This window comes from Flagellimonas amoyensis (assembly GCF_003058265.1).
GTDB classification, from domain to species: Bacteria; Bacteroidota; Bacteroidia; order Flavobacteriales; family Flavobacteriaceae; genus Flagellimonas; species Flagellimonas amoyensis.
The window spans coordinates 285,292-342,962 of record NZ_QBUK01000004.1; the positions used below are offsets into that span (position 1 = coordinate 285,292).

Annotated in this window: 46 protein-coding genes and 2 tRNA genes (2 of these 48 only partly in view); 18 read left to right on the forward strand and 30 right to left on the reverse strand. The window is 46.1% G+C overall.

Going from position 1 to position 57,671, the window contains the following annotated elements; genetic code table 11:
* From DB398_RS07690 to DB398_RS07705, 4 genes are all read right to left on the reverse strand, one after another.
* A protein-coding gene (locus DB398_RS07690) for a hypothetical protein (protein ID WP_159076347.1) crosses the window boundary here: on the reverse strand, positions 1-107 show its 5' portion. It extends 103 nt beyond the left edge of the window; only the first 107 of its 210 coding nucleotides appear in the window; it begins with the start codon at positions 105-107; the stop codon falls past the left edge of the window.
* A gap of 222 nt (positions 108-329) precedes the next feature.
* The gene (locus DB398_RS07695) at positions 330-851 is read right to left on the reverse strand and encodes a DUF4136 domain-containing protein (protein ID WP_108423795.1); all 522 of its coding nucleotides are present in this window, start codon (positions 849-851) and stop codon (positions 330-332) included.
* 65 nt (positions 852-916) lie between these two features.
* Entirely contained in the window at positions 917-1,918 is a 1,002-nt protein-coding gene (obgE, locus tag DB398_RS07700) for a GTPase ObgE (protein ID WP_108423796.1), read from the reverse strand.
* Positions 1,919-1,974: 56 nt separating this feature from the next.
* Entirely contained in the window at positions 1,975-3,081 is a 1,107-nt protein-coding gene (locus tag DB398_RS07705) for an adenylate kinase (protein ID WP_108423859.1), read from the reverse strand.
* Between the two features lie 118 nt (positions 3,082-3,199).
* Here DB398_RS07705 and DB398_RS07710 point away from each other — a divergent pair, with 118 nt between their 5' ends.
* The 5 genes from DB398_RS07710 (at position 3,200) to DB398_RS07730 (ending at position 7,893) form a co-directional block, all read left to right on the forward strand.
* On the forward strand, positions 3,200-4,357 hold the full coding sequence (locus DB398_RS07710; RefSeq protein WP_108423797.1) for a 5-(carboxyamino)imidazole ribonucleotide synthase: 1,158 nt from the start codon (positions 3,200-3,202) through the stop codon (positions 4,355-4,357).
* Positions 4,358-4,407: 50 nt separating this feature from the next.
* Complete coding sequence (gene purE / locus DB398_RS07715) at positions 4,408-4,899, forward strand: 5-(carboxyamino)imidazole ribonucleotide mutase (protein ID WP_108423798.1); 492 nt, start codon at positions 4,408-4,410, stop codon at positions 4,897-4,899.
* A gap of 66 nt (positions 4,900-4,965) precedes the next feature.
* Positions 4,966-6,996: a M3 family metallopeptidase gene (locus DB398_RS07720; RefSeq protein WP_108423799.1), complete on the forward strand. Its 2,031-nt coding sequence runs from the start codon at positions 4,966-4,968 to the stop codon at positions 6,994-6,996.
* 109 nt (positions 6,997-7,105) lie between these two features.
* The gene (locus tag DB398_RS07725) at positions 7,106-7,660 is read left to right on the forward strand and encodes a sigma-70 family RNA polymerase sigma factor (protein WP_108423800.1); all 555 of its coding nucleotides are present in this window, start codon (positions 7,106-7,108) and stop codon (positions 7,658-7,660) included.
* Positions 7,661-7,662: 2 nt separating this feature from the next.
* Complete coding sequence (locus DB398_RS07730) at positions 7,663-7,893, forward strand: hypothetical protein (RefSeq protein WP_108423801.1); 231 nt, start codon at positions 7,663-7,665, stop codon at positions 7,891-7,893.
* On the opposite strand, the gene DB398_RS07735 is transcribed toward DB398_RS07730, so the two are convergent.
* Complete coding sequence (locus DB398_RS07735; protein ID WP_108423802.1) at positions 7,890-8,714, reverse strand: UbiA prenyltransferase family protein; 825 nt, start codon at positions 8,712-8,714, stop codon at positions 7,890-7,892. The two genes, DB398_RS07730 and DB398_RS07735, sit on opposite strands and share 4 nt — an antisense overlap.
* Before the next feature lie 126 nt (positions 8,715-8,840).
* Here DB398_RS07735 and gcvP point away from each other — a divergent pair, with 126 nt between their 5' ends.
* The 5 genes from gcvP (at position 8,841) to DB398_RS07760 (ending at position 17,141) form a co-directional block, all read left to right on the forward strand.
* Complete coding sequence (gene gcvP / locus DB398_RS07740) at positions 8,841-11,690, forward strand: aminomethyl-transferring glycine dehydrogenase (protein WP_108423860.1); 2,850 nt, start codon at positions 8,841-8,843, stop codon at positions 11,688-11,690.
* 167 nt (positions 11,691-11,857) lie between these two features.
* On the forward strand, positions 11,858-12,916 hold the full coding sequence (locus tag DB398_RS07745) for a 3-oxoacyl-ACP synthase III family protein (protein ID WP_108423803.1): 1,059 nt from the start codon (positions 11,858-11,860) through the stop codon (positions 12,914-12,916).
* A gap of 170 nt (positions 12,917-13,086) precedes the next feature.
* A complete protein-coding gene (locus tag DB398_RS07750) occupies positions 13,087-13,605 on the forward strand; it encodes a class I SAM-dependent methyltransferase (protein ID WP_108423804.1) in 519 nt (172 codons plus the stop codon).
* Positions 13,606-13,798: 193 nt separating this feature from the next.
* Entirely contained in the window at positions 13,799-14,641 is an 843-nt protein-coding gene (locus tag DB398_RS07755) for a glycosyltransferase family 2 protein (RefSeq protein ID WP_108423805.1), read from the forward strand.
* 211 nt (positions 14,642-14,852) lie between these two features.
* Complete coding sequence (locus DB398_RS07760) at positions 14,853-17,141, forward strand: MopE-related protein (protein ID WP_159076348.1); 2,289 nt, start codon at positions 14,853-14,855, stop codon at positions 17,139-17,141.
* A gap of 7 nt (positions 17,142-17,148) precedes the next feature.
* On the opposite strand, the gene pafA is transcribed toward DB398_RS07760, so the two are convergent.
* Positions 17,149-18,822, reverse strand: a complete 1,674-nt coding sequence (pafA, locus tag DB398_RS07765) for an alkaline phosphatase PafA (RefSeq protein ID WP_108423807.1) — start codon at positions 18,820-18,822, stop codon at positions 17,149-17,151.
* A 119-nt stretch (positions 18,823-18,941) separates the two neighbouring features.
* Here pafA and DB398_RS07770 point away from each other — a divergent pair, with 119 nt between their 5' ends.
* Positions 18,942-19,679 carry an MlaE family ABC transporter permease gene (locus DB398_RS07770; protein ID WP_108423808.1) on the forward strand — a complete coding sequence of 246 codons (738 nt, stop codon included), beginning with the start codon at positions 18,942-18,944 and terminating at the stop codon, positions 19,677-19,679.
* Entirely contained in the window at positions 19,679-20,446 is a 768-nt protein-coding gene (locus DB398_RS07775) for an ABC transporter ATP-binding protein (protein ID WP_108423809.1), read from the forward strand. Before DB398_RS07770 ends, DB398_RS07775 begins: the two co-directional genes overlap by 1 nt.
* A 129-nt stretch (positions 20,447-20,575) precedes the next feature.
* On the opposite strand, the gene DB398_RS07780 is transcribed toward DB398_RS07775, so the two are convergent.
* From DB398_RS07780 to porV, 9 genes are all read right to left on the reverse strand, one after another.
* On the reverse strand, positions 20,576-22,030 hold the full coding sequence (locus DB398_RS07780) for a DUF389 domain-containing protein (protein WP_108423810.1): 1,455 nt from the start codon (positions 22,028-22,030) through the stop codon (positions 20,576-20,578).
* A 3-nt stretch (positions 22,031-22,033) separates the two neighbouring features.
* Positions 22,034-23,113 (reverse strand): mannose-1-phosphate guanylyltransferase, encoded by a 1,080-nt coding sequence (locus tag DB398_RS07785; protein WP_108423811.1) that lies wholly within the window; start codon positions 23,111-23,113, stop codon positions 22,034-22,036.
* A 14-nt stretch (positions 23,114-23,127) separates the two neighbouring features.
* Entirely contained in the window at positions 23,128-23,751 is a 624-nt protein-coding gene (locus DB398_RS07790) for a SprT-like domain-containing protein (RefSeq protein WP_108423812.1), read from the reverse strand.
* A gap of 49 nt (positions 23,752-23,800) precedes the next feature.
* Positions 23,801-24,478, reverse strand: a complete 678-nt coding sequence (locus DB398_RS07795) for an SDR family oxidoreductase (RefSeq protein WP_108423861.1) — start codon at positions 24,476-24,478, stop codon at positions 23,801-23,803.
* 78 nt (positions 24,479-24,556) lie between these two features.
* A complete protein-coding gene (locus DB398_RS07800; protein WP_108423813.1) occupies positions 24,557-25,549 on the reverse strand; it encodes a M28 family metallopeptidase in 993 nt (330 codons plus the stop codon).
* A 107-nt stretch (positions 25,550-25,656) separates the two neighbouring features.
* Positions 25,657-27,279, reverse strand: a complete 1,623-nt coding sequence (locus DB398_RS07805) for a pyruvate dehydrogenase complex dihydrolipoamide acetyltransferase (protein ID WP_108423814.1) — start codon at positions 27,277-27,279, stop codon at positions 25,657-25,659.
* Positions 27,280-27,283: 4 nt separating this feature from the next.
* A complete protein-coding gene (gene pdhA / locus DB398_RS07810; protein ID WP_108423815.1) occupies positions 27,284-28,282 on the reverse strand; it encodes a pyruvate dehydrogenase (acetyl-transferring) E1 component subunit alpha in 999 nt (332 codons plus the stop codon).
* A gap of 81 nt (positions 28,283-28,363) precedes the next feature.
* The gene (gene cdd / locus DB398_RS07815) at positions 28,364-28,855 is read right to left on the reverse strand and encodes a cytidine deaminase (RefSeq protein ID WP_108423816.1); all 492 of its coding nucleotides are present in this window, start codon (positions 28,853-28,855) and stop codon (positions 28,364-28,366) included.
* 80 nt (positions 28,856-28,935) lie between these two features.
* Positions 28,936-30,087: a type IX secretion system outer membrane channel protein PorV gene (porV, locus tag DB398_RS07820; RefSeq protein WP_108423817.1), complete on the reverse strand. Its 1,152-nt coding sequence runs from the start codon at positions 30,085-30,087 to the stop codon at positions 28,936-28,938.
* Between the two features lie 376 nt (positions 30,088-30,463).
* Between porV and gldJ the strand changes: the two genes are divergently transcribed.
* Positions 30,464-32,116 (forward strand): gliding motility lipoprotein GldJ, encoded by a 1,653-nt coding sequence (gene gldJ / locus DB398_RS07825; RefSeq protein WP_108423818.1) that lies wholly within the window; start codon positions 30,464-30,466, stop codon positions 32,114-32,116.
* A 67-nt stretch (positions 32,117-32,183) separates the two neighbouring features.
* Positions 32,184-33,458 (forward strand): UDP-N-acetylmuramoyl-tripeptide--D-alanyl-D-alanine ligase, encoded by a 1,275-nt coding sequence (locus DB398_RS07830; RefSeq protein ID WP_108423819.1) that lies wholly within the window; start codon positions 32,184-32,186, stop codon positions 33,456-33,458.
* Positions 33,459-33,489: 31 nt separating this feature from the next.
* Here the strand turns inward: DB398_RS07830 and DB398_RS07835 are convergent, their stop codons facing one another.
* Both DB398_RS07835 and DB398_RS07840 read right to left on the reverse strand, forming a co-directional pair.
* Positions 33,490-33,951 (reverse strand): hypothetical protein, encoded by a 462-nt coding sequence (locus tag DB398_RS07835; protein ID WP_108423820.1) that lies wholly within the window; start codon positions 33,949-33,951, stop codon positions 33,490-33,492.
* Positions 33,952-34,008: 57 nt separating this feature from the next.
* Positions 34,009-34,215 carry a helix-turn-helix transcriptional regulator gene (locus DB398_RS07840; RefSeq protein ID WP_108423821.1) on the reverse strand — a complete coding sequence of 69 codons (207 nt, stop codon included), beginning with the start codon at positions 34,213-34,215 and terminating at the stop codon, positions 34,009-34,011.
* A 161-nt stretch (positions 34,216-34,376) separates the two neighbouring features.
* On the opposite strand from DB398_RS07840, the gene DB398_RS18305 reads away from it, so the two are divergent.
* A complete protein-coding gene (locus DB398_RS18305; protein WP_159076349.1) occupies positions 34,377-34,538 on the forward strand; it encodes a hypothetical protein in 162 nt (53 codons plus the stop codon).
* A gap of 5 nt (positions 34,539-34,543) precedes the next feature.
* Here DB398_RS18305 and DB398_RS07845 read toward each other — a convergent pair.
* The 7 genes from DB398_RS07845 to DB398_RS07875 all read right to left on the reverse strand — a co-directional run bounded on the left by DB398_RS07845 (position 34,544) and on the right by DB398_RS07875 (position 45,394).
* A tRNA-Val gene (locus DB398_RS07845) sits at positions 34,544-34,618 on the reverse strand.
* Between the two features lie 30 nt (positions 34,619-34,648).
* Positions 34,649-35,059: a 6-pyruvoyl trahydropterin synthase family protein gene (locus DB398_RS07850; protein ID WP_108423822.1), complete on the reverse strand. Its 411-nt coding sequence runs from the start codon at positions 35,057-35,059 to the stop codon at positions 34,649-34,651.
* Between the two features lie 196 nt (positions 35,060-35,255).
* Complete coding sequence (locus tag DB398_RS07855; protein WP_417935545.1) at positions 35,256-36,578, reverse strand: sugar porter family MFS transporter; 1,323 nt, start codon at positions 36,576-36,578, stop codon at positions 35,256-35,258.
* A gap of 17 nt (positions 36,579-36,595) precedes the next feature.
* Positions 36,596-38,923 (reverse strand): GH92 family glycosyl hydrolase, encoded by a 2,328-nt coding sequence (locus tag DB398_RS07860; protein WP_108423862.1) that lies wholly within the window; start codon positions 38,921-38,923, stop codon positions 36,596-36,598.
* Positions 38,924-38,992: 69 nt separating this feature from the next.
* Complete coding sequence (locus DB398_RS07865) at positions 38,993-40,594, reverse strand: glycoside hydrolase family 28 protein (protein ID WP_108423824.1); 1,602 nt, start codon at positions 40,592-40,594, stop codon at positions 38,993-38,995.
* 38 nt (positions 40,595-40,632) lie between these two features.
* Positions 40,633-42,453 carry a RagB/SusD family nutrient uptake outer membrane protein gene (locus tag DB398_RS07870; protein ID WP_108423825.1) on the reverse strand — a complete coding sequence of 607 codons (1,821 nt, stop codon included), beginning with the start codon at positions 42,451-42,453 and terminating at the stop codon, positions 40,633-40,635.
* 16 nt (positions 42,454-42,469) lie between these two features.
* Positions 42,470-45,394 carry a SusC/RagA family TonB-linked outer membrane protein gene (locus tag DB398_RS07875; protein ID WP_199913368.1) on the reverse strand — a complete coding sequence of 975 codons (2,925 nt, stop codon included), beginning with the start codon at positions 45,392-45,394 and terminating at the stop codon, positions 42,470-42,472.
* A gap of 571 nt (positions 45,395-45,965) precedes the next feature.
* On the opposite strand from DB398_RS07875, the gene DB398_RS07880 reads away from it, so the two are divergent.
* Entirely contained in the window at positions 45,966-50,015 is a 4,050-nt protein-coding gene (locus tag DB398_RS07880) for a hybrid sensor histidine kinase/response regulator transcription factor (RefSeq protein ID WP_108423827.1), read from the forward strand.
* A gap of 109 nt (positions 50,016-50,124) precedes the next feature.
* On the opposite strand, the gene DB398_RS07885 is transcribed toward DB398_RS07880, so the two are convergent.
* The 6 genes from DB398_RS07885 to nhaD all read right to left on the reverse strand — a co-directional run bounded on the left by DB398_RS07885 (position 50,125) and on the right by nhaD (position 54,891).
* Positions 50,125-50,199 (reverse strand) — tRNA-Val (locus DB398_RS07885).
* Between the two features lie 71 nt (positions 50,200-50,270).
* A complete protein-coding gene (locus tag DB398_RS07890; RefSeq protein ID WP_108423828.1) occupies positions 50,271-51,482 on the reverse strand; it encodes a bifunctional folylpolyglutamate synthase/dihydrofolate synthase in 1,212 nt (403 codons plus the stop codon).
* Complete coding sequence (locus DB398_RS07895; protein WP_108423829.1) at positions 51,482-52,360, reverse strand: energy transducer TonB; 879 nt, start codon at positions 52,358-52,360, stop codon at positions 51,482-51,484. The genes DB398_RS07890 and DB398_RS07895 overlap by 1 nt, the downstream gene beginning before the upstream one ends.
* On the reverse strand, positions 52,360-52,746 hold the full coding sequence (locus tag DB398_RS07900; RefSeq protein WP_108423830.1) for an ExbD/TolR family protein: 387 nt from the start codon (positions 52,744-52,746) through the stop codon (positions 52,360-52,362). Before DB398_RS07900 ends, DB398_RS07895 begins: the two co-directional genes overlap by 1 nt.
* A 9-nt stretch (positions 52,747-52,755) precedes the next feature.
* Positions 52,756-53,448 carry a MotA/TolQ/ExbB proton channel family protein gene (locus DB398_RS07905; RefSeq protein WP_108423831.1) on the reverse strand — a complete coding sequence of 231 codons (693 nt, stop codon included), beginning with the start codon at positions 53,446-53,448 and terminating at the stop codon, positions 52,756-52,758.
* Positions 53,449-53,505: 57 nt separating this feature from the next.
* Positions 53,506-54,891 (reverse strand): sodium:proton antiporter NhaD, encoded by a 1,386-nt coding sequence (gene nhaD / locus DB398_RS07910; RefSeq protein ID WP_108423832.1) that lies wholly within the window; start codon positions 54,889-54,891, stop codon positions 53,506-53,508.
* A 236-nt stretch (positions 54,892-55,127) separates the two neighbouring features.
* Here nhaD and DB398_RS07915 point away from each other — a divergent pair, with 236 nt between their 5' ends.
* Both DB398_RS07915 and gltB read left to right on the forward strand, forming a co-directional pair.
* The gene (locus DB398_RS07915; protein ID WP_108423833.1) at positions 55,128-56,270 is read left to right on the forward strand and encodes an acyl-CoA dehydrogenase; all 1,143 of its coding nucleotides are present in this window, start codon (positions 55,128-55,130) and stop codon (positions 56,268-56,270) included.
* Between the two features lie 299 nt (positions 56,271-56,569).
* Positions 56,570-57,671, forward strand: the beginning of a protein-coding gene (gene gltB, locus DB398_RS07920) for a glutamate synthase large subunit (protein WP_108423834.1). Its footprint extends 3,404 nt past the window's final position; the window shows 1,102 of its 4,506 coding nt (coding positions 1-1,102); it begins with the start codon at positions 56,570-56,572; its stop codon lies off the right edge, out of view.

Sequence of the window (57,671 nt, forward strand, 5' to 3'; positions counted from 1 at the left end):
AAGTAGTCCGAGTACTCCCAACCATTGAACTTGCCATACATACCTATGATCCCTCCTAAAATTCCCATGGCCATGACCACTTTTTGGGATGTGTTGAATTTTCTCATTTTGTTGAATTTCAAACTAGTGATTTAAAGAAGAATGCTAACCAAAAGGGTGATGATCAATTTTGCCAGTGCTATCATGGTGGTTTGCTTTTTATGTTACGCAAGGCTAAAGTAGTGGATGATGGCCTGCCGCCAAATGGGTTTATGACCAATGGTCATATGGATCACCTGAACGGTAATGACACTCCGATATCCTTAAATAAAAGCTTTGGAAAAACTGTACTAGTTCTTCGGAGGGAATTTGGAAAACACTTTTTTCACCAGTACTTCGAGCCTGCGCTCCCTTTCACTGGGAGATGCATTTTCCCGATACCCGCTTTCCGCAGTGGCCTGCCAGAAAAGGGCATCCCTTTGGGCATCCACAAAATCGAACTGAATGTTGCGCTGGACACTTGGGCTTCCCAAGGGCAATCCCACGGATATGCCTCCACCCATGTTCCTTCCGCCTCCGCCAAGACCTACGCCCACGGAATTTTTGGGTGCCGCCTGGAACTCGTTGCTCAATATATTGACAAAGATTTCAGGTTCCTCGGCCAAGCGGTACCCTCTCGATTGAAGGGTGGAATCCAAAATGCGGACAAGCCGTTTTTCATCCAACTGGCTCAAACCAGAATTCATTTCGGGGAAATAATTGTAGGTGGTGTATCCTGAGAAATCGACTTCCTTATCGTAATCATAACTCACCCGAACGGAAGAACAGGACGCCAACAACAAGCTGAAAACCACAATCAAAGTATTGCGCATAACGGTCGTTTCTGGATTCCTTAAAAATAATCAATATATTGATTATGAGTGCAGAAGTAAAAGCATTATTCGTCCAAAAGCACCCAAAGCTTATCCTTGAGTTCCTGTATGCCCAAACCGCTTACCGATGAGATGAAGAGATAGGGAACATCCTTGAAATCTTCCTTCATGTCCTCCTTCATTTCTTCGATGAGTTCAGCATCCAGCATATCACATTTGGAAATGGCCACCAATCGGTTTTTGTCCAGCAGCTCTGGATTGTACCTGCGCAATTCGTCCAAAAGAATGGCATATTCCTGACTGATGTCCTTGCTATCGGCCGGAATCAGGAAAAGTAAAGTGGCATTCCGTTCAATATGGCGCAAGAAATAGTGTCCAAGTCCCTTGCCTTCGGCGGCCCCTTCAATGATTCCGGGGATGTCCGCCATCACAAAGCTCCTAAAGTCCCTATACTCCACAATGCCCAAATTGGGTTTGAGGGTGGTGAACTCATAATCTGCAATTTTGGGCTTTGCCGAAGTCATTGCGGAAAGCAGTGTCGATTTTCCTGCATTGGGAAAACCGACCAGACCAACGTCGGCCAATACTTTGAGCTCCAAGGTGATCTTGGTTTCTTGTCCGGGTATGCCCGGTTGCGCATAGCGCGGTGTCTGGTTGGTGGGACTCTTGAAATGCCAGTTGCCACGGCCTCCCATTCCCCCTTCCAAGACAATTTTTTCCTCTTGGTCCTCGGTAATCTCGAAAAGCACTTCGTTGGTTTCCGTATCCCTGATCACGGTGCCCAAGGGCACTTCCAGATACACGTCGGACCCATCGGCCCCGGTGCTCCGGTTTTTACTGCCATGCTCCCCGTGTTCCGCCTTAAAATGCTTTTTGAACTTGAAATGGACCAAGGTCCATAGGTTTTTGTTCCCTTTTATGATGACATGTCCGCCTCGGCCCCCATCACCTCCATCGGGGCCTCCCTTGGCCACATATTTTTCGCGGTGCAAATGCGCAGAGCCCTTGCCCCCGTTTCCGGAGGAGACAAACACTTTCACATAATCCACAAAATTCCCCTCGGTCATGTTCTTGGTATTGTTGGTAAATAAAACGGTAGCAGCCTAAAAACTGCTCTCCTATATTACAAGGTATCGATTATCTTGCTCAGTCGCCCTGTAATGTCATCGATGTTGCCTATCCCGTTCACGGAATGGAATTTCCCCTGTTTTTCGTAGTAGGCCTTTAACGGGGCCGTTTTCTCGTTGTATTCGTCAAAGCGGTTACGGATCTTGTCCTCATCCTGATCATCGGAACGACCACTGCTCTTACCGCGTTCCAGTAATCGCGCCACCAACACATCATCATCAGCCTCTAGGGCAATAGTGGCATCCACCTTCATGTTCTTGGATTCCAAAAAGTTGTCCAGTGCCTCTGCTTGGGCAGCCGTGCGTGGAAAACCATCAAAAATGAAACCTGCTGCATCCGGGCTTTTCTCCACCTCGTCCTTCAGCATGTCTATCGTTACCTCATCCGGCACCAAATCGCCCTTATCTATAAAGGACTTGGCCAATTTGCCCAGATCGGTCCCGTTTTTAATGTTGTAGCGGAAAACATCCCCTGTGGATATGTGTTTCAGGTTATACTTTTCCTTCAAGAACCCTGCTTGGGTCCCTTTTCCAGCTCCTGGCTTTCCAAAAAGCACTAGGTTGATCATATCTGATTCATTTAATTGGTAAACTTCCCTAAGATTTCTGCCCAATTCGTTGTAGTCCAGCCCATACCCCACAATAAAATTATCGGGAATCTCCAGGCCCACATAGTCGATGGCATACTCACCATTATATACTTCGGCCTTGTAAAAAAGGGCCGCTATCTTAAATTCCTTCACATTGGTATGGGAAAACAGGTGCACCAACTGTTTCAGGGTACGGCCCGTATCCACCACATCCTCCAAAATGATCACGCTCTTGCCCTCGATCTCTTCCGGCGCGTCCAACAAGGTTTCCACGATTCCCGTGGAAGTCAACCCTTGATAAGAGCTCAACCGCACAAAGGAAACCTCACAGGGATTCTGGTAGGCTTTCAAAAAATCGGACACGAACATAAAGGCCCCATTCAGCACACCCACAAAGAGAGGCGTCTCGTCCTTGTAGTCTTTGGCAATATCTTCGGCCATTTTCTTGATGGCGGCAAGGATTTCCTCTTCCTTTAAGTAGGGCTTAAAAAACTTGTCGTGAAGCTTGATCAATGTTCTGCTATTAATGGTCAGGTTGGCAAAGATAGTATTTTTGGGGTGGTATGTCCACCTATCTTTTATCCCTTCAAGGAATTCATGTATTTTTGCTTTCATTCCAATTCGCTGATCAATGCAATTTTTTTCATCCGATTTTAAACTGGGCATCTTGGGAGGAGGCCAATTGGGCAAAATGATGCTCTACGAAACCCGCAAATGGGACATCCGCACAAAGGTGATGGATGCCTCGCCCGAAGCCCCTTGCAAAATAGCCTGCAACGAATTTGTGCTGGGCGATTTGATGGATTTTGATGCCGTTTACCATTTTGGGAAGGATGTGGACGTACTCACCATCGAGATCGAAAACGTAAATGTGGACGCCCTTGAAAAACTGGAACATGAAGGCATCAAGGTCTACCCTCCCACCAAGACCCTTCGGACCATACAGAACAAGGCCACACAGAAGCTTTTTTATACGGACCACGGCATCCCGACGGCACCGTTCACCCGTTTTGCCTATACTTCGGAAATCGAGGACAGCATCCATAACGGAGGCCTCCAACTGCCCTTTGTGTGGAAAAGTGCGCAGTTTGGCTACGACGGCCAGGGCGTGAAAGTGGTGCGAAAACTGGAAGACCTCCAAGACCTACCCAATGTGGAATGCATTGCAGAGCAAATGATCGGTTTTAAAAACGAATTGGCCGTTATCGTGACAAGGAGCACCAAAGGTGAGGTGAAGACCTACCCCGTGGTGGAGATGGAATTTCACCCCGAGGCCAACCAAGTGGAATATGTGATCTGTCCCGCCCGAATCGATGCGACCGTTGCCCAAAAGGCGCAGGAAATTGCACTGAAGGTCTCGGAACAAATGAAACATATTGGCCTGCTTGCCGTGGAAATGTTCCAGACCCAGGACGATGAGATCTTGGTGAACGAAGTGGCTCCAAGACCGCACAACAGCGGACACTACAGCATAGAAGCCAGCTATACCAACCAGTTTGAACAACACATCCGTGCCATTTTGGGACTTCCCTTGGGAAAAACCGACAGCAAGGTGGCCGGCATCATGGTCAACTTGGTGGGGGCCGAAGGACATACGGGCGATGTGGTCTATGAAAACATGGCCGACATCTTGGAAATGGAGGGCGTGACCCCGCACATTTATGGAAAAAGAGAGACAAGACCCTTCCGGAAAATGGGACACGTCACCATTGTGGACGAGGATATGGCCAGGGCCCGAAAAGTGGCCCAAGAAGTAAAGGAAACCATCAAGGTAATCACCAACAAATAGCAAACTATCAAGTTCAGGTTTGGTATTTGGGATTTAAAGATTGAAATTTTATGAAAAAAGTAGCCGTGATCATGGGAAGCACCAGCGACCTTCCCGTTATGCAAGACGCCATTGATATATTGAAAGAATTTGGGATCACCGTTGACGTGGACATTGTTTCCGCGCACCGCACTCCTGAAAAATTGTTCGATTTTGGCAAAAATGCCCACACAAACGGATATTCGGTGATCATTGCCGGGGCCGGAGGGGCCGCCCACTTGCCCGGAATGGTAGCTTCATTGTCCCCATTGCCCGTGATAGGCGTGCCCGTAAAGAGCAGCAACTCCATAGATGGTTGGGATTCCGTCCTCTCCATTCTCCAGATGCCCGGCGGGGTGCCCGTGGCCACCGTAGCGCTGAATGGCGCCAAGAATGCGGGCATATTGGCCGCACAGATCATAGGCAGTTCCAATCCGGAGATCCTGAACAAGATCCAATCCTACAAGGAAGGACTGAAGGAGAAAGTCATCAAAGGAGCCGAAGAGGTGCGGAAAATGAAATAAACCGCCAATCACAACCTCTTTACTTTGTAAAGCCTCTGGCTATCATACACTATTATCGATTTACCCATGAACAACCCACTATTGGAGCCTTTTGACCAAGCTCCGTTTTCCAAAATAAAGAACGAACACTTCAAACCGGCTTTTCTTCAGGCCATCGATGATGCCAAAAAGGAAATCGACGACATCGTGGAAAACCCGGATGCCCCCACTTTCCAAAACACCTTGGAGGCCTTGGATTTTGCAGGGCAGCAGTTGGACCGTATTTCCAGTGTGTTTTTCAATCTGAATTCCGCGGAGACCAATGAGGACATTCAAAAGATAGCCCAAGAAGTGTCTCCCCTTTTGTCCGAATTCAGCAATGACATCACCCTGAACCAAGGCCTTTTTGAACGCATCAAGGCGGTCTATGAGCAGAGAGATGTTTTGAAACTCACTCCCGAGCAGCAAACCCTTTTGGAAAAGAAATACAAAAGCTTTAGCAGGAACGGGGCCAATTTGAACGATTCGGATAAAAAGCGATTACGGGAAATCGATGCCGAACTTTCCAAACTGAAATTAAAGTTTGGGGAAAACGTTTTGGCCGAGACCAACAAGTACGAAATGCACCTTACCGATGAGGAAGACCTCAAAGGTCTGCCCGAAGGCGAAAAAGAAGCCGCTGGGCAGTTGGCCGAATCCAAGGGGAAAGACGGCTGGCTCATCACGTTGGATTACCCCAGCTATATCCCCTTCATGAAATATGCAGAGAACAGGGAGTTGCGGAAGGAGCTTTCCATTGCGTTTGGCAGTAAGGGTTTTCATGGAGATGAACTGGACAACCAGGAAAATATCCTAAAAATAGTTTCATTGCGCCACGAACGTGCCAACCTTCTGGGCTATGCCACCCATGCCCATTTTGTTCTGGAAGAACGTATGGCTGAAACCCCGGAAAAAGTAATGGATTTTCTGAACGAGCTGCTCGAAAAGGCAAAACCCGCCGCAGAAAGGGAGTTTGGGGAACTGGAGGCATTTGCCAAAGATCTGGACCAAATAGACCGATTGGAAAAATGGGACAGTGCCTTCTATTCTGAAAAGTTGAAGCAAAAGCTCTTCAATCTGGATGATGAGAAGCTAAAACCGTATTTCAAACTGGAAAATGTGATCAACGGCGTTTTTAAAGTGGCCGAAAAACTCTTCGGACTTAGGTTCAACGAAGTCCAGACCATAGAAAAATACCATCCGGATGTAAAGACGTATGAAGTGTATGACGACAAAAACAACTTCATTTCACTCTTCTATGCCGACTTCCATCCCAGACCCGGAAAGCGTGGTGGAGCTTGGATGACCTCGTTCAAATCCCAGTACACGCTGAACGGAAAGAACAACAGGCCCCACATTTCCAACGTCTGCAATTTCACCAAGCCGACCAAATCCAAACCCTCACTGCTCACCTTCAATGAGGTGACCACACTTTTCCATGAATTCGGGCACGGGCTACACGGCATGTTGGCCGACACCACCTACCCTAGCCTTTCGGGCACTTCGGTGTATTGGGATTTTGTGGAACTGCCCAGTCAGGTCATGGAAAATTGGTGTTATGAGAAAGAGGCCCTGGAACTTTTTGCATTTCATTATGAGACCGGGGAGTTGATCCCCATGGAATTGGTGGAAAAAATAAAGGAATCCGCTACCTTTCAGGAAGGAATGGCCACGGTGCGCCAATTGAGCTTTGGCTTTTTGGACATGGCATGGCACAGCAACGATCCATCCAACATCAAAGATGTAAAAGCATACGAGGCCAAGGCGTTTGAAGGCACGGACTTGTTCCCCGATACCCCCCAAACCTGTATGAGCACATCGTTTTCCCATATTTTCCAAGGAGGCTATTCCTCTGGATACTACAGCTACAAATGGGCCGAAGTGCTGGATGCGGATGCTTTTGCCCATTTCAAAGAGAATGGCATTTTCAGCAAAGCGGTCGCCGATAAGTTCAAGGAAAATGTGCTCTCCAAAGGAGGAACGGAGAACCCGATGGAACTCTACAAACGTTTCAGGGGAGCGGAACCCAATATCGATGCGCTCTTGGAAAGGGCCGGACTCATCAAAAAAGCAAGCTAAATGCAGTAGCTGCGCAATGGACAGATGGTTTTGGACGAAAATTGGGACACATCTTACCCGCGACCATCCTTTGCAGCATAAAAACCACTATTTTTGCTACTTCTAAACTATGGGCAAGCACGAACTTCATCCGCAGAATTGGGTAGATCTCTATGCAGATTACCTTTTCAACTACGCCGTAGCCAGGGTCAGCGATGCAGAAATTGCCAAGGATCTGGTGCAGGAAACCTTTTTTGCCGGACTCAATTCTTCCAAAAACTACAAGGGTGATGCCGCCGAGCGTACCTGGCTGGTCTCCATATTGAAACGAAAGGTCATAGACCACTACCGCAAGAGCAATTCCAAAAAAGGAAAAGCTGAGGTTCGCATCAATTATAGTGCGGATTCCGAATCTGAAGGAGATTGGTTGGAAGAGCAAGTGGCCGACCCTTTTACCAGGGATGGGGACAATATATTGGAGAACGAGGAGCTGGGGCTGGCCTTGCAGGAGTGTTTGGACAAATTGCCCAAAAAGCAGGCCCAAGTCTTTAAGATGAAGACCATCCAAGGAATGGAAACTGAAGATATTTGTAATGAGTTGGACATTAATCCGTCCAATTTGTGGGTAATGATCCATAGGGCAAGGACCTCGCTTATGGGTTGTATGAACGAAAATTGGTTTTAGCTATGAAGATTTCATGCGAAGAGGCGTCACATATCTGTAACAAATCCCAATACAAGGAGGCAAGCTTTTGGGACATTGTAAAGCTTCGGTTCCATCTTTGGAACTGCAAGACCTGTAAAACGTATTCCAAAAAGAATTCCAAGTTGACTTCCCTTTGTGATCGCGCAGGTCTTTCCACGCTGTCCGAACACGATAAGGAATGTATGAAACGTGACCTTGAAAAAAGGCTCTAAAAAAACCGCTCCACCCACCAGAACATCCCAAACCAGAAGACCGGGATGGCCTCTACCCAAAACGATACAAAGTATCGGGATTTCATTCTTTTATTGGCGATAAGCACCAAAATCAAGACCAGCGTAAGGCCCAACCTCAGTTCCATCTCAACGTGATGGACCCCATCTTTCAAAAAAGTCAGCAGAAAAAAGACGACGGCCAGTGTAATCCCCAAATTTTGGGTCCGTCTTATCCCTAAAACCTGCGGCAAGGTCCTCAAATCTATATCGTCCCATTGCAAGTCCCTGATCTCAAAAGGGATGATCAGCACCAACACCAACAACACCCGTTGCAGAAAAAGCACCCAAAAATCCCAATCAATCGGTATCTGCGCATCCAGAACAGGCAAAAGCACCGTGAAACCGGCCCACACAAAGGCCACAATATAGATTTTCAACCCGCCCAGGCTCCTTAGGTTTTTTGCACTGGGCAGAAATGGAACGGCATACAATGCGGACAATAGGCCCAAAATCACCGTGGCCCACCAAATCTTGGCGTGCAGTTGCAACAAAAAATACAGTGCAAAGCCAAACGACACAAAACTGAAAATTTGGATGACTTTGTGATAGGCATTGGAAACGATCAAATATTTGTAGGCCTCCACCCCATATTTGATGAAATTGTAACAGACGATCACCCCAAAAAAAATGAATCCCATTAGGTTGATATCGGAAGAAATGCCCAACAAATGAAAGGTGACCCCGGCCAACGACAATACGGACAAGGCCACATGGATGCTGGCATCCAGATAAAAATCAAAAATGAACTTCAATGTCTTCATCTTCACGGGTTTTCCCTTCGTTCTTAAACGGTTGATCAGTGGTTAACAACTTTGACCCACTCACCTTCAAAATTGCCCATTTTCATTGAATTTATCCCTAATTTTGTGCACTTTATTGGATTGAACATGAATACAGAAGTGTTTGCCGCCAGACATATCGGCATATCAGAAAAAGACCTTCCCCAAATGCTTAAAACAATCGGGGTGGACACTGTGGAACAGCTCATCTACGAGACCATTCCCGATGATATCAAACTCAAAAAACAACTGGACCTTCCCGAAGGGATCAGTGAGCATGAGTTCCTGAACCATTTGCAGGGACTGGCCCAGAAGAACAAGGTTTTTAAGACTTATATTGGCCTGGGCTACCATGAATCGCTCACTCCTTCCCCCATTAAAAGAAACATTTTGGAAAATGCGGGATGGTATACTGCCTATACACCTTACCAGGCCGAGATTGCCCAAGGAAGGCTGGAGGCCCTGCTCAATTTCCAGACCATGGTGATTGACCTCACAGGAATGGAAATCGCAAATGCATCCCTTTTGGATGAAAGTACCGCTGCCGCCGAGGCCATGACCATGCTGTTTGAACTGCGCAGCAGACAACAAAAAAAGGATAACGCGTCCAAATTCTTTGTTTCGGAAGAAGTACTCCCACAAACGGTAAGCCTTCTCGAGACCCGTGCCATACCTTTAGGTATCGAATTGGTCATCGGCAATCATGAAAGTTTTGATTTCTCCTCCGAATACTACGGCGTTCTCTTGCAATATCCCGGAAAGCATGGCCAAGTACATGATTATGGGACCTTTGTGGAAAAAGCAAAAACCAACGAGATCAAAGTGGCCGTGGCCGCCGATATCCTGAGCCTTGTGCTATTGAAAGCCCCTGGTGAATGGGGTGTGGACGTAGTGGTGGGCACTACACAGCGATTTGGAATTCCATTGGGCTACGGAGGGCCCCACGCGGCATTTTTTGCCACCAAGGAAGAATACAAAAGAAGTATTCCCGGGAGGATCATTGGCGTGACCAAAGATACGGATGGCAACCGTGCGCTACGTATGGCGTTGCAAACAAGGGAACAGCACATCAAAAGGGACAAGGCCACATCCAACATCTGTACTGCACAGGTTTTGTTGGCCGTCATGGCAGGAATGTATGCCGTGTACCATGGCCCTGATGGGTTGAAATACATCGCCAACAAAGTACATAAGCACACCAGATCGTTGGCAAGCACACTGGAGTCCCATGGGTTCCAACAGACAAATACCGCTTACTTTGACACGATAACGGTCAAGGTAAAACAAGTTGAAAAACTAAAACAAGCCACTGAAGGAAAAGGGATCAACCTAAATTATGTTGACCCTGAAACCGTCTCCATTTCATTGAACGAAGCTGTTTCCGATCAAGATGTGCAAGTATTGGTTTCCTGCTTTTTGGAAGCCCATAACATCCAAAGAAAAGAAGCCAATGTTGCCAAAGAAGAGGCAATTCCAACTGCCTTGCAACGAAAAACGCCATTTTTGGAGCATGAGGTGTTCAATTCCTACCATTCCGAGACCGAGTTGATGCGCTACATCAAACGATTGGAACGCAAGGACCTTGCCCTCAACCATTCCATGATCTCCTTGGGCAGCTGCACCATGAAGTTGAACGCAGCTTCCGAAATGCTTCCCTTGAGCTGGCCCCATTGGGGCAACATCCACCCTTTTGTTCCTTTGGAACAGGCCCAGGGCTATCAAGAAGTATTGAAATCGTTGGAAGACCAATTGAATGTCATTACCGGGTTCTCGGCCACTTCCCTTCAGCCCAACTCTGGGGCACAGGGAGAGTATGCCGGTCTGATGGTCATTCGTGCCTATCATGAATCCAGGGGCGAAGGACATCGGAACATCTGCTTGATCCCAGCATCCGCGCATGGAACCAACCCAGCATCCGCCGTCATGGCAGGTATGAAGGTGGTGGTGACCAAAACGGATGAAAAAGGGAACATCGACGTGGCCGACTTGGAAGAAAAAGTACAGCTCCATGCTGAGAATCTATCCACTTTGATGGTGACCTACCCATCCACGCACGGTGTTTTCGAATCTTCCATCAAACAGATCACCCAATTGATCCACGATAACGGGGGACAAGTCTATATGGACGGTGCCAACATGAATGCCCAGGTAGGGTTGACCAACCCTGCCACCATTGGTGCGGACGTGTGCCACCTCAACCTGCACAAGACCTTTGCCATCCCTCACGGCGGTGGCGGTCCAGGGGTAGGACCTATTTGTGTGGCAGAGCAATTGAAACCGTTCCTCCCCTCCAATCCTGTGATCAAAACGGGAGGCAAAGAAGCCATTACGGCCATTTCCGCAGCCCCTTGGGGAAGTGCATTGGTCTGTTTGATCTCTTACGGATACATTAAGATGTTGGGTGCGGAAGGACTTACGAATGCCACAAAAGCGGCCATATTGAATGCCAACTATATCAAAGACCGCCTCAAAGGCAAATTTGATGTGCTCTACACCGGCGAAAGAGGCAGGGCTGCCCACGAAATGATCATCGATTGCCGACCTTTCAAGGCCAATGGGATTGAGGTAACGGACATAGCCAAACGTTTGATAGATTACGGCTTCCATGCCCCTACAGTATCTTTTCCTGTAGCTGGAACGCTGATGATAGAGCCCACCGAAAGTGAAAGTATTGCCGAACTTGACCGGTTCTGCAATGCGATGATTTCCATTCGGGAGGAAATTGATGAGGCGAGTGCCCACGAACCAAACAATGTCCTTAAAAATGCCCCACATACGTTGGGTATGATCACCAGCGATGTCTGGGAGCATCCGTATAGCAGACAAAAGGCCGCATTTCCGTTGCCCTATGTAGCGGAAAACAAGTTTTGGCCCAGCATCCGAAGAACCGATGAAGCATTTGGGGATCGTAATTTGATATGCTCCTGTGCTCCGATTGAAGCGTACGCAGAAGCATAGCAAACCCTTGCAGATACAAACAAAAAGCCTTGGCCTACAGTTTAGGTCGAGGCTTTTTTCATTATAAAATTCAATATGGGAGCAGTTGGACATTGTAAGATTTATTATGCATGCATAATATTTATTGTTATCAATGTGTATCTTCTATCAATTTTAAAAACCTCAACATGAAAATTGGGATTACGGGAACCGGGAGCTATATTCCCTCCATCATCACCAAAAATGAAGCTTTCTTGCAGCATCATTTTATGGAAACGGATGGCACCACTTTTGATCAGGACAATACCGTGATCATTGAAAAGTTCAAGGCCATCACGGGAATAGCAGAGCGACGTTACGCCAAACCCGAGTTCAAAACGTCCGATATGGGCTACTTGGCCGCCGAAAAGGCCATCTCCCACGCAGGTATTGACAAGGAAGAACTGGATTACATCATCTTTGCCCATAACTTTGGCGACCTTGTTCAAGGAAAAATTCAAGGAGACACCCTGCCCAGTCTGGCCACCCGCGTGAAGCACCTGTTACGAATAAAAAATCCAAATTGCGTGGCCTATGATCTTATTTTTGGTTGCCCGGGTTGGATCGAGGGCGTTGTTCAGGCAAAGGCCTTCATCAAAAGTGGAATGGCCAAAAAATGTTTGGTGATCGGTGGGGAGACCTTGTCCCGTGTCATTGACCAGCATGACCGTGATAGCATGATTTTTTCCGATGGGGCCGGGGCGACCATTTTGGAAGCCAATCCCTCCTCCGGAGAAATCCTATCCCATGCCACCCAAACTTTTGCCGAGGAAGAAGCCTACTATCTCTATTTTGACAAAACCAATAGCGCCGAGGGCTGCAAGGACACCCGATATATTAAAATGCAAGGGCGGAAAATCTACGAATTTGCCTGTATCCATGTACCCAAGGCCATGGCTAGCTGTTTGGACAAAAGTGGCGTAGGCATCGAAGCCGTGAAAAAGATATTCATCCACCAGGCCAATGAAAAAATGGACGAGGCCATTATCAAACGGTTTTACAAGATCTACGGAAAGGATGTTCCCGAAAACATCATGCCCATGAGCATCCATGAACTGGGCAACAGCTCCGTGGCCACCATCCCAACACTGTATGACCTAGTATTGAAAGGCGAGCTGCCCCAGCATGAACTCCAAAAAGGGGATGTGGTCATCTTTGCCAGCGTTGGTGCAGGAATGAATGTCAATGCGATTGTTTATCGATACTAAACAACAAATTCAAGGATCAAGTTCAAAAGGTTCGTGCAATTCCTTTCTGCGGCAGGTGGGCGTCTCAAACAAAGATGCAGGACTCAAGAAACAAGAATCCATTAACTCAATAACCAAATAACTCAATAACTTAATTGGGATTTGTGGTTTGTTTTTTGGAATTTTAGCGAATGTACGAGAACAACTTTCCCAACAAACGCTACAAGCACACCTTGGCGTTTTTGCAAAAGCATATTGGCACCTCAGAATCCATTTTGGACCTAGGGGTCGAAAATCCCTTTTCAGAAATCATGAAGGCCAACGGATACCAAGTGGAAAACACCAAAGGTGAGGATCTGGATGTGGATTTTGAAGCCGTTTCCCAATCCGATGCCAGTGTGGTGACCGCCTTTGAAATATTTGAACATATGGTGGCGCCCTACAATGTACTGAAAGAGATCAAGGCCAATAAATTGGTGGCCAGCATCCCCATGCGACTTTGGTTCTCCCCGGCTTATCGGAGCAAGACCGATCTTTGGGACAGGCATTACCACGAATTTGAGGACTGGCAATTCGATTGGTTGTTGGAAAAGGCCGGGTGGACCATAAAGGATTCGGCAAAATGGACCAATCCCGTTAAAAAGGTTGGGATCCGACCACTACTGCGGTATTTCACCAACCGATACTACATTGTTTACGCAGAAAGATAGTTTATCCCAATCTCCAAAGTACAAGTTCAAGTCCCAAGTTCAATTTTAAAGGGCTCATGGAGTTCCTGCCTTCGGCAGACGGGCGTATCATTTGAATACATTGGATACATGAAACAAGAACCAAATAACCGAACAACTAAATAACCCAATAACTTCTTTGGGATTTGTGGTTTGTTTTTTGGAATTTTAACACATGTGGATCAGCATTGTCATTCCAGCACACAACGAAGCAATTTATTTAAAGGATTGTCTGGATTCCTTTGTGGGACAGACCCATTTGCCCAATGAGGTGATTGTGGTGGACGACAACTCTTCAGATGCCACTTTTGCAATCGCCCAGGACTTTGCACAGAAATACCCTTGGGTCAAAGTGTTCCAACGAACCTCTTCGGATGAGCATATCCCCGGCAAGAAAGTGGTGGACACCTTCAATTTTGGCTTACAGCACACTGCTGAATTTGATCTTATCGGAAAGTTCGATGCGGACATCATCCTTCCTCCCCATTATTTTGAAAGCATGGTAAACTTGTTTCAGGCCAATTGGAAACTGGGCATGTGTTCCGGTTTGCTCTTTGTCCAAAAAGGAAGGGATTGGGTGTATGAGAACATTGCGGACAAAACGCATATCCGGGGGCCTATCAAACTGTACCACAAGGCCTGTTTCAACAAGATTGGAGGGTTGCGGCCCGGAGTGGGTTGGGACACTGTGGACACCCTCTTGGCCAAATACCATGGTTTCGAGACACAGACTGTTCCCGAACTGAAGGTCAAACATCTTCGCTCTACCGGACATGGTTACAGCTCCAAGAACTACCAGGCCAAGGGAACAGCACTCTACAAAATGCGCTACGGCATTGTCCTGACCAAGATCGCAGCACTCAAGATGGCCTTGCAGGCCAAAAGCCCAGGGCTCTATTTTCAAACCATTTTGGGATTCCTAAAAGCATACTTCCAACAAAAGGATTTTTATGTTTCCAAGGAAGAAGGAAAGTTTATCCGAGGGTACCGCTGGAAAGGGATTTGGTCCAAAATATAAGATTTCATACGCATTTACAGCTCTTATTGTATTGATTGTCTTACAGGATTTCAAACAAAAATCGATTCGTCAATTGAAAATGGACATCCATCAATTCGACCCCTACCCAAGTATCAAATCCTACTACCTTTAATCCAAGAATGGCATAACCCAAAAATGGCAACCGTACCTGACCTCCATGTCAGGAAAGGGCCACAAAACGGTTATGCATATGAAACCATACCCAGTTTTCCCTTCGGCACTGTTTCTCGTACTTGTCCTTTGTATACTATCCGGTCGGGTCTTCGCCCAACAACCCGGCCAAGCCTATTTTGACAATACAGGATTTGTGGAATACATCCACGGCAACCATCCCATTATCATTTCTGTTCCACATGATGGGGATATGAACCCCAATATGATACCCGATAGAAACTGCATAGACTGCATTACGGTCAATGACACTTATACCCAATCCATGGGGAGGGCCATTGCCCAGGCCTATTTCAATGAAACCGGTTTCTATCCCTATGTGATCATCAACAGGCTCTCCCGGGCGAAATTTGATGCGAACCGAGAAAAACCAGAAGCAGCAAATGGCAACCCAACTGTAGAATTGGCTTTTGACAACTACCATGCCTACATTGCATCAGCCAAAACAGATATCATCCAAAACTTTGGCAGAGGTCTTTTTCTGGACCTTCACGGACATGCACATGCCATTGAAAGAGTTGAACTGGGCTACACATTGACCGGGGATGAACTTCGACTTTCGGACGCCACCTTGAACACCAACGCCTATATCAGCAGAAATGGTATCCGAACCTTGATCAATGATAATCGAGGTGGACTGACGCATGTGGAACTTTTGAAGGGACCATATAGTTTTGGAACCTTGCTCCATGAAAAAGGTTACCCGACAGTTCCAAGTACGGCGGACCCCTATCCCAATCCAAACGAGGATTACTACAATGGCGGTTACAACGTTTGGATACATGGGTCCCGACTGAATGCCGGTGAAATTGATGGTATCCAGATTGAAGTCAATCAAGATGTTCGTTTTGACCAAGCGGATAGAGCGTTCTTTGCGGAATCCTTGGCACAATCCCTCATCCAATATTTGAGTTTACATTATGGTGTCGGCGTTATAGATTTTGACCAAGATGGGTTCACTTCCGATCAAGATTGTAATGATGACAATCCCAATATCAATCCAAATGCCGCCGAGATTCCATACAACGGTGTCGATGAGGACTGTGATCCCGCCACATTGGACGATGACCTTGACCAGGATGGGTTCAGCAATGGGAATGATTGTGATGACAGCAATGCCAGCATCAACCCAACTGCTTTGGAAATTCCATACAACGGAATTGATGACGACTGCAATCCTGCCACTTTGGACGATGACCTTGACCAAGATGGGTTCAACAATGCGGATGACTGTGATGACAGCAATGCCAACATCAACCCAACTGCTGTGGAAATTCCATACAACGGTATCGATGATGACTGCGACCCCGCCACTCTGGACGATGACCTTGACCAGGATGGTTTCAACAATTCGGATGACTGTGATGACAACAATCCCAACATCAACCCAACTGCTTTGGAAATCCCATACAATGGTATCGATGATGACTGCGACCCCGCCACTTTGGACGACGACCTCGATCAGGATGGTTTCAACAATGGGGATGACTGTGATGACAGCAATCCCAACATCAACCCAAGTATTGTGGAAATTCCATACAACGGTATCGATGATGACTGCGACCCCGCCACTCTGGACGATGACCTTGACCAGGATAGTTTCAACAATGGGGATGACTGTGATGACAGCGATGCCAGCATCAATCCAACTGCTTTGGAAATCCCATACAACGGTATTGATGATGACTGCGACCCTGCCACTTTGGATGATGACCTCGATCAGGATGGTTTCAACAATGGGGATGACTGTGATGACAGCAATGCCAACATCAATCCAACTGCTTTGGAAATTCCATACAACGGTATCGATGACGACTGTGATCCCTCCACTTTGGATGATGACCTTGACCAGGATGGTTTCAACAATGGGGATGACTGTGATGACAGTAATGCCAACATCAACCCCTTAGCCCATGAAATACCCGATAATCTAGTGGACGAAAACTGCGATGGACTATTGGAGGTAATACCAGAACCAGAACCAGAACCAGAACCAGAACCAGAACCAGAACCAGAACCAGAACCAGAACCAGAACCAGAACCAGAACCAGAACCAGAACCAGAACCAGAAATTAAAAATGGGGTGATCATTTATCCCAACCCAGCAAGAGATGAAATATTTATCAACAAAGATACTCCTTCGGATTTCGTGGTCCAAATTTTTGATGCCAACGGCAGATTGGTACTCCGAGAGAATAATCAGACTACGCTCCAGATTGACCACCTTTCCAGTGGCACCTATCTATTGATCTATGTAGACCCCTCTTCCAGACAGGTCATCAGAAAAAAAATGATTGTATTGAGGTAGAATGCCTTTACTCCAACACCTCCCCAATGGGCCTACCCGTGGTCCCACTTGGGAACGCAATGCCCAACAAAGCCGAAATGGTAGGGGCAATATCGGGAATTTCGGTTCGGTTCACGGTACTTCCCTGCTTTATGCCCTTTCCGTAGAGCAATAGAGGCACATGCGTATCGTAGACCTGTGGGGAGCCGTGCGTGGAACCTGTTCTTCCGCTTGAGTAAATGAATCCCGGATTGGGCACGATAAGCACATCTCCCGACCGTTTTTGGTTGTAACCATTCTGTAAAATGTAAGGAACACCCTTGGTATAATTGTTCGTCCACATTTGATACGCCGTATACACCTGACCGATACCTTCATAACCCAAAAGCTCCTTTGCAATATCCTCTTGCGCCTCTTTTAGGTCGATGTCCAAGTTGGCCAAAATCTTATGGTCCAGAAAAAGTTGATGGTTGGAAAGGTCCTTTACTACATCGGTAGTGCCATATTTATACTTTAGAAATTCCGCAAACTCAGCCTGCAGGCCTTTCATATCCAAATACCCAGCCGGTAGTTTTGAATCTTTCAAATAAGCAGGCACATCGATGGCCGCATGGTCCGCAGTCAGGAAAACCGTGTACTCGCCCTCACCCACTTTTTCGTCCAGAGCAGCAAAGAGACGGGCCAAATCTCGGTCCAACCGAATATAGGTATCCTCGATTTCCTTGGAATTTACCCCAAAAAAGTGGCCCACATAATCCGTACTGGAAAAACTGACCGCCAAAAAGTCGGTGATGGTATCCGTGCCCAAACCTTCCCCCTCAATGGCCGCCAAGGCAAAATCAGCGGTCAAACTGTTTCCATAAGGGGTGGTTCGCAACAGGCCCGACTGTCCATTGGCCTCCCACAAAGCAGGAAGGTCATGCGGAAAAGACGAAGTAGTCTCCCCTTTGAACATTCCTTCGTAGGTGTTGGCATCGGTGCCACTCTCCACATAGGTTTCTATGGGTTTCAGCGTGTTCCATGGTTTTTTATAGACTTCCACGGCATCTGAATCGTTAAAATCAACCACCCATTTTGGCAATGCGTCCATATAATAGGAACTGGTGATCCAGTTTCCTGCTGCGCCCCCTTCAAACCAATAGGCTGCATTTGCCGCATGGCCCGCAGGAAGTATAGCACCCCTGTCCTTCAAGGCCACTCCGATCACTTTGCCCCTTTTTTGGGTATGCATGCGCAACTCATCGGTAACGGTTGTGGTGAGCATACGGTGGGGTGACATTTGTCCTGCATTGGAAGTGGTCCCCACAGAGGTATAGCTGTCATCCCCGGCACAGTACACATCGGTGCCCGTTTCCTTGTTGTACCAATCATTGCCAATAATACCGTGTGTGGCCGGCGTTGTCCCAGTATAGACCGATGCATGGCCAGGACCGGTACTTGTAGGCGCATAGTTATAGTGATGGTTTTTGCAATTGAATCCTTCGTTCACCAACCTTTTGAAGCCTCCTTCACCATATTGGGCCCAGAAACGGGTAAGATAGTCGTAGCGCATTTGATCCACTACAATCCCGACCACCAATTTGGGGGATTGGGCTATGGGTTCGGGCTGTACTTCGGCAATGTCCTTCTTTTTGCGCTGTCCAAAGGACAAACTGGTCATCAAAACGACAAAAAGCAATAAAACGAGGTTGGTTTTTTTCATGGTAAGGATTTAATCAAACTAGCGCAAAGCTATTCAATTATCAACTTTAAAAAGTTTAAATGAAGGTTAAATGCCCAACAATATTCTTATTTTTATCACCTCAAGTCCATATCGAACACATGAAACACCTAGAAGCGATTGGAAAATACTTCATCATGGTTTGGGAAGTATTTAAAAAACCGACCAAATGGCCCATTATGAGATCCTTGATCTTAAAGGAAATCGATGAGCTGATCTATGGGTCCATGGGCATCATCATCTTTATTTCGTTTTTCATCGGGGGGGTGGTCACTATCCAAACGGCCCTCAACCTAAACAGCCCCCTATTGCCCAAAAGCCTTATCGGTTTTGCCACAAGACAGTCCGTGATCTTGGAATTTGCCCCTACCTTCACCTCCATCATCATGGCAGGAAAAGTGGGATCCTATATCACATCCAGCATCGGTACCATGCGCGTTACCGAACAGATAGACGCCCTTGAAGTGATGGGCGTGAACTCGCTCAATTATTTGGTTTTCCCTAAGATCATCGCCACTTTGATGTATCCTTTCGCCGTGGCCATTTCCATGTTTGTCGGGATATTGGGCGGATGGATTGCCGCTGTTTTTGGCGGATATGCTCCAAGTGGGGAGTTCATCAAGGGCCTTCAATTGGATTTTGACTCGTTCCATGTCACTTACGCCTTCATCAAATCGGTGGTGTTTGCCTTTGTAATCGCCACTGTGCCTTCCTACCACGGTTTCTACATGAGAGGCGGCGCCCTGGAGGTGGGCAAGGCCAGTACCACATCCTTTGTTTGGACCAGTGTGGTCATCATCATAACGAACTATATCCTAACGCAATTACTCCTAGGCTAATGATAGAAGTTGAAGACGTACATAAATCGTTTGGAAGCAACCATGTCCTGAAAGGCATCTCCACCGTTTTTGAAAAAGGAAAGACCAACCTCATCATCGGACAGAGTGGATCGGGAAAAACCGTTTTCCTCAAATGCCTCTTAGGTCTTTTTGAACCTGATGAGGGGCAAATTTGCTACAACGGCCAATACTATTCCGAGCTTTCCACCAACGAACGTCGCGATCTGCGACAAGAAATGGGTATGGTGTTCCAAGGGAGCGCCCTGTTCGATTCCATGACCGTGGAGGGCAATGTGATGTTCCCTCTGGATATGTTCACCAAACAATCCAAATCGGAAATGCAGGATCGGGTGGATTTTGTATTGAAACGCGTCAACTTGATCGATGCCCACAAAAGATACCCTTCGGAAATTTCGGGTGGGATGCAAAAGAGGGTCGCCATTGCCAGGGCCATTGTGATGAACCCAAAGTACCTGTTCTGTGACGAACCCAATTCCGGTCTTGATCCCAAGACCGCTATATTGATCGACAACCTGATCCAGGAAATCACCCAGGAGTACGACATCACCACAATCATCAATACCCACGATATGAACTCGGTGATGGAAATTGGTGAAAAGATCATCTTCCTAAAAAATGGCTATAAGGAATGGGAGGGCACCAACAAGGAAATCTTCAAGACGGACAACGAAGCGGTGACCGATTTTGTCTACTCCTCCGAGCTTTTCAAAAAAGTTCGGCAGATGTATATCGAAGAACGGAATTAGTGTTGTGTTATTTGGTTATTCAGTTGTTCTGTTATTGCCGATTGCATGTTCAAAACCTATGATTTAGCACTTAAACCTGTCACTTGAAACCAGAAACTTGCAAACTGACTTCTGACTTCTAAAAACACATCACTCCACTTCCTTCAACACAATGGTGGAATCCCGCAATCGTATTTTTAGCCAAGCGTGCATTTTTTTGATGTCGGCCTGTTTTTGGGCATTTTGGGCGCCTTGCTTCCATTTCACCTCGAAGACCGGCACCGTGTCCAATTTCTTAAAATCGGTCTGGATCTGATACGAAAATCCCAATCTCTCAATGTTGCCATAATTGGCCCTGGCCTCGGCACTGACATCCTTGAAAGGGACTTGTTTGCCCATGGTCTTTGTCAAAATGGACACTTCCTCTTCCAATAGCCTGATTTGTTCATCCTTGTTCAGCAGATCTACCTTGTTCCTTTCATAGAGTTCGCTCACAAAATTGAATTTCTCTTGAGAATCGTCCTTACCCCCTTGAATAACATGGAGTTCAGCATCCTTCAAACGGGAAAATTGGTTCTTTTGTCTGCGCCAAGTGTTTATCACATTTTCCGGGATAAGTTCATCTCCCATACAGACCACCTCGATGAGCGAAGATCCATCGTCCACATATTCAATCTTCGTGAGGTTGTCCACATACCTTCCCGCACCATTGAACTGATAGACTTCGATGGTATCGTCCAAAAATTGCTGTGCCTGTTTTCTAAAAAGAGATTCCTGAAAGACGTTATAAAAAGTGAAACCCGCAGGGATCATCACCAATATGCCCGTAATGGAAGCCAATCGGGCAATCATGCGCCTTCTTTGGGAATTGGCGTAGCGCACCATGGGGAACCGCAAAAACTTGATGACCAAAAAAGTGGCCAGACCAATAAAAATGGTGTTGATGGTGAACAGGTACATGGCGCCTGCCGCATACAAAGGTTTACCTATGGCCAGTCCAAAACCTACCGTACAGAGCGGCGGCATCAGTGCGGTGGCAATGGCCACTCCAAAGATCACACTGGCGATGGTCCCTTTCTTGGCTCGGGCGATCACCAATGCCAGACCACCAAAAAAAGCGATCAGCACATCACGGATATCCGGTTTGGTCCGTGCCAATAGTTCCGAGGATTCATCCCGAAGGGGAAAAAAGTAGAAGAACAGAAAGGCCGTAACCACGCTCAAGACCACCATTACCGTAAAATTCTTCAGGGATCGTCTCAGCGTATCTATATCGTTGATGGCCAAAGACAGTCCCATGCCCAAAATAGGCCCCATCAAAGGGGAGATCAACATCGCTCCGATGACCACCGCAGTGGAATTGGCATTCAAACCAATGGAAGCAATAAAAATGGAACAGATCAAGATCCAAGAGGTATGCCCCTTAAAGGTGATATCGGCAATAATGGATTCCTTGGTGGCCGCAGCATCCGTATTGGTACGTATCTCCAACAGTTCGGAAAGAAACTTCCGGACACTGCCCACAAGCCCCTTGAAATCCTTTTTTACCTCATCCCCACTATCCTGATTGGGGGCAGCCCCTTTTTCCAATTGATCTTCACTCATATATTATGCAAACTCGTCGCCAAATGTTTCCTTTACTTGGCCCAATACTTTTTTGATGTCCTGTTGTTTGGACTTGGGGTAGATCAGCAAGACCTCTTCCTTGTCCACGATGATATAATCCTCCAGGCCGTCCACCACGACAATTTTCCCCTTTGGGGAACGGATCATGTTGCCCTTGGCATTTTCCAGAACAACACTGGCGTTGACCACGGCATTGCCCGAGGGATCTTTGTCCAATTTGTCATACAATGCTCCCCATGTTCCCAAATCGTTCCAGTCAAAAGAAGCAGGAAGTGTGTAAATGGAACTGGACTGTTCCAAGATAGCATAATCTATTGATATGTTTTCCGCCTTGGCATAATTCTCTTGGATGAACCCCTTCTCTTCCCCCGTATTATAGCAGGAAATCCCCTTTCCAAAAAGTTCGTACTGGCTAGGTTGATAGCTTTTGAACGCATCCACTATGGTCTGTACGCTCCACATAAAAATACCAGCGTTCCAAAGGAAATTGCCCTGGGCCAAAAATTCCTTTGCCGTCTCATAATCAGGTTTTTCCCTAAACTGGGACACGGTTTTGAGCTTTTCGTCACTTCCTTTTTCAAATTCGATGTACCCGAAACCTGTATTGGGGAATGTGGGTTGGATGCCCAACGTACAAAGCACGCTTTCTTTCTCACATTTGTCAAAACATGCGGTCACATCCTTTTCAAAAGCCTCCTCATCCTCGATCCAGTGATCACTGGGTGCCACGATCATCACAGCATTGGGGTTCATCTTTTGTATTTTCAAGGATGCATAGAGAATGCAGGGGGCCGTGTTGCGCATGGCCGGTTCCAAAACCACCTGATCCGGTTTTACCTTTGGTAATTGTTCCAACACCAAGTCATTGTAGCGTTCATTGGTCAAAATCAATATGTTCTCTGTTGGGATGAACTTGTTCAACCTATCAAATGTCTTTTGGATCAATGTCTTTCCTGTTCCCAACATATCGTGGAACTGTTTGGGGTTGGCAGTAGTGCTTACAGGCCAAAATCGGGATCCTACTCCTCCTGCCATGAGAACGGCGTAATAATTCTTGTTCATTTGTCTTGTTGCTTTTACATTGATGGCCCTTCAGGTCTATCTCGGACCAACTCTACTTCCGCATTGGGTTGGAACAAATATAACCTGCCCGTGGACAATTCCACACATTCATATCGTTTCACTTTTTTGTCTCCTTTTTTGAACAACCTACCGTTGTAAAGCCTAAAAATACTACCCTTAGGCAATTCATAAACGTAGCTTCCCTTCCTTTCCTCCTCATCAAAGGCCTTCAGTGCAATGGACAAACGGGCATCCGTACTGCTGCTTGCCTTTGGGTTCTTGAAGTGGTTCGCAATGATAGGCAATAATTGGGACGGAAACACCTCTGGTCGGATGAACGGAACCATTAGATGTTGAAAGGTACGTTTCCACTCCACACCATGGGGCAAGATTCGGCGACCATATTGTTCAAAGGCCACCAAATGCGCAATTTCGTGAATGAGCGTGATCAGAAATCGGTATTTGTTCAATGATGCGTTCACCGTGATCATGTGCAGACCGTTGGGCAACCTACGGTAATCGCCATGGCGGGTGACCCTATGGTTCACGACCTTCAGGTGCACTCCATGGGTCTTGATAAGTTCAAAACATGGGGGCACTGCCCGTTCTGGCAAATATTTTTGAAGGGTGGTGTTCACTGTAACAAAGGTACATTTTAAGTCTGGACTACCACTTTCAGAATTATTGCTATGGCGTACTATTGCTCACCTGAAGCAACTTCCCGTTGTACAGCTTTTGCCCGGTCAAGGCAAACTCCTTGATATACGTGGCCATTTCCAGAGCGGTCACGGGTGCCTGATAGCCCGGAAAAGCTTCTTCCAACATTTCGGTCTGCACAGCGCCCAAGGCCAATACATTAAAACTGGGGCCGGTTTCCTTGAACTCCTCTGCCCAAAGCTCCGTCAAGGTGATGACCGCCCCTTTACTGGAACTGTAGGCCGATAGTCCTGGAAACTTAACACTCCCTTGCACGCCACCCATGGAACTGATGGTGACCACATGGCCCTTTTTGCCCATTTTGGGCAGGACGGTCTTGGTCATTTCCGCAACACCGAACACGTTTACTTTGTAAACGTCCTCAAATTCCTTGGGGGTAATCTCCAAAAAAGGTTTGTTGAGCAAGCGGCCCGCATTGTTGATGAGCACGTCCACAGTATCCCATTCCCCCAAAAAATCCTTTAGCTTTTCATAATCCTTGGTTTCCCCCAAGTCGAATGAAAAAGCATGGACATTGGGGAGTTTTAAGCCTTGGATAGGTATGGCATTTCGGGATAGGGACAACACCCTGTGGCCTTCTTCGGCAAAAAGTTGCACCAATTCAAAACCGATGCCCCTACTGGTCCCCGTTATAATAATGTTCGCCATGGCAGATGCTATTTGTTCATTTTGGGAACTGAAGATTCCCATCCACTTCTATGCGCCCCTCGGAGTGACAACGCTATATTATTTTTTCTGGATTTCCTGTGTTGGTGCATTCGCAATGCCTTCCAACACGGGTATGGTCTTGTTCACCAAGGTGGCCATGTGTGCAAAATCCATGATACTCGCCTCATCGCCCACTTTGTGGTAATGGTCAAAATTGGTAAAATCGAAGGTGCAGAAAGTGTGTGAGGGCACACCGAATTCTTGATAGAATGCATAATTGTCCGACCGCTGGAACAGGTTATATTCCTTGGCCGTTGGCAAAAATCCGACCAGGTTTTCCTTAGCATATTTGTTGCTCACTTCGGCCAGGTTGGACATATCGTATCCCGTGATGTACATAAAATAATCCTTTCCCTGCAAGGGTACCCCTGTCATTTCAAAATTGAGCATAGCATACAGGTTCAGCCCTTGCTCCTTGAGCTTTTTGGCCAAATGCTTGGACCCCAACAGTCCCTTTTCCTCAGCACTGAAAAGGGCAAAGATCAAAGTCCGCTTATTGGTTTTCCGGGTTCCAAAATATCGGGCAAACTCCATTACCGTGCTGGTACCTGAAGCATTGTCATTGGCCCCGTTGGCTATGTCGTCACCGTTCTCTGCTTTCACGACACCGATATGGTCATAATGTGCCCCGATAACGATATATTCATTCTTCAATGCAGGGTCACTGCCTTCCACAATTCCCACAACGTTAAAAGATGGTTTCTCAAAATTGGAAAGGGTATCCCTATATGTTTCAAAATAGGGCACCACTCCATTGGACTTGAAATGGTTCTCAATATATTTTGCGGCCATCTCTATTCCTTCACTACCAGAGTCCCGGCCCTTCAGTTCATCGGAAGCCAAATAGTTCATTATTTTCCCAACACGTTCCGCATTGGTAAATGTCCCTGCTGCTTCTTTTTTGGTCGCCGTTGCTCTTGATTTTTCACCCAAGGTTGTGGTCTGTTCAATTTTGCTCGAACCACAGGTCATCATCAATAGGGCAGTAAAGGCATATAGGATAGTCTTCATGTTTTTGTTTTTAGTATTTTCTAAAGATAAAAAAAGCATCCTTATAAGGATGCTTTTAAATCATATGTTCTCTGTTTCCCTTCGACTTCGCTCAGGAACCTTTAAGATCAGGCCAACATGGTCACTGGGTTTTCCAAATAGGCTCTCAATGTCTGCAGGAACTGTGCCCCTACTGCACCATCCACTGTCCTGTGATCACAGGCCAAGGTCACCTTCATGGTATTGCCCACGACGATCTGTCCATTCTTGACCACGGGTTTTTCCACGATGGCCCCTACGGACAATATGGCCGAGTTGGGTTTGTTGATGATGGATGTGAACTCCTGGATACCGAACATTCCCAAGTTGGAAACCGTAAAGGTACTTCCTTCCATTTCATCGAGCTTGATCTTCTTGGCCCTGGCCCTTCCTGCCAAATCCTTTACAGCTGCACCTAGTTGGGTCAGTGTAAGTTGGTCGGCAAACTTGATCACGGGCACTACAAGACCTTCATCCACTGCCACGGCCACTCCCATATGGATGTGACCCTTGTATATGGTGGCCTCATCGGTCCAAGTGGTGTTTACTTGCGGATGCTTTTTCAATGCCATGGCACATGCCTTCAACACCATATCGTTGAAAGACACTTTGGTATCAGGCAGATTGTTGATCTGCTCTCTTGATGCCTTGGCATTGTCCATATCCACCTCTATGGTCAAATAAAAGTGAGGTGCGGTAAATTTGGATGCGCTCAAGCTCTTGGTGATGGCCTTGCGCATTGGGGAATTTTTCACCTCCTCGAAGCTTTCCTCGCCAACTGGCAAATTGATAGGCGCCACTGGAGCCGCTTTTTCCGCTGTCTTTTCGACAGCTGGTGAAGTGGTTTGCGAAGGTGTAAAGTTCTCAATGTCCTTTTTCACGATTCGCCCATGGTCTCCACTACCTTTAACATCAGACAGGTTGATTCCTTTTTCACTGGCAATCTTCTTCGCCAAAGGCGATGCCAAGATACGGTTGCCATCCTGTGAAGTAGTTGTGGCCTCAACAGTCTCTGTTTTTTCGGCCTTTGGTTTCTCTTCTTCTGTTTTTTCAGCTTTAGGGGCACTGCCACCACCTGCTTGGGCTTTCAATACGGCATCCACATCGGTTCCTGCTGGGCCGATGATGGCCAAAAGCGAATCGACCGGGGCTCCTTGGCCTTCTTCGATGCCGATATACAATAAGGTACCTGAATAGAACGATTCAAATTCCATAGTGGCCTTATCGGTCTCTATCTCAGCCAATATATCGCCTTCCTCTACTTTGTCACCCACTTTTTTCAACCAGCTGGCCACGGTCCCTTCTTCCATGGTATCGCTCAAACGGGGCATGGTCACGATTTCCACACCTTCGGGCACAGCGCTTGGCGTGCTTGCCGGAGCTTCGCTTTTTTCAGCTTTGGTCTCGGGCTCGCTTTTTGTTTCTTCTTTGGCAGGGGCTGCACCACCGTTCAATAGAGCAGAAATGTCCTCCCCTTCTTCTCCGATGATGGCCAAAAGCGAATCGACCGGGGCTCCATCTCCCTCTTCGATGCCGATATGCAGGAGTGTTCCTTGGTGAAAGGATTCAAACTCCATGGTGGCCTTATCGGTCTCTATCTCGGCCAATATATCGCCTTCCTCTACTTTGTCCCCTACTTTTTTGAGCCATTTTGCCACGGTTCCTTCTTCCATGGTATCGCTCAATCTAGGCATGGTGATTACTTCTGCCATCTACTTAAAGTTTATGTTGTAAAAATGGATAGTCTTCCTGTTCGTACACGGTATCGTACATTTGCTCCTTTGGTGGGAAATCCGACTCTTCGGCAAACTGTTCGCACTCGCTCACCAAATCTTTTACCCTTTTGTCTATTTTCTTGATCTCGTCTTCAGTTGCATAGCCTTTTTCCAAGATGATGTCCTTCACTTGGGTGATCGGGTCAATTTTCTTGTACTCTTCCACCTCTTCCTTGGTCCTATAGTGTTGCGCATCCGACATGGAGTGACCACGGTAACGGTACGTTTTCATTTCCAAGAAAGTGGGTCCTCCTCCGGTACGGGCCCTTTCCACGGCCTTGTCCACTTCTTTGGCCACTATGGCCGGGTCCATTCCGTCCACAGGTCCACAGGGCATTTCATAGCCCAAGCCCAGTTTCCAGATCTCGGTGGAGTGCGAGGTACGGGCCACCGATGTTCCCATGGCATATCCGTTGTTCTCGCAGATGAAGACCACGGGCAATTGCCACAACATGGCCAAGTTGAAGGATTCGTGCAGGGAACCTTGTCTCACGGCCCCGTCGCCCATATAACAAAGAGTTACGGAATCCCTTTTGAAATACTTGTCGCCAAATGCCAATCCGGCACCTAGAGGAATCTGCCCCCCCACAATTCCGTGTCCACCATAAAAACGGTGCTCTTTGGAAAAGATGTGCATGGAGCCTCCCATCCCTTTTGAAGTACCTGTCACCTTACCATATAGTTCGGCCATCACCTTTCTGGGATCCACACCCATTCCGATAGGCTGGACGTGGTTACGGTAGGCGGTGATCATCCTGTCCTTGGTAAGGTCCATGGCATGGAGCGATCCTGCCAGAACGGCCTCTTGACCATTGTACAGGTGCAGAAAGCCCCTGACTTTTTGCTGAATATATACTGCGGCCAATTTGTCCTCGAACTTCCTCCAGAACAACATGTCCTCATACCATTTTAGGTAAACTTCTTTGGTGATTTTTTTCATCAACTGTAGTATTAATTGAAATCCCCCTTCGGGGCGAGGAGCAAAAATACATATATATCTCCTTTTGGAAAAAGAATTGATTTAAGAATCACCCAAAAATGAGCTATTGAAGGCCAAGGGTAAAATATCGGCCAACGAACTGCATTTATAAATAGGTCCTTTCTCCCCTTTCAGCACTATGGAAATGGGTGATTTTTGCTTTTGCTCGTACTCGATAATGGACTGTCTGCAATTGCCACATGGGGCTGCCGGAACGTCCACCTGATGGCCTTCCGAAGCTGCCGTTATGGCAATGGAAACAATGGCAACGCCCGGAAACCTTGCCCCCGCCTGAAACACGGCCACCCGCTCGGCACAGAGCCCAGAGGGATAGGAGGCGTTCTCCTGGTTGCTGCCCATGACCGTTTCCCCGTTTTCCAACAGAACGGCCGCACCTACCTTGAATCGCGAATAGGGTGCATAGGCACTTTCCCTTGCCTGCACTGCGGCGCTTAACAATTTTTGCTCCTTTTGTGACAACTCATCTTCATGCTGAAAAATGAGCAGGTCAAAGCCAATCCTTTTTTTCTCCATTCAAGTTTTAGGTGTATCCCAAAAATAAGAAAACCCATCCACGGGGATAGGTTTTTTGGTCAATATTATATGTTACCCGATCAGTCGTTGAAAAATTCCTCCCCAAAATTGAAGGTCAACGAAAAACGTAGGGTATTCTCCAAAGGGTTTCTGACCTGTGAGGTGGAAAATAGATAGGAAAGGTCTATTTGGGCAGTTTTGTACTTGAACCCTGCTCCCAAAGTGAAGAACTTTCTAGATCCTTTTTCCTCGCTCTCGTTAAAATAACCACCTCTCAACATGAAGGCTTCCCTGAACCGGTACTCGGCACCGAGGGCCCAAGTAACCTCTTTGAGCTCTTCGCTGAAACCGTCAGGGGCATCACCAAAAGATTCAAATATTCCATTAAAGAAACCTATGCTCTGGTATTGGTCGTTGTCCTCCGTATCGATATCCCCGTCCCCATCAAAATCCCGAGGGGTGGGCACCAACAATTTGTTGAACTCTGAATTGAGGGACAAAATATTGTCTTGGTCAAAGATAAAATCGAACCCTGCGCCAAACTTAAGGTTGGTGGGCAAAAAGTTTTGTTGGCCGCCTTCATCATATTGCAACGAACCTCCAATGTTGGAAATATTGAATCCCAATCTCCATCGTCCATTGTAATTGCTGTAGGCAATCTCGGGAGATCTGTAGAATCCGGCAACATCCACGGCAAAGGCGTTGGCCGCCTGTGAATCTTGGGTCCCGTCCTGGAACCTTAGATTGGAACTGATGAACCTTCCCACTACGGCCATGGAAAAACTCTGGCTCAATTTTAAGGAGTAGGACCCATCCAAAGCAAATTCATTGGGTTTCACCAAAGTTGCCTCTTGCTCAATGGTTTGACGAAGTTCTATATCCCCGAGACCGAAATAGCGCAGTCCGAAGGCAAAGGCACTTCTATCATTGAGCTTGTTGTAATAGTTGGCACTCAGCAGGGACACATCGTTCACAATGGTCTCCAAATAAGGGGTATAGCTCACCCCAACTCCAGATTTCTGGGTCGCAAAGGCATATTTGGCCGGGTTCCATTGCTGTGAATACGCATCAAAAGAAGTGGCAACACCCATATCCCCCATTCCAGATGCCCTGGCATCTGCGGCTATGGTCAAAAAAGGGACTGCCGTTGTGATCGCTCTTTCTTGCTGAGCACTTGTCTGTTCGGGTAAGGCTACAGTAAGAAGGACTGCCAATATCAGTAACTTTTTCATTCTATGATTTAAGCGTTTAGTAAAGTTAGGCTCCAAAAAAGCTTTGGATACATTACAACATAAACGGTGTTTTGCTCAAATTCTTGTAATGGAGTGTATTTTTTTTAATGCATTAATAGGTAAAGACATATTCACACCTCCGCCCTTAATTTCCATGGAACCGTTAAAAGCCGAACAGTCAATACTATTTCACATCCATTTGCGTTACAAATGTATAGCAAATGTTGGCGACGACATTGTGTCAATTATTTGACGAGCACAAAATATAATGGCAAAAACATCGTTCTAATGCCATCGAAAGGATTAAATAAGATCAAAACAAGTTGAATTGACTGGGGCGGAAACCCCAAGTTTTTTAAGTACTCAAGCCCAAATTATGAAAAAACACCTTATTAAAGTTGTACTTTCTTGCACCGTTGTTATGGGAAGTTTTTCCAGTTGTAAAAACTCCTCATCTTCCAAGGATGTTTCCAGAGCCACAGGGTGGAAAATAAATGCCAAAGAAGGCGGATTCCAATACAATTCGGACTTCAAGGAGCAGGAGACGCCTCCAGGAACTGTTTTCGTTGAGGGCGGAACCTTTACCAAAGGCCAGGTCCAGGATGACGTCATGCACGATTGGAACAACACACCTACGCAACAGCACGTGCAGTCCTTCTATATGGACGAGACCGAGGTAACCAATGTCATGTATCTGGAGTATTTGGATTACCTTAAGGCAGTCTACCCTCCTGACAACCCCAACTACGCAAACATTTATACCGGTGCCCTACCCGATACTTTGGTATGGAGAAACCGATTGGGCTTTAACGAGACCATGACCAACAACTACCTTAGGCACCCCGCCTATGCCGAGTATCCCGTAGTCGGTGTAAACTGGGTACAGGCCTCGCAGTATGCCGAGTGGAGAACGGACAGGGTCAACGAAGTGATGTTGGAAAGGGAAGGCTATTTGGCCGAAGACGCCAAATACAAAGTATTGAACGGCGATGTTACCGGAACTTTCAGCACCGAAGCCTACCTGAACAACCCAGAATCCGTTTATGGAGGACAGATAGATTCCCTTCAAGGAAAACAAAAGCGTGATTCCATCAATGCATTTGCGAAAAGGAGCAGTGGTGTCATCATGCCGGAATACAGGCTCCCAACCGAGACCGAATGGGAATATGCCGCACAAGCCCTTGTGGGTACCCGGGAGTACAACAACTACCGCGGTAGAAAAAAATATCCTTGGGAAGGTGACTATACCCGTAATGGACAACGTGTAGGACGTGGCGATCAATTGGCCAACTTCAAACAAGGTAAAGGTGATTACGGCGGTATTGCCGGATGGTCCGACGACGGTGCCGATATCACCGCACAAGTGAAATCATACAAGCCCAACGATTTTGGTCTATATGATATGGCCGGAAACGTGAGTGAGTGGGTTGCCGACGTATATCGCCCCATCGTGGATGACGAAATCAGCGATTTCAACTACTACAGAGGTAACGTATTCATGAAAAAGGCCATTGGAGAAGATGGCAAAGTGGAAATCCTACAGGACAAGATCGTGTATGACACATTGCCCAATGGAAAAATTGTGGCCATCAACCTGCCCGGCGAGATCAAAGAAGTTCCCGTTGGCGAGGAAGAAACCTACCTAAGGACCAACTTTGACAAAAGTGACAACCGTGGGTACAGGGACGGTGACCCAGGATCATCAAGGTTCTTTGAGAAGTTCAGCGATGATGCCGACAACAGAAAAATGTACGACTCACCTCAGTTCAATGCTGAACGTGATTCCACAGGAAAACTGGTTCGCCAGTACGATACTTCCAACTACAGGACCTCATTGATCAACGATGAAGTACGCGTGTACAAAGGAGGTTCTTGGAGGGATAGGGCCTTCTGGCTAGATCCCGCCCAACGCAGGTACCTGCCCCAATACATGGCAACCGACGATATTGGTTTCCGATGTGCCATGTCAAGGGTTGGATCCAAGTCCAAGACCAACAACAAAACGGTCAGACATAAAAAAGCCAAATAAGCATATACCCTAAAGTATTTTAAAAAAGCCCCGATCAAACATCGGGGCTTTTTTCTATCTTCGGTCCATGACTTTGGAACAGCTTCACGCTCTTTTCTTAGAGCACCCCACTATATGTACGGACACTAGGAAAATTACTCCCGGATGCCTTTTTTTCGCTTTAAAGGGCCCTAATTTCAACGGTAATGCCTTTGCCAAAGATGCCCTGGAAAAAGGTGCGGCCTATGCCATCATCGATGAGGAAGAACATAAGACTTCAGATCGGTCGGTGCTGTGCGAAGATGTCCTGAAAACCCTTCAAGACCTCGCCACATACCATAGGAACCAATGCAAAGCCAAAGTGGTTTCCCTTACCGGCAGCAACGGCAAAACAACCACCAAAGAGCTCATCCATGCCGTGATTTCCCAAAAGTACAGGACCATTGCCACCAAGGGCAATCTCAACAACCACATCGGCGTGCCGCTCACCCTGTTGTCCATAAAGGAAGATACCGAGATGGCCATTGTGGAGATGGGTGCCAATCATATGGGTGAAATTGCCCAACTGAGCAAAATTGCCCAGCCCGATTTTGGGTACATCACCAATTTTGGAAAGGCACATTTGGAAGGTTTTGGCAGTTTGGAAGGGGTCATCAAGGGAAAAAGTGAACTGTACGATTATTTGATGGCCCACGACAAGTTTGTTTTTATGAATGCCGACGATACGGTCCAGCAAGAAAAATTGGCCCCTTACCTCAAAAAAATCGGGTTCAGCACAACGGACCACCAATTCTACAACATTACATTCAAGGGGGCCAATCCCTATGTGGTGCTCGAAGCCGAAGGAATGGAGATCAAGACACAGCTTATCGGGAAATACAATTTCCCCAATTGTTGTGCCGCCATATTGATGGGAAAATATTTCAATGTTCCCTTGGATGACATCAAAACGGCGATAGCATCATACCAACCCCAGAACAACCGTTCGCAGATCATTTCCAAAAACGGCCACGAAATTGTATTGGACGCCTACAACGCCAACCCTACCAGTATGAAAGCCGCCCTGGAAAACTTCAGTTTGATGGACGCCACGAACAAAATCCTCATCATAGGGGACATGTTCGAACTGGGCGAAACCGCTGCAGAGGAACACCAAGTTTTGGCCGACCTGACCCAGAAATTGGGATTTGACAACGTGCTACTTGTGGGGGAAAACTTTTTCAGGACCCGGACCTCGGCCCCAAAGTTCAAAACCTTTGAAGACCTCAAGGAACATATGCTGAAAAATCCGGTGGAAAAAGGAACTTTCCTTATCAAAGGCTCCCGTGGCATGGCCTTGGAGCGGGTGTTGGATTTGCTGTAAATCCAACACTTTAGACAAAATTATTTCCTCTTTAAAAGTTGACTTTATAATTGCGAAATAGTTCTATTCCCTTTTCAATTAATTCAGTGCGCCATTTTCTTTTGCTTTTACTTTTAGACTTATTGATAGCCTTTCCTTCTTTTATATAGACCCTAATTAAATTCTCATCAAGAAATAATTCATTATTCATTTCTTCGACATAGATTAAATCACCATCCTTATAATAGAAATTACCTTCTGATTTAATTTCACCATTATTATGGTGAGAATACTTAATTCTCACTAGTTCACCACTATCTTTATAAATATAGTAGCAATATTCAAAACCAGCTTTGCCGTTACCCAGAACACCAACATAATCAATAGTTGAATTAAAACAATCGGGCTTCAATGCCGAATCAAGTCGGATGTTCCCCTGATAGTTCACTATATCTCTAATATTGTCAATCGGTCGAACATATGAAGCACATGCACCCAAAAAAAGAAATGCCAATAGTATAAATATGGTATTTATTGATTTCAAAATAACACCTTATCGTTTATTTAAACTTTATTTGGTCGAGACCAAAAGCTCCCGTACATCCACACCCAATGCATTGGCAATCTGAAACAAGGTTTCAACCCTTGGCTGCATATCATTCCGGCACCATTTTGAAATTGTAGTTCGATTCATATTCAATTCATCCGCCAACCAATTATTGGTTTTTCCTTTTTCAGCCAAAACTGCTTTAATACGATTGAATACTTCTTTTTCCATATGGGACGGTGTTTCATCTCAAAAATAGCCACTTGGACCCACATGAAATTCACTTAATTTTATGCTTTATTATATTCATTAAAATATTTTAAATATCTTTATATTGCTTTTAAAGATTCATTTTAGCACTTTAAAGTATTTTTTGAATATAAACGTTCACTATGAGTAAAACCTTCACCAAATCAGACCTGGAAGAAATCATTGGCCTACAACAAGAAAGCCTACAAGCTATACAAAAGGCGTTGGCCCGATTACGGCACCAAAACGAACGCTTGGAGCGCAGTAACCAAAAATTAATAAAAAAGGTAGCTAAATATGAGTAGAAAAGTGGGATATACTGGATTCGAACCAGTGACCTCTGCCCTGTCAAGGCAGCGCTCTAAACCAACTGAGCTAATATCCCATTGAAAAGCGGTGCAATATCGGAAAAAAGTTACCAATCTCCATACTCTGCCGAATTCTTTTGTGTTTCGTGCAGAATAATTTGCAGCAGTTGGCCTTTTTTCAACTTGGGTTTCAAAATGTCGTAGATGACCTTCACAAAATGTTCCGTGGTGGGCAGCAGGTCCTGGAACTCCGGACAGTCCTCATTGAGGTTTTTGTGGTCGAAACGCTCCTCCACCTCATCCCTTATCAAATCTCCCAACACGGCCAGATCCATCACAAAACCGGTATCTGGATCCACCTCCCCTTTGATGCGCACCTCAAGGTCGAAGTTATGGCCGTGATAGCTGGGGCTATTGCACTTACCAAAAACTTCGATGTTCTTTTCCTTGCTCCATTTGGGATTATGGAGCCTATGCGCTGCATTAAAATGGGCCTTTCTGCAAATTGTGGCAATCATAGTGCAAAGCAACTAAAAAAGTTGGGAACCATCATGGTCATGAACCCAAGAAATTTATCCATACCCCAATTAGGCACCGATCGCAACCATTCCTGTTTTTCATAAAGCAAGAAATCCAACCCATATATTTGGATTGGATTTCCCCTAACAAAAAACTAAACTAAACCACTCAAAATTTCATATGGCCAATGCATCCTTAGATGCCCAATTTCTTTTGGATGTCCTCAAGGGAAACCCCTTTGGTCTCGGGCATCATGAAGAGGGCAAACAGCAATTGGAACACCATCATGACCGCGAAAATCACAAAAATGGGCCAAGGGTTTTCTTTGAAAACAGCAATGACCACGGGGCCCAGCAAAGTGATCAAGGCCGCAAAGACCCAATGCGTCCCGGTACCCCACGAGGTGCCATATGCCCTGGCATGGTTCGGAAATATTTCGGCGATGAACACCCAAATGACCGCACCCTGGCCTATGGCATGTGATGCAATGAAAGCCATGATCGAAGCCAAGAGCACGCCTGCACCGAGATCTGCATAAAACGAAAGGGCTATCATCAACAGACTGGAAATGTAGCCAACAGAACCGATGATCAGAAGTTGCCGTCTTCCAATGCGATCGATGAGGCTGATCCCCACAAAAGTGAATATCAAGTTTATACCCCCAATTGCTATCGAATTGAAAAGGGATTCCTTTGTGGCAAGCCCGGCAATCTCCAAAATTTCCGGGGCGTAATACAACACAAAATTGATTCCGGAGAGTTGGTTGAAGAACGCGATAAGAAAGGCCAACAGCAAAGGTTTTCTGTATTTGATGAAAATGGTCCCTTCCTGTTTTTCCTCGATGGATTCCGCATCTTCTATCCTTTGAAGCTCTTCTTCCACATTATCGACCCCCATCTTTTCCAATACTTCCCGTGCACGATCTTTATCCTGTTTTTCCGTGACCAACCACCGTGGACTATTGGGTATGAAAAAGACCGACACAAAATAAATGGCCGCAGGAATCCCTTCCACGCCCATCATCCAACGCCAATCATTGTCCCCATCGAATCCCTTCAACAGGTAATTGGAAAAGAAAGCGATCAAAATACCCAGAACCAGGTTGAATTGATACAACGCCACCAACCTTCCCCTGTTCTTTGCCGTGGATATCTCGGATATGTACATCGGTCCTGCCACTGTGGATGCACCTACCCCCAATCCTCCAATGAACCTGAAAAATGAGAAGGAATAGGGGTCTGGGGCGAGCCCAGAGCCAATTGCGGAAATAAAATACAGTGCCCCGATCCATATGAGTGTTTTCTTTCGACCCAATCGTTGACTTGGGATTCCTCCCAACAAAGATCCCAATACCGTACCCCAAAGCGCCATGGACATGATGAAGGTACCGTGGAACCAAGGACTCGTGTCCCAAAGTTCTTTGATGGGCAGGTTGGCCCCGGAGATGACCACTGTGTCAAATCCGAATAAAAACCCTGCCAGTGAGGCCGTAAACGACCACATGCTTTGATTGCTTATTTTCAATGTGTTCCTTTTTAATTACTGGAATGATTTTTATGATTTGGTGGCTGAGGGGACATCTTGAGCTGTAGTGTACCCCCACGCACTAGCAGGTCATGGCTCAAGGTGAAGTCCTTCACTTTTTTTCCATTGAAACTTGCCGTTTTGATATAGGGATTTTGTTTTTCGTTGTTTTCTGCCTGAATCACGATTGATTTTCCTTCATAGTAGTCAGGATTCAGTTCAATCTCGACCCTGTCAAAGATGGGTCCAGTAATTTGATACATCGGTTCCATTTCCGTGCCCCCCGTCATTTGAAACAATCCTATTTTCATCAAAACCGCAAGGGAGCCCATCAATCCTTGGTCTTCATCACCATTGTAACCACGGGCAGGGGTCAATCCTTGGTACACCGTATTCGCGACCTCTTTCGCCCAATACTGTGTAAGATCAGGTCTCCCCAAATGCTGGAATATGAATGCCGTCTGTATGGAAGGCTGGTTCCCATAATTGATCGGGATTCGTGAATATTCGGGATGTAGCTCTTGGGCATGCGAGGTGCCAGAAGTGAACCCCAGTTTTTTGGCCTCCTCAAACTGTTGGTTGAGTTTGGCGACCGCCTTGGCCTTTCCCCCCATGAGTTCGGAGAGTCCCTCTAAGTCGTGAGGCACAAACCATGTGTTCTGTGCGCCATTGGCTTCAGAAAATCCGATTCCGTGGTTAAAGGGGTCATACGGTTCAAGCCATTCCCCAGTTTTGTTTTTGGGACGGACCCATCCAGTGGCTGTGTCAAATACGTTTTGATAGTTTTTGGACCGGGCCATAAAATACCCATGATCTTCCTTTTTGTCCAATGCCTTGGCAAACTGTGCAAGGCACCAATCCTGATAGGCATACTCCAAAGTCAGGGTCGGACCGTTCTGATGATAGCCAAAATCACCTTCCGGTATCGGATAGGGCACATAGCCATCCTTGATGTAATGGGCCAGACCGCCTCCCAGGGAGGTATTGTGCTCATAGCCGGCCTTGTCCATCATGCCACCGGGCATATGGTTCTTCTTGAGCGCTTCGTAGGCCAAATCGAAATCAAAACCTCGGATGCCTTTTTGATACGCCCCTACAATAAAAGGAGTGCTGCTCGCCCCGGTCATCACATAGGTGTAGTTTCCCCCTGCAGGGCCTCTCGGCACCAAACCTCCATCTTTATAATATTGAAGCAGGGAATTGACAAAGGATTCCGCAATTTCCGGATAGGCAAGTTGCCATAAGGTATTTATAGTCCATTGTGCACCCCAAAAGGAATCGGAGTTGAAATGGTCAAACAGCGGCTCTCCACTTTTGGAAAGGGGAAGCTGTCCGATCCTAAAGACATCCCCGGTATTGTCCGGATATTGGCCATTGGCATCGCTGATGGTACGGCGACCTTGAAGGGCATGCCATAAATCCGTATAAAATCTGCGCTGTTGCTCATCGGTACCCCCTTCTATCTTTATCCTTCCCAATAATTGGTTCCACTCCACTCGTGAATCTTGCACGATTTGTTCAAAATTCCAGTGCGGCAATTCGTGTTCAAGGTTGAATTTTGCATTTTCCTTCGAAGTGTAGGAAAGGGCTACTTTCATTTTTACCTTTCCTGTACCTCCCTTAAGTTTTAGGATGAATTTTCCATCGCCCCATGGATTCGATACTTCCTCGACATCCCTGTCCAAGACTATCCTAAAAAACACCTTTGTGGGTTTGGGCCTCCTAATGGTCGGCGCATTGGTGAGCTCCCCTTCAAAAATCCCTGGACCAACCTGTTCCAATGACCCTCCCTCAATCTTTGATGGCCCCAATTGACCACTCAGGTTGATGACGATTGCACCATTTTCCGTATTGAAATCGTACTGATGAAACCCGACCCTCTTGGTGCTGGTCAGTTCCACATCGATATCGTACCGATCCAAATGGAGTTTGTGGTAGCCTGGGGAGACTTCTTCTTTGGCGTGGTCAAAGGAAGAGGAATAATCCTTCTGCGTCGTTTCCATATCAATTTTCCCCAAATCGATGGGCATCACCGAAAGCCCGGAAAGCTGCCAAGCGTGGATATGACTGAATCCCCTTATGCTATCAACCTTGTAGCGATAGCCACTTCCCCAAGCACCATCCGTTTCCGTATCGGGGCTTAAATTGACCATTCCAAAAGGCCTGCATGCCGAAGAGAAGAAAAACCATCGGGAATTCTCGGTATCCAATTGTGGATACACCAAATCTACCGGCATCTTTTCCTTGCTGTTTTGCCCTTTCACAAGTTGAACGGAAACAAGGAATAGTACAATCAAAAAAAATCTGAAAAAGTGTTTTATGGGACCTAATTTGTTCATTCGTTGGAAATCTCTTTTCTGGTGCACTTCTTCAACCGATGAAGTCTGAAAATGCCAATTTGTTTGTGTTTAATCAAGCGATTCAATTCCTTCTAAACCGAGGGTGATCCCATAGACCGGTATTTTGGCAATGGATCTTCCATCTACCTTTACATTGGAAATCGAAATGTTTTTGGCATCCTTCAGCACCAATTGGTCTGTGGTGGATACAGGGACCACATCACTGTCCGTGATCGAAATATTTTGCACACTGTCAAAAACATAGGCAGGACGAAAATCCGCATTTCGGGCATTGATGGTCACATTTTTAAACGTCACCCCTTCTGCATGGCGAACATAGAATCCCCAAGCGGGCAATTCGCCAAACATGGAAAATTCAGGATAATCATCGATTTTCTCCGGCACTCGGTCCAAGTCGTTCAAAGGGATATAGCCCATAGCTTTTGAAGCCCGCCCTGGGTAACTGATATCGATATTCTCCAAGGTCACATCCTGGACATTGTGGCCTGGAATACCGACAATGGATGATGGAAATGGGTTGTGGAAAAAATCCACTTCAGGACCACGGAGATCATAATCGATATCCGGTCTTCCAAAGGGCATCTGCACCTTTACGTCCTTGATATACACATTCTTGATGGTCCCCGGCTTTTCTCCAGCACGGTGCCCAAGTCGTATAAAAATGGCATTCCCTGTATTCTCTGCAATGACGTTGGAAACTTTTATATTCTCAATATCCCCTCCATCCACGCTTTCAATGGCAATGGCCGAACGAAAGGTATCAAAGACCTTGATGTTCTCTATGGTGATGTTCTTGAATCCCCCATGTGATGCCGTACCAAATTTGACGGCACTGGCACTACTTCGTATGGTGCAGTTGGCCACATAGATGTTATCATTGAAATAGCCCGGCGTATGGGATTTCAAACAGATTCCATCGTCAGCGGTATCCAAGTCACAATTGGTGACCTTTACATTTTTACAGTCGGTGATGTCCATTCCATCATTGTTCCAAAACGCACGGTTGGTGACCTTGAGACTGTCCAGCACCATGTCCGAGCAGCGTTCAAAGAACAGACCCCAGCAGGCGCTATTTTTGAGATGTAGGCCCGTCACTGTGATTTCCTTGGATTCGGTAAATGCAAAGAGCATGGGCCGCGAACCTTCATTTGGACGCATTCTTCGGTAATTGTAATTATGGACCCTCCGAACGCCCAAGTGGTGCAGACTATCTATGGTCACGGCCAAAGCCATTCCCTGTCCATCGATGGTACCTTGGCCCGTTAACGCAATATTATTGACGTTATTTGCAACGATGAGGGCCATTCTTGAGGGAGTCACTTTGATTTTATCAAGATCTGGCCCGTTGGGATCACCCTGTCCATAATCATCGGGGTTGGTACTACCCAACAAGACCGATCCTTTTTGAAGATGCAATTCTATATTGCTCTTCAGGCTGATGGATCCGGAAAGGAATTCCCCGCTTGGAAAAATGATCTTTCCCCCTCCTTTTTTGCTGACTTTATCGATGGCCGATTGAATTGCCTTGGTGTTCAATGTGGTTCCATCGGGTTTGGCACCAAAATCGGTAATCATATACTCCTGTGCCGAAAGCAAGTTCACACTAAGGAACAGTACTACAAAAAAGGTGATTCCAACTCTATTCTTCATTGATTTCAATTGTTTATGGCTGATATGCCTCAGATTTCTTAATACCCCGGGTTATTGTCGATCCTGGGCACGGAACGATCTATCTCCGCCTGTGGAAATGGGCGCAGGTAGTGCTTTTCGTCCATGGTTGCCGACCGACGTGCAATGGGGTTTCTCAAGAGTGTATTCTCAATGAGTTTTCCGGTCCTTTTTAAATCGAACCATCTACAATATTCGCCCATCAGTTCCCTTGCTCTTTCATCCAAGATCATATCGATGGTCAGGTTGCCCGCTGCACGGTAAGAGACTGTTTCGAGTGAAGCAACATCTTCTGGGTGCAACGCTTGCAGGGGAGTCATGCCGCTATCGGTGCCCAATGCCCTGTCCACAATACTGTTGTAATAATTTTCGGCTCCTCCTAAATTTCCGTTGGATGCTCCTTTTAAGATGGCTTCCGCCGCAATGAGATAGGCTTCGGCCGAACGGAACAAAGCAAAATCGAAGGTTCCGAAGGCATCGCCATACTCAATGCCCGGCTGCCAAAACTTCCACATCATTGGTGTAATGTCCACCCCATGAAAAGGGGTTCGATCGTTGTCACCATATTCATCGGCATTCAGCACGGCATATGGTTTGGTTCCTCCAACATCCAACCCTTTATCTGAAAGCGAGGCTGGGTCGTTCCAAGGTCGAAAATAGAGCACGGAATCCCCTCTCATAATGTTGATGGTCTCTGATGGATTGGCTGGATCTGGCACAAAATTGTTCACGTTCACCAAAGCGTATTGAACATCCACGAAATTATGGTGATACCTTCTGTCAAGGGTTGGATCATAGAGTCGATACATGGTCGGTGTGGCCAAATGAATTTGCAGAAATCTGTTATAGGTACTGGTCCTTCCTTCAGAACCTACAATATCCGGTGATCCGCCGAATATGGAATGGTAGTCGTTCCCTTCCAATCGATCACTATTGGACGGGTCTCCAAAATTGGTGATGGGATCATCCACAAACTGCACGGCAAAAACAATTTCAGGATTTTGATCATCCTGTGCCGGAAATGTTTCGAACAAAGGGTTTTCCGATCTTTGTGGGAACAAATCGGAATACTCCGTTGCCAAAGGATACGCGGAAATGACCTGATCGGCATACTCCCGGGCCTTTTCAAAATCGGCAGGAGTACCTCCCAGTGCATTATTGAAGTTCCAACCTCTGGTCAAATGCACCCTGGCCAATAAAAATTGTGCGGCGCCTTTGGTTGCCCGGCCATAATCGAGGCTGCTCACAGGCAAAACCGATTCAGCTTCCTCCAGGTCGGAAATGATCTGGTCATAAACTTCGCTGGAGCTTATTTTGATCACTTCACGGGATGAGGTCACGACCTCTTCGATGGGCATGGGTATATCGCCCCATTGCTGTACCAAATAGAAATAACTGAAGGCCCGGAGAAATTTGGCTTCGGCTACACGTATGGACAAAATGCCCGGATCCATGCCCTCCACATTGCCTTGGCGGGAAATTACGGTATTGGTCCTGTATACCTCACGATATAACAAATCCCATAGGTCCTGGAGTTCGTCCACGGAGGAATTGAGTCTAACATCATAGGTATTGAAAGCATCCCCTGCGCCATCTATCCAATTTGCATTGGTGAAGATATCGGTACCGGGAAGTACCAATTCCCTTTGTTGGTGTATATCCCTTAATAAGGTATAGCACGATTTTACCAAATCTTCATACCCTTGTGGTGTGGTGTAATAGGTGTCGGTGGTTTGAATGGAAACCGTGTTTTCATTCAAAAAGTCTTCGCTACAACCGGACAATGTTATGATCAAAGAAAAAATACCGGCTACGAACAAACATTTGTTATTGCTAAACATGTCTTGTTTTTTAAAATTAAAAAGTACATTTTACCCCCAATAGTATCGTGGTCGAGGACACATCATCGTTATAGGCGCTGGAATTGAATTCAGGATCTATCCCATCAAAATCATGAAAAATGAATGGGTTGATCACTTGGGCATAAATCCTTAGGTTCTGAAGTCCAAGGACATCTGTAGCCAACTGTGATGGAATGGTATAGCCCAAAGTAATATCGGAAATACGTATAAAGCTAGCGTCTTGATACTGGATGGCCTGCCTATGAGGATTGGGTATTCCGGCCCCAAAATAGTCGTTGGTCGGGTTGTCGGGAGTCCAATAGTTCAAATTAAGGGCATTGTACCTGCCGTTACCCACTTCTCCCATAGTACCACTTAAAAAGTTGTTTCTAAATTGTACACCTTGTACGGTATAGGCCAAAAAGGAAAGGTCAATGTTACCAAAGGTAAATTTGTTGGTGACCCCCATGGTCCAGTCTGGCTGTTGGGAGCCCAAGATTACCCTGTCATCCTCCCCAGGGGCCGATGAGATTTTGCCGTCCTGGTTTTGGTCCACTACTTTGACAGAACCGGGAACCTGTCCATACACTGCGGCTTCCTCGGCTTCATCCAATTGCCAAATACCATCAAATTCATAGAAATAATTGGAATTTAAGGGTTGACCAACAAAAAGGTTGGACCCAATATCTTCAAGGGTTCCATTATTGCCAATGGACAACACCTCATTGATGTTCTTGGCGAAATTTACAGAGGTGGACCACGTAAATTTATCCTTCACAATGTTTCTGGTGTTCAATGCCACCTCTATTCCTTTATTGGAAACCGAACCAATATTGGTGATGAACTCCCCAAAACCTTGCGAGGTTGGGATGCGTTCCCTATAAATCAGGTCCACGGTCTCCCTGTCATAAACCTCTATGGTGGAAGATATCCGATTATTGAACAGAGCTAGATCAAGTCCTATGTTCAATTCCTTGCTTTTTTCCCATCCTAAATCCTTATCGACCAAAGCAGCAGGGGCAAAACCGTATGCCGGAGCTTCGCCAAAGGCGTATGGTGTCTGCAAAAGTCGGGTCAGGGTACTGTAGGGATCAACGGCACTGTTGCCCACGGTACCATAACTTACCCTAATTTTCATATTCGATATGGTCTCGCTGTCTTTTAGGAAGTTTTCATCACTGATTTTCCAGGCCAAGGCCGCGGATGGGAAAAAATCCCATTTGTTCCCGTCACCCAATTGCGAGGCACCGTCCCATCTTCCAGTTACGGTCAAGAGATACCTGTTATCGTTGAATCCATACACAAGCCTGCCCATATAGGAAGAAATGGTCCTTTCGGTCAAATTGGAATTCACCGAGTTGATGGTGCCTGCGGTATTGACGGCATACCATGATGAATCATAGGGTAGATTTTCCACATCGAGGCCCATTACCTCCACTCTTTCTTTGAAGGCACTTTGTGCCACGGTCGCATTTATACTGCTTTTTCCAAAAGTTTTCTGGTAGTTGATGATATTGTCAAACGTATAATTGGTCAATACTTGGTAGCTGCTGTTGGCCCTTGGAGGCAAACTCGCCCTTTGATCTTTTGTGAAAGTCCCACGGTACATTCCATCCCTGGCATCATACTTTCTTGCAGAAAGGGATGATTTTAGGCTCAATCCCTCAAATGGGGTCACCTCTACATATGCATTCCCCCTAAAATCGGAACTAAGGGTCTCCAACTGGAAATTTCTTCTATCGGCCTCTATGATCGGATTCAACACCTGTTTGTCGTTCATTCCCATCCATACCGCATATCCATCGTGCTCCACATCGTTGTTTTCACTGGGATTCAGAATCTCATCAAAATAGACCACTCCTGTGGGGCGTGCCCTATATGCACCACGAAGTGATTCACGGGAACCTAAATTGATCAAGGAATTGGTATAGTTCATGGTGAACCCAACCTTGACCTGCTCCGTAACGTTGCCATCCAACCCACCATTGATGGTATATCTTTTAAAATCAGTGTCTTTGAGTGTACCATCCTCATTCAAATAACCTAAGGAAAAGTAGTAGTTGACATTCTCTGCCCCTCCACTCAAAGAAACATTGTGGCTGGTCTGCAGCGCCGAACGGGTCACTTCGTCCACCCAATCCACGCCATTACCGGAGGCCAACACTTCCATCTCGGTTGATGTGAATGCTTTGGCATCATACCCATTCTGCACCCTAGCTTCGGTACTTGCCTTATAAAATTGTTGGGCATTTTGCATTTCTGGCAAATAGGACGGCATCTTAAGCCCGGAATATCCATTGTAGCTCAATGTCATTTTCCCTTTGGTACCACGTTTGGTGGTAACAATGACCACACCATTTGCGCCACGTGATCCATAGATCGCCGTGGAAGAAGCATCTTTTAGGATATCAATGGTTTCGATATCGGTGGGATTCACCGTGTTCAGATCGGCACCTTGTATCCCATCGATAACGATCAAAGGTTCATTGCTGAAATCGATGGAACTAAGCCCCCTGATCCTAATGTCGAGACCAGAACCGGGTCTATTGTTTCTTTTGATGATGTTGACCCCTGCCATCTGCCCTTGGATACCTTGGGCCGCGGAAACGGGATTGGCTCTTGCTATGTCTGAAGCTTTAAGGGATGCAACAGCTCCTGTGAGATCGCTCTTTTTGGCCTGACCATATCCTATGATCACCACCTCATCCAATAAGGCCGCGTCTTCCACCATCTGAATCCTCAAATTGGTTTGGGAGCCGCCCACTTCAATTTCCTGGGTCAGAAATCCAATGTACGAAAACACCAAAGTGGCGTCCTGTGCAGGTACATCAATGGAGAACTTTCCATCAAAATCGGTCACCACACCATTGGTGGTTGCTTTCTGAACCACATTTACGCCTGCCAGTGGCGTGTTGTTGTTGTCCAACACAACACCAGACACCACCGTGGATTGAGACCAAGATGTAAATGATAAAACCAGAAAGAAAGTCGATAAAACTAATTTAATCTTATTCATTTAAAGTTTGTTTGGTTAATTTTCTAGCAATTTTACAATTGTTTGCCCTCAAAGAAAATGTGATTTTCAATCAAAATCATGTAATATTTCATCCAACATGATGTGGACGAATAGAAATCTGGCGGAAATTCAGAACAAGAGATACGGGCAATTTTATGGGAGACTCTGCGGTGTGTCTGGATTTGGGGTCTATCATGCGCCTTTGATCAGCAACCTACCATGCCATGGAATTTTATGGTGTTTGTTGATCCCTAAAACCCATGTTGCAGAAGCTTATTTCCATGGATTTGGTTAAATATTCCATCTATTGGTCTGTCCAAACCAACCGAATACTTGCCAAAAGAAATATATTTGATTGACCACTTTTACAGTACCGAAGGGCCCGCAGATTACATCAGGATTCTTGAACATGGATACTCATTTGGGATGGGAAGTTGGGCCAAGTGACTCAAAACAAGTTGATCATTTCTAGTAGCCTATGGCAAATACTGCTTTTATGAAAATGTACGCCGCAATCCTACTTGTTTTTGTTCTCTGTTTCAATGTAGATGCGCAACATTTAAAATTCAACCATTATAATGATAAAAACGGGCTGTCCCATAATTCGGTACGGCATATCATACAGGACCAGCAAGGTTTTCTGTGGTTGGGCACTTTTTCTGGACTAAATCGATTTGATGGATACCAGTTCAAGCCCGATCTTTTATCGTCTTCCGTAGATAGTGACATTTACAAAGCGGATGTAACCGATATGCAACTCGACCCGACCACGAACAACATGTGGATCGGCACCAACAAAGGTCTTTTGCTTTTTAATACGGCAACCCACCAACTTGTTGATTTTTTGCACAACAAAGGCAGCCAGGATAGTTTCCCATATGAGGAGATCCGGGCGGTACATATCGACCGCCATAAAAGGGTATGGGTAGGCACCAAATACAATGGGCTTTTTACGTACGATGTTTCGGAGAAAGTCTTCACAAAGGTCAATCTTCCCAACTATGACTACATCAAGGAAATCTTCGAGGACAATGAAGGTAATATTTGGATCGGAAGCTATAATGGTGTTTCCATCGCCAAAATTATCTTGAATGCCCAAGGGATCATTTCGCAGTACACCAATTATACCTTGTCCGTACCCCATTCGGATGAAAAATACCCATACATCCATTTTATTTACCAAGACCATAAGTCGGACATCTTTGCAGGGACCCGAAAAGGACTCTATAAATTGGACAGGCAATCGGACACTTTTGAGAACCTGTATATAGAAGATGATGTGGTCCGGGAAGACCTTGGGCCTTATTTTCTATCGATCGCAAGGGCGCCTGATGGTAAGTTTTGGCTTGGCACACTGGGCGGACTTATTGTATGCAAGAACTTGGAGGACATTGCCAAAGGCGATTTTGAACGACACTTTTCCATATTGTCCGATGATACCTCTTTGGTCGACAACTTGATTTCCGCGCTTTACTTTGACGGTTCCGGGGTACTCTGGATCGGAACGGAAAATGGTCTGGACAAATATGATCCGTATGAAAACCAGTTCAAGATCAACAAGGACATTTCCTTATATATAGACAATAAGGCGCCGACCATTAAAGGATTTTCCAAAACCTATGATGGCCGCCTTGTTGTGGCCACCAAAAATAATGGATTGTTCATCTCCAAAGGTGAACGTTTTGTGCCCTTGCACTATAAAACGAACAACATTACCAGCATTTATTCCGACGACGGAAAAATCTTCTACTGTGGTCTCTGGAACGGGAAGGTCCTCATCTATGATTATGTGACCGATAGCTCAGCAATAAAGGACATCGGCTTTATAAGTTCTCCGGTGCTGGCCTTCTTGAAATATGACCCCAATACACTGATCGTTGGTTCCTTTGGTGAGGGTGTCCGATTTTTGGATGCCAAAACGATGGTGCCCATTGGACCAAAGGCCATACTGCCCGATGCCGAAATTGATAAAATCAAACGACAGGGAAATGCGCTTTGGCTATCCACCAAGGATGGGGTGATCCATTATGATGTGGAAACAAGGATGAGCAAACAATATAGAAGTGATGCCGAAAACAATGAGGGACTTCCCCACAATTACATCACCGATATCTTGGTGGATGATGAATCCCATGTTTGGGTATCCACTCGCAATGGAATTGCAAAATACGATGCAGAAAAAGACAAATTCGATAGGATTTCCCACCCAGCAGAACTATTGGGCAAGTGGATCACCGATATCGAAATTGACAGCTCAAGAACACTTTGGCTGAACATGAACAATAATGGTCTGGCCAGATACGAACCACATTCCGATGAGGTACATTTCTACCATATTGAAAGTGGAAACAGGTTGGATGTTTTTAGTAGGAACGGTTTTTTTGAATTTAACGATTCCCGGATCTATGTGGGCGCACAAAACGGGATCATCTACTTTGAGCCAAATACAATCAAAGAGAACACCTATGTGCCGCCTCCGGTGATCACGAGCTTTAAAATTCAGAACAAGGAAGTGTTTCCTGGATTGGACATCAACGGGCAGGTTCCCTTGGAAATGGACCTGAACTTTTCCAAACGTATGGTTTTGGACTATAAGAACAGAAACATATCCTTCCAATTCTCATCGCCCTCCTACACCAATGAAAGATTGAACAGGTTTCAATATAGGCTTTCAGGTTTCGATGAACATTGGATAGAGACCACCAGCGACTCAAGGACCGTACAATACACCAACCTGCCGTCAAAAGATTACACGTTTGAGGTACGCTCAAGGAACAGTGACGGCAACTGGAGTGAAACGTCAACTTATGAGATCACCGTTTTGCCTATTTTTTGGTTGACGGGCAAGGGTCTGGGATTGATAGCCCTGGTACTGGGATTGATCACCTTCTTTGCCAGAAAGCAGATCCGCTCCCGCCTCAAATTGAAACGGGAGCTTTTGATGGAAAAGGTACAGCGGGAACGGGATGAAAAATTGAACAATGAGAAACTGCGCTTTTTCACCAACATATCCCATGAACTGAGAACTCCCTTGACCTTGATCCTTGGACCGGTAAAACAGCTGTTGGAGCAGGAAGAACTCAGTCCCTATTCCAAAGGCCGGGGAAATCTTATTCAGCAAAACGCAGAGCGATTGTTGCGCTTGGTGAACCAGATCTTGGACTTTAGAAGGGCCGAAACAGGGGAATTGGCCCTAAAAGTCTTCAAAACAGACATTCTGGTCCGAACGGAGAACATATTGAACTCCTTCGTGGAAGTGGCCCATGCGAAAAACATCACCTTAAACCTGAATGTGGAGGAAAGTTCCATGAAATGTTGGATCGATATCGACAAATACAATAAGATCCTTTTCAACCTGTTGTCCAATGCCCTAAAATTTACCAACGAGTATGGAAATGTGGATCTGTTCATCGGATTCAAGGAAAACGAGACCCACAAAAAATTGGTCATTGAAGTAAGTGATGACGGTATCGGTATACCTCTGGAGAGCCAAGAGCGTATTTTTTCCAGGTTTTACCAAGTCCAGAACGGCACGGGCAACTCTACGGGCACCGGCATTGGCCTATCCCTGGTAAAATCGTTGGTGGAAATCCACAAGGGGGAAATAAAGGTAGAGAGCCAGCCCGGCAAAGGAAGTGTGTTCACAGTGGTACTTCCCGTTCACAAATCGGCCTTTTCCAAAAAAGAACTGGGCGATTTTCCTCCTAACAAGGACATTATTGATGATGCCTTGATTCCCATTAAAAAATTGGAGGCTTCGTTCAAAAGCGCTCCAACGAACAAGAACAATGTTGAGGTCAAGCAAAAGATATTGATCATTGAGGACAATGCGGAACTACGAAAATATGTAGTGGAATATCTTTCTGATTTTTATAAGGTATACGAGGCCGAAAACGGGAAAGAAGGCTTAAAGATCTGTAGAAAAATAAAGCCGACCCTCTGCGTGGCAGATGTAATGATGCCTAAAATGGATGGCTTTGAATTTGTAAAAGAACTGAAAAAGGACGAAAACCTCAGCCATATTCCCGTAGTGCTCCTCACGGCACTTGCAGAAAACGAGAACAGGATCAATGGCTATAAGATCGGTGTTGACGGATATTTGGTGAAACCTTTTGACCCTTCACTTTTAAAGACCCGCATTGACAATATCCTTAAGAACCATTTCGATCTAAAACAAAAATTTTCAGGTGAGGTAGAAAGTGATGTGTTGACTTTGGCGCACTCACAGATAGATATTGAATTGATCACCAAAATCAAAGATTTGATCGAGGAAAATATTGATGATTCGGAACTTTCCTCCAGCTTTATTTGCAAGGAATTGGGCTTAAGTTCCTCCAAACTCTATCGTAAAATAACGGAACTTACCGATCTTTCCCCAAATGAGTTCATCAAGACCATACGCCTAAAAAAATCTGCCCATCTGTTGCGTACCCGGAATTACAATGTTTCCGAAGTGGCGGACATGGTTGGCTTTAAAGACCCCTTTTACTTTAGCAAATGTTTCAAAAAACAATTTGGTCGCTCTCCCAGTGCCTTGATCAAGTAAATTTTGGGCTTCGTTATTTTTGTTTGGCTTGACAATCCCCAAAAAGGAGCCTTGGATTTCGGGCAAAAAAAAGCGGTCAAATCTTGTGATTTGACCGCTTTTGATGTTGTGGGCGCTGAGGGGTTCGAACCCCCGACCCCCTCGGTGTAAACGAGGTGCTCTGAACCAGCTGAGCTAAGCGCCCAATTATTTTCCTGAATTGGAGTGCAAATATAACACAGTTTTTGATTAAAAAAACAAAAAGAAAGAAAAAAATCAAACTACTTCAGCAACGACAAAAGTACTTCCACCCACATAGACCATATCTTCCGTTTCCGCAGCAGCAAGGGCCGCTTTCAATCCTTTCTTTACCGTCTTGTAGGTTTTGCCATCAAGGCCCTGTTGCGAGGCCAATGATGCCAATTCTTCCACAGCCATGCCCCGAGAAATATTCGGCTTCACGAAGTAGTATTTAGCTTCTTTGGGAAACATCTGCAATACCCCCTTCACATCTTTATCGCTCACAAAACCCAACACGATATGCAATTGTCTGTATTGTTGCCTTTTCACCTGTTGCAACACCCACAAAAGTCCTTCCTTGTTATGGGCCGTATCGCAGACCACCAATGGGTTTTCCTTCAAAATCTGCCATCTCCCCATCAGTCCCGTATTGGCCACTACCCTCTTCAAACCATTGAAAATATGATCTTCGGAAATCTCGAAACTTTCCAACTGTCGGATACAGGCCAAAACCCCTTTCATGTTTCGTTCTTGATAATCTCCCAACAAATCTGTCACATAGGTCGGATGGGAAAGTTCGTCCGCAAAAACGATCTTGGACTTCAATTGATGGGCAATCAAGTTGAAAATGGTCTCGGTCTCGGGTTGTCGTTCACTGATCACCACAGGCACATTGGGCTTGATGATTCCCGCCTTTTCCAAAGCGATTTTTTGTAGTGTGTCGCCCAAAATCTGGGTGTGGTCGAGTCCTATATTGGTAATGAGGGACACTTCAGGGGTTATGATATTGGTAGAGTCCAATCGTCCGCCCAGTCCCACTTCAACAACAGCAACATCCACCTCCTCCTTGGCAAAATAGCGAAAGGCCATCCCCACGGTCATTTCAAAAAAAGACAGTCTGTGATACTCCAAAAAGGTTTTGTTCCCATCGATAAATTCTTTCACGAACTTCTTCTCCACGGGTTTACCATTGATCTTGATGCGTTCCCTAAAATCCTTGAGATGTGGCGAGGTGTACAGCCCTACTTTGTAGCCTGCCTCTTGGAGTATCGAGGCCAACATATGACTACTGGACCCTTTTCCGTTGGTCCCGGCCACATGGATGGTCTTGAACTTGGTGTGGGGATTGCCCAAAACATCGGAAAAAAGGATGATGTTGTCCAACTTGGCGTTCAGGGCCGCGGCACCTTTTTGCTGGTACATGGGCAACTGGCCGAACATCCAGTCCAGAGTTTCCTTATAGGTCACTACTGCCCCAGTTTAAAGTTGACCACTACAAACCCGATCTGCTCATTTGGAGCTTTGGAATCGGCATTCCATTTGTGGAGCATTGCCGTTCTTTTAGCTGGCTCCAATAGGCATGGTGCATTATTGGTGGTTCCTTTGACACCGGGCTCAGCATTGATCACTCTACCTGATTTATCAACAGTAATCTTAACCCATACTACTCCCTCTTCATTGCAATCTTGCGGAACTTTTCCTTGATTCGATAAAGTTCTTCCTCTTAAACCATAACCAGAACCTCCATTTCCAACTCCTGGAGCACCATAATAAGTAGGCGCGTATGGATCACCATCAGGTTGGCCCTTGTCCCCCGCTTTATTGTCATCGCCCTCACTGCCTGTGGCGGTACCATCAGATTTTGCAACGCCTCCAATAAGGGCATCTAACTTGTCTTTCTTGGCCTGCTGTTCCTGCCGCTTTTTTTCTTCGGCATCCCTTTTCTCCTTGGCAATCCGATCGGCTTCAGCCTTGGCCTTTTCGGCTGCCTCATCGGTCTTGCGTTTGGCTTCTTGCTGCTGCTTTATCTTGATGCTCTCTTCATTGTCACTGGTCAGGACCTTTTCCACTGGAGCTTCTTCCACAGTTTCCTCCTGTGGCTGCACTTCTTGCACCTGCTGCACGGGTTCGCTAACCACTTCTTGCGGCTCGGACCTTATTTTTTCTTTGGGTTGGACTTCTCCACTGCCAAAATCCATGGTCCCAAAATTCACCGCAATCCCATTTTCAATGGGCGGGTCAAGATAGGTAAGGCCTATGTAAAAAAGCAATAGCAAAAGCCCGCTCAACAGCAATGTGGTAAGCGTGAAGGATTTTTTCTTGTGTCTCGTATCTAAAAATGACATTACTTTGGCCGCACAGCCAAGATCACCTTGTAATTGTTCCTATTGGCAATGTCCATAACGTTGACCGCTTCTTTGATGGCCACGCTTTCTTCTGCCCTTAGGATGATGGTAGGCTTGTCTTGACCTTCAAGTGCCTTTTTTAATTCAATTTCAATGTATTCTTTGTTGATCTGCTGATTGTTCACAAAATAGTTCAGGTCCTTGTTTATGGTCACCGAAACATTCTGTGTGTTGGTAGATTTTCCTTTCGCCTTCGGCAAAAGCAAATCCAGCGCGTTGGGTGCATTGGAGGTCAGCATGAAGAACACCAACAACAGGAACACAATGTCCGTCATGGATGACATGCTGAATTCCGGGCTTATCTTGTTCCTTCCCTTCAGTTTCATGGCAGAATGCTATATGGGTTCGTTCAATAGGTCCAAGAACTCCACTGCATTGGCCTCCATCTGATGGACTACTTTGTCCGTCCTGTTCACCAAGTGGTTGTACCCTATGTACGCAATGATTCCCACGACCAATCCGGCAACCGTTGTGGTCATCGCGGTATAGATACCCGATGCCAACGACCCCATTTCGGCCTGTCCGCCGCTACTTGCCATTTCGTGGAAGGCCAAGATCATCCCGATCACGGTTCCCAAGAACCCGATCATGGGTGCCGCTCCTGCCACAGTGGCCAGTACGCTCACGTTTTTCTCCAGTTTGTAAACTTCAAGCGTACCCGCATTCTCAATAGCGGTGTTGATGTCGTCCAAAGGTTTGCCTATTCTGGACACTCCTTTTTCCGTAAGCCGCGCCACGGGAGAATCGGTTTGGGCGCAAAGCAATTTGGCCGCCTCCAACTTTCCGTTCATGACGTGGTCACGAATCTGGTTCATGAAGTTTTTGTCGATTTTGGACGCTGCCTTTATGGCAAAAATGCGTTCAAAATAAATGTACATGGCCACAAAGAGCAGCACGAAAAGCACCATGATGATCACAATGCTCCCTGTACCTCCATTCACAATAAGGTCTATTACGGAAAGGGTCTTCTCTTCTGAAATAGAGGCCATTGCCTCGGTTCCTTCCGTTGCTTCCTGAAAAATAATCATATAAAATCCCCAATTTAAGTTGCAATTATAACGGAGATTTTTGGACTAAAGTATGATTTAGAACAAATATCGCATCACCATGAAGCATATTGCTCCACCTATAAAGCCCAAAAAGGCCAACCAAGATATCTTTTTGAGATACCAAAAGAAGTCTATTTTCTCCATTCCCATGGCCACAACACCTGCTGCGGAACCGATAATGAGCATACTGCCCCCCGTACCTGCAGAATAGGCGATGAAGTGCCACAACTGATCATCCAACGGCTCTGAGAACATCCCCAAACTGGCAGCCACCAAGGGCACGTTGTCAATAACAGCGGAACCAACACCCAAAAGCAACACCACCAAGTCAGAAACATGGGTGCTCGCCATTTCGGTACCGATCAACGGCATTCCTTGTTTTAAGCCCTCAGCAAAATTGAACAGAAGACCCAAGGATTCCAAAGCCGCCACCGCCATCAAAATACCCAAGAAAAAGAGGATACTGGGCAATTCGATCTTGGTAAGGGCGCTGTGTACCGGACTATGGTGCGATGCCGCATCACTGTCATGGTCAACAGAAGAAATTGCAATTTTTCGGTTACTGTAGATTTCAGCAAATGTGGCCACAATGGCCAAGGACAACATCATGCCCACATAGGGTGGCAAGTGGGTAATGGTCTTGAAGATGGGCACAAACACAATGGCCCCCAAGCCCAAGTAGAGCATAATGGAACTATATTTTGATTTTGACACTTCTTCATCCTCCACATCGATCTCCCCTTTGAAAGCAGGAAGGAAAGACGCAATGAACGAAGGAATCAACATACAGACCAACGATGGCACCAATAAGTGCTCTATCAACAAGGCCGTGGACACTTTGTTCCCGATCCACAACATGGTGGTGGTAACATCCCCAATGGGAGACCAGGCCCCACCTGCATTGGCCGCAATAATGATAAGACCCGCGTACCAGATCCTGATTTCCCTGTCCTTTACGATTTTCTGAAGAATGGAAATCAACACGATGGTCGCAGTAAGGTTGTCAATGATAGCGGAAAGGATGAAGGCCATAAAGGAAAATATCCATAGGATCTTCTTTTTGCTCCTGGTCTTCACAAAAGATTTGATGGTGGAGAAACCATCAAAATAGTCGATGATCTCCACTATGGTCATGGCCCCCAAAAGGAAAACCAAAATCTCCGAGGTCTTTCCTAAATGGTGCAGCAAGGTTTCTTCCAAAAGATGGGTCTTTTCTTCATGGCCAAAAGAGGAAAAGTTCTCCAAAAGCGCATGGTTACCAGAATCGAACCAAGTGGTGAACCCATCAAGGCCAAAGGCCATCATGGCCCAAAGGATGGCCATCATTGCCAAGGCCGGAATAAGTTTATCTATCTTTAGATTGTGTTCAAGCGTAATTGCCAAATATCCAATTACAAAAATGACAACTAAGAGGGTCTCCATGTTAAGTTTGGTTTAATTAAGGAATCGTTTTGTTGAGTAGTTATCTAAGCGTTAAAGATATTCAAAATGAGTTTTTCCGCATAATCTTATTCCCTTAAAATATTGTGAAAGCAAAAAAAATATCTCCTTAAGGTTTTCAGAAAAATTATATCATTCTCGTTTATATCAACATTTTTATGCGATATTATCACCGGAATACTATATTTGTACTCCGTTTTTAATTATTTTTCAGTATTATGGATTTCTCACTCACAGAAGAGCAATTGATGATTCAACAGGCGGCAAAGGATTTTGCCCAAAACGAACTTTTACCAGGCGTCATCGAACGGGACGATGCACAAAAGTTTCCCGATGAACTGGTCCGGAAAATGGGCGAACTTGGGTTCATGGGCATGATGGTCGATGAAAAATATGGCGGTAGTGGGCTGGGCACCCAAGCCTACGTGCTCGCCATGGAAGAGCTGTCCAAAGTGGACGCCTCTGCCTCTGTGATGGTTTCCGTGAACAACTCCCTGGTCTGCTGGGGCCTCGAAACCTATGGGTCTGAGGAGCAAAAGCAAAAATACCTGACCCGTTTGGCCTCTGGCGAGATCATCGGGGCATTCTGCCTGTCTGAGCCCGAGGCCGGAAGCGATGCCACCTCCCAGAAAACGACGGCCATAGACAAAGGGGACCACTATCTCCTCAACGGCACCAAAAACTGGATCACCAATGGCGGCAGGGCCGAAGTCTTTTTGGTCATCGCGCAAACCCATTTGGACAAAGGCCACCATGGTATCAACGCCCTTATTGTTGAAAAAGGAATGCCCGGTTTTGAAATAGGTCCCAAAGAAAACAAGCTGGGAATCAGAGGAAGTGATACCCACTCCCTGCTCTTCAACGATGTGAAGGTCCCCAAGGAAAACCGCATCGGTGCGGATGGCTTTGGATTCAAATTTGCCATGAAGACCTTGGCCGGTGGACGGATCGGCATAGCCGCACAAGCATTGGGCATTGCTGCTGGCGCCTATGATCTGGCACTACAATATTCCAAGCAACGAAAGGCTTTTGGCACTGAAATCGCAAACCATCAGGCCATAGCCTTCAAACTGGCCGAAATGCACACCAAAATACAGGCAGCTCGCCTACTGGTATACCAAGCAGCCACCGACAAGGACAATGGCAACGACTACACCCTCTCTGGGGCAATGGCCAAACTCTATGCATCGGATGTGGCGATGGAAACTACGGTCGAAGCCGTACAGATCCACGGTGGCAATGGCTTTGTCAAAGATTATCATGTGGAACGATTGATGCGCGATGCCAAGATCACCCAAATCTACGAAGGGACCTCTGAAATACAGAAAATAGTCATCTCCAGAAGTGTCATTAAAGATTGACCCCCTATCAATTTTAGGGGGTGAGCATCCGATGAAATGCATTTTATCGACAACACCCCCATACTTTCATAAGCAACCCGCCTGAAACCTACAGGAAACCAGCATTTATCCTGTCTTCCTTAAGGGATAAGGGGTCAAAAAGAGACTATTTTGAGATAATGATAATTTAACATTACTCCTATTTTCATTTTAAGCATTTTTTAACCTTTATGTGAATACGTTGATTATTCTCCTGATAATCAATTAAAACCTTATATTTTATTCATTAGAATTGATATTTTTGAGGAAATACGATAATGATGAAATTGAAAAAGCAAGGTCTATATCTGCCAGAATTTGAGCACGACAACTGTGGTGCAGGATTCATTTGCAGCCTAAAAGGAAGGAAATCCAACGATATCATACACAAGGCCCTAGAAATCCTTGACAAACTGGAGCACAGGGGAGCGGTGAGTTCGGATGGAAAAACAGGAGATGGAGCCGGAATCCTGATCGATATCCCACACGACTTTTTCAATGAAGTCTGCAAGTTCTCCCTACCTGAGGCCGGGGAGTATGCCGTGGGCAACGTGTTTCTTCCGCAAAAGGAAAACCAAAGGGACTTTTGCATAAAGGTCCTTGAGGAAAACATGAAAGCCCAAGGGCTTCATTTGTTGGGCTGGCGCGATGTGCCCGTCAACCGTTCCGTACCCGGAAGGATTGCCGCAGAGACCGAGCCCTATCTAAAGCAAGTATTTATAGCAAAGGGAGAGGCATTGGACGATTTCCAATTCAACCTCAAACTTTTCATCGCCCGGAAAATCACCGAGCATACCATCATAGAAAGCAAACTTTCCCAAAGCCAGTTTTTCTATTTGCCCAGCCTTTCCACCAAGATCATTATTTTCAAGGGACTTTTGGTCCCCAAGGACATCAGCAAATATTATGAAGACCTTTTGGACCCACGAGTGGTCACCCGTTTGGCCCTCGTCCACCAAAGGTTCTCCACCAACACCTTCCCCACTTGGGACCTTGCACAGCCTTTCCGCTACATGTGCCACAACGGGGAAATCAATACGTTAAGGGGCAATGTGTCTCGCATGCGTTCCCGGGAAGAATTGATGAAAAGTGACTGGTTCGGGGACGATATCAAAAAAATACTGCCCATAGTCCTTCCCGGAAAATCAGATTCCGCCAGCATGGACATGGTCGTGGAACTCCTATTGATGACAGGTCGTTCCCTTCCCGAAGTTATGATGATGTTGGTACCGGAAGCATGGGAAAAAAATCCCGAAATGTCCGAAACCAAAAAAGCGTTCTATGAATACAACTCCTGCTTGATGGAGCCTTGGGACGGACCCGCATCCATTCCCTTCACCGACGGGAATTATATTGGGGCGGTATTGGACCGAAACGGTCTGC

Coding starts and splice junctions, on each gene's coding strand:
- DB398_RS07860 (WP_108423862.1), bottom strand. CDS start 38,923: ATGAACAAATTAGGTCCCATAAAACACTTTTTCAGATTTTTTTTGATT.
- DB398_RS07750 (WP_108423804.1), top strand. CDS start 13,087: ATGTACGAGAACAACTTTCCCAACAAACGCTACAAGCACACCTTGGCG.
- DB398_RS07905 (WP_108423831.1), bottom strand. CDS start 53,448: ATGATTATTTTTCAGGAAGCAACGGAAGGAACCGAGGCAATGGCCTCT.
- DB398_RS07840 (WP_108423821.1), bottom strand. CDS start 34,215: ATGGAAAAAGAAGTATTCAATCGTATTAAAGCAGTTTTGGCTGAAAAA.
- DB398_RS07805 (WP_108423814.1), bottom strand. CDS start 27,279: ATGGCAGAAGTAATCACCATGCCTAGATTGAGCGATACCATGGAAGAA.
- gcvP (WP_108423860.1), top strand. CDS start 8,841: ATGAATACAGAAGTGTTTGCCGCCAGACATATCGGCATATCAGAAAAA.
- cdd (WP_108423816.1), bottom strand. CDS start 28,855: ATGGAGAAAAAAAGGATTGGCTTTGACCTGCTCATTTTTCAGCATGAA.
- purE (WP_108423798.1), top strand. CDS start 4,408: ATGAAAAAAGTAGCCGTGATCATGGGAAGCACCAGCGACCTTCCCGTT.
- gldJ (WP_108423818.1), top strand. CDS start 30,464: ATGAAAAAACACCTTATTAAAGTTGTACTTTCTTGCACCGTTGTTATG.
- DB398_RS07915 (WP_108423833.1), top strand. CDS start 55,128: ATGGATTTCTCACTCACAGAAGAGCAATTGATGATTCAACAGGCGGCA.
- DB398_RS07770 (WP_108423808.1), top strand. CDS start 18,942: ATGAAACACCTAGAAGCGATTGGAAAATACTTCATCATGGTTTGGGAA.
- DB398_RS18305 (WP_159076349.1), top strand. CDS start 34,377: ATGAGTAAAACCTTCACCAAATCAGACCTGGAAGAAATCATTGGCCTA.
- nhaD (WP_108423832.1), bottom strand. CDS start 54,891: ATGGAGACCCTCTTAGTTGTCATTTTTGTAATTGGATATTTGGCAATT.
- DB398_RS07720 (WP_108423799.1), top strand. CDS start 4,966: ATGAACAACCCACTATTGGAGCCTTTTGACCAAGCTCCGTTTTCCAAA.
- DB398_RS07800 (WP_108423813.1), bottom strand. CDS start 25,549: ATGAAGACTATCCTATATGCCTTTACTGCCCTATTGATGATGACCTGT.
- DB398_RS07795 (WP_108423861.1), bottom strand. CDS start 24,478: ATGGCGAACATTATTATAACGGGGACCAGTAGGGGCATCGGTTTTGAA.
- DB398_RS07900 (WP_108423830.1), bottom strand. CDS start 52,746: ATGAAACTGAAGGGAAGGAACAAGATAAGCCCGGAATTCAGCATGTCA.
- DB398_RS07865 (WP_108423824.1), bottom strand. CDS start 40,594: ATGAAGAATAGAGTTGGAATCACCTTTTTTGTAGTACTGTTCCTTAGT.
- DB398_RS07775 (WP_108423809.1), top strand. CDS start 19,679: ATGATAGAAGTTGAAGACGTACATAAATCGTTTGGAAGCAACCATGTC.
- DB398_RS07745 (WP_108423803.1), top strand. CDS start 11,858: ATGAAAATTGGGATTACGGGAACCGGGAGCTATATTCCCTCCATCATC.
- pafA (WP_108423807.1), bottom strand. CDS start 18,822: ATGAAAAAAACCAACCTCGTTTTATTGCTTTTTGTCGTTTTGATGACC.
- DB398_RS07785 (WP_108423811.1), bottom strand. CDS start 23,113: ATGAACAAGAATTATTACGCCGTTCTCATGGCAGGAGGAGTAGGATCC.
- DB398_RS07755 (WP_108423805.1), top strand. CDS start 13,799: ATGTGGATCAGCATTGTCATTCCAGCACACAACGAAGCAATTTATTTA.
- DB398_RS07695 (WP_108423795.1), bottom strand. CDS start 851: ATGCGCAATACTTTGATTGTGGTTTTCAGCTTGTTGTTGGCGTCCTGT.
- DB398_RS07830 (WP_108423819.1), top strand. CDS start 32,184: ATGACTTTGGAACAGCTTCACGCTCTTTTCTTAGAGCACCCCACTATA.
- DB398_RS07880 (WP_108423827.1), top strand. CDS start 45,966: ATGAAAATGTACGCCGCAATCCTACTTGTTTTTGTTCTCTGTTTCAAT.
- DB398_RS07725 (WP_108423800.1), top strand. CDS start 7,106: ATGGGCAAGCACGAACTTCATCCGCAGAATTGGGTAGATCTCTATGCA.
- DB398_RS07710 (WP_108423797.1), top strand. CDS start 3,200: ATGCAATTTTTTTCATCCGATTTTAAACTGGGCATCTTGGGAGGAGGC.
- DB398_RS07735 (WP_108423802.1), bottom strand. CDS start 8,714: ATGAAGACATTGAAGTTCATTTTTGATTTTTATCTGGATGCCAGCATC.
- DB398_RS07850 (WP_108423822.1), bottom strand. CDS start 35,059: ATGATTGCCACAATTTGCAGAAAGGCCCATTTTAATGCAGCGCATAGG.
- porV (WP_108423817.1), bottom strand. CDS start 30,087: ATGAAAAAGTTACTGATATTGGCAGTCCTTCTTACTGTAGCCTTACCC.
- DB398_RS07760 (WP_159076348.1), top strand. CDS start 14,853: ATGAAACCATACCCAGTTTTCCCTTCGGCACTGTTTCTCGTACTTGTC.
- pdhA (WP_108423815.1), bottom strand. CDS start 28,282: ATGAAAAAAATCACCAAAGAAGTTTACCTAAAATGGTATGAGGACATG.
- DB398_RS07895 (WP_108423829.1), bottom strand. CDS start 52,360: ATGTCATTTTTAGATACGAGACACAAGAAAAAATCCTTCACGCTTACC.
- DB398_RS07730 (WP_108423801.1), top strand. CDS start 7,663: ATGAAGATTTCATGCGAAGAGGCGTCACATATCTGTAACAAATCCCAA.
- DB398_RS07870 (WP_108423825.1), bottom strand. CDS start 42,453: ATGTTTAGCAATAACAAATGTTTGTTCGTAGCCGGTATTTTTTCTTTG.
- DB398_RS07780 (WP_108423810.1), bottom strand. CDS start 22,030: ATGAGTGAAGATCAATTGGAAAAAGGGGCTGCCCCCAATCAGGATAGT.
- obgE (WP_108423796.1), bottom strand. CDS start 1,918: ATGACCGAGGGGAATTTTGTGGATTATGTGAAAGTGTTTGTCTCCTCC.